This is a genomic window from Pseudarthrobacter niigatensis (genome assembly GCF_030812615.1).
Taxonomy (GTDB): domain Bacteria; phylum Actinomycetota; class Actinomycetes; order Actinomycetales; family Micrococcaceae; genus Arthrobacter; species Arthrobacter niigatensis.
The window spans coordinates 113,426-170,656 of sequence record NZ_JAUSTB010000002.1 but is presented as its reverse complement, the minus strand read 5'-3'; the positions used below and the strand labels follow the sequence as shown (position 1 = coordinate 170,656).

The window sequence follows — 57,231 nt, the reverse complement described above, 5'->3', positions numbered from 1 at the left end:
GGCCACGGAGAGGCCCCGCCGCTCCGCCTCTGCCCGCACCTCGGCCTTTGACGGGGTGTCTGCCAGCGGGAACATGGAGTGCTTGAGCTGTTCATGTGTCAGCACCCCAAGGACGTAGCTCTGGTCCTTGGCCCAGTCCGCGGCGCGGTGCAGTTCCCTGTTGCCGTGGGCGTCTTCGATCACCTTGGCGTAGTGGCCGGTGCAGACGGCGTCGAACCCGAGGGCAATGGCCTTCTCCAGCAGGGCCGCGAACTTAATCCGTTCATTGCAGCGCATGCAGGGGTTGGGGGTCCGGCCGGCGGCGTATTCGTCAATGAAGTCCTGGACGACGTCTTCCTTGAAGCGCTCGGAGAAGTCCCACACGTAGTAGGGAATGCCCAGCACATCGCAGGCCCGCCACGCATCCCTGGAGTCCTCGATGGTGCAGCAGCCGCGGCTGCCCGTGCGCAGGGTGCCAGGCATCCGCGAAAGGGCCAGGTGGACGCCGACGACGTCGTGCCCGGCCTCTACTGCGCGGGCGGCGGCAACAGCGGAGTCCACTCCGCCGCTCATGGCTGCTAGTACTCGCATGCTGGCTTTCTGTCGGGGGATGCTTGCCGTCCGGGGCCGTGCTGGACGCATCGGCGGCGGAAACGATCTTCGCCTATCTATTCTACGGCGGCACGCAAATCAGCTGGTGGCGGGGTGCGCATCCACGGCCATCAGGCGCCGCGAAGGGCCTGCCGCGCCTGGGTCCCCGCGGTCTGGATCGAGGATTCGTGCCCGGCCATGCCTGCCTGGCGTGCCCGTGCGTACGCGTCCGGGAGCGCTGCCAGGAGGGCGTCGACGTCGGCCTGCGTGGAGGCGTGCCCGAGGCTGAACCGCTGGGCACCGCGGGCCGTCTCCTCGTCCAGGCCCATGGCCAGCAGCACATGCGAGGGGCGGGGCACCCCGGCCGTGCAGGCCGAACCCGTGGACGATTCGATGCCGGCCAGGTCGAGGAGGAACAGCAGCGAGTCCCCTTCGCAGCCCGGGAAGGTGAAGTGCGCATTGCCCGGAAGCCGGTGGTCGCCGGGGGCCCCGCGAAGAACCGCCTCCGGGACCCGCTCGCGGACACCGTCGATCAGCCGGTCACGCAGGGCAGCGATCCGCGCCGCTTCAGCGGGCAACGAAGCTGCAACGGACTCCGCAGCGGCAGCAAAAGCGGCAATGGAAGCGGTGTCGAGCGTGCCGGAGCGGACATCCCGCTCCTGGCCGCCGCCATGCTGCACCGGTGTCAGTTTGACGGCCCGACCCAGCAACAGCGCGCCAACCCCCACCGGACCGCCGATCTTATGTCCGGATATCGACATGGCGTCGAGTCCCGAATCCTTGAAGTGCACCGGCACCGAGCCGAACGCCTGGACCGCATCGGAGTGAACCGGCACGCCCGCAGCGTGCGCCAGTTCCACGATGCGCCCGATCGGCTGGACGGTGCCCACCTCGTTGTTGGCCCACATGACGGTCACCAGCGCCACGGTGCCGGGATCGCGGGACAGCTCGGCTTCGAGGACCCCGGGGTCCACCACTCCCTCGCCGTCCACGGGCAGCCACACCACGTCGGCGCCTTCGTGGCGTTCCAGCCATTCAACGGTGTCCAGCACTGCATGGTGTTCGACGGCGGAGCAGAGGATGCGCCGGCGCTTCGGGTCTTCTGCCACCCGGGACCAGTACATGCCCTTCACGGCAAGGTTGTCCGCCTCGGTGCCTCCGGATGTGAAGATGACCTCCGAGGGATGAGCCCCTGCCGCCGCGGCAATGGCTTCCCGTGCGTCCTCGACGGCACGGCGCGCCCGGCGTCCGGATCCGTGCAACGACGAAGGATTGCCGGTCCGCGCCAGCTCACGCGTCAAGGCGGCGAGCGCGGCCCCCGAAAGGGGCGTGGTGGCGGCATGGTCGAGGTAGGCGGGCATTCTCAAATTCTATCGCGGCAAGCTGGTGTTCCTCCGGCGTGGAGCGGTCACCTGCCGCCGGTAATCCGCGCGCAGCAGTGGCCCGGCACAGGGACAATACGCTCCTCGGCAGCGCCGCAGCCCACCGCTGCACCGCGCAGGAAAGCACCGTTCATGTCGCATACCACTGCCGCATGGGCCCGCGACAGCCGGTGGAAGGGGCAGTTGGGCAGCAGGTATCCCCCCTCCCCGTCCGGCTCTGGTTGGTATCCCGTTTCCGCCAGGAACTCCTCCAAGCCTGCGGCACCTGCTGCCAGTTCCCGGCCTTTCCGGAAGGCGACGGCGCGCAACGACTCCCCCACTGCCAGACCTTGGGACTGGGTGTCCTCGATTGCCGCAGCCATCAGCTCCCCGGCAAGGTCGTAGTTCCGGTCCGGCACGGAGGCTCCCACCTCACTTCCAACCGGCCGGTACATCTTGGCGGGGCGTCCCGACCCCGGTCCCGTCCTGCCCGCAGGCTTGTGGAATTCCACGGCCAACAGGCCGTCCTGGACCAGCCTGTCCAGATGGAAGGAAGCGGTGCTGCGCGCCATTCCTGCGGCTTCAGCCACTTCGTCGCGCCCCACGGGACGGGCAGATGCGGCGACCAGTTCGAAAAGCTGCAGCCTCTTGGCATCCGTCAGCGATGCAACCGCCGCGACCCTGTCCGCCCAAGGAAGTCGGTACATGGTGTCTCCAATTCCAAAGTCAAGATCTCTTGATTATAGACCGTGTAGTTTCTAAAATTGGCATACCTACTTTTAGAAGGAGAGCATCATGAAATCAGCATCCGCAATGAGGGCCCAGCATGCGCCATCGACAGTGCCGCCGGCTCGGCAGGCGTTCCTGCTGCTGCGAACTGTGTTCACCGTGGCACCGATCCTTTTCGGCCTGGACAAATTCACCAACATCCTCACGCACTGGACCATGTACCTGGCACCCCAGGCCACGGCCATCGTCCCGCTGCAGCCGCAGACCTTCATGTACATCGTGGGAGTGGTGGAAGTCATCGCAGGCCTGGCAGTGGCGGTGCGCCCCAAGTACGGCTCGGTGATCGTGGCCGCGTGGCTGGCAGGGATCATCGTCAACCTGCTCCTGCTGGGAAGTTTCTACGACGTTGCCCTGCGTGATTTCGGATTGCTGGTCGGCGCCCTGGCCCTGAACCGGCTGTCAGTGGGGGCGGCCCGGACCGCTGCGTGATTCCGGCAGCATTGCCAGGCGAGCGGACACCGCAGCCCCATGGATCCGCCGGCAGCTGAACCCTCCAGCCGCCGGCGGTTTCCTGTTTCAGGACCTGTCGGTACTCACGGGGCCGGAGGCACCAGCGGCAGGTAGCGGACAACGTCCTGGCGGGCAGCATCCAGGGTTGCCGCATCCGGACAGGATACGGAGAAGTAGGCCGACGAACCGGCAGTACCAAAAAGCCGTGCCAGCACCTCCGTGGAACGGCCGCCGGGAACGGCCTGCTCCAGCGCCAGTACTTCCACGTTCCGGCCCGGAGCTTCCGGCGTGCCGCCCCACTTCAAGGTTGCCGTCTTGAGGTAAGAAGGCTGGATGGCCGCATCCAGGTACTGGAACAGGGCAACGGTGGATTCCCTGTCATCTCCACGGACCAGCGGGGCCTGGCCTGTGCTGGTCCGGGCGGCAACCACGCAGCCATCGGCCTTGGCGTATTCGCTGCCGCCCGCCACGTTGTCCTTCACCATCCGCCACCCTGGTGCGCCCTTGAGGTCATCGGAAATCCCCACGGCCGTCCCGGGAGCCAGGTCGCCGCCGGCAGCGAAAGGCATGTCACGCGCTGCCACCGCGGCGGCATCATGGCCCGGAGTAATGGTCGGAGTGGCCAGGACCGGCGTACTGGCCGGCGCCGGGGTGGCCGAGGGATCCCGGACGTCCACGCTGCACCCGCCCAGAAGCAAGGCTCCCACGAAGCCAATGGCAAGAGGCACTCCCCCGCGCCGTCCCCTGACGGCCCGCTCCGCCGTCGTCGGCATGTCCATCTCCACTCCGTTACATCCCCTCCGGCCCGTGTCCGCACCACGCTGGCACGAGTCTAGACTCCGGTCTCCCGGGAACCGGCAGGCCCGGCCTGTTCGTTGTCACCGCAGGCGCACCGTCCATGCTGGCTAGACTGGGCGGGCACTCCGCTTTCCGGCCGGGAATCGGAAAGCCGGGCACCAAGAGAAGGAAGATTGCTTGACCGAGAGCAGCAGCTCCCATTACCAGGTCCTTCGGGTGGCCGTCACCGCCACCGAGAAAGAAATCAAGGTGGCCTACCGGCGCGCGGCCAGGACGGCGCACCCGGACCACGGCGGTGATGCCGCAACCTTCCGCCGGGTAACCGCCGCCTATGAGACCCTGATCGACCCGCAGCGCAGGAAGGCCTACGACCGTTCCTATGGCGCGGGCACGGCGCGTGAGGGTGCGTTCGACGCCGGCGCCCACTTTGACGCGCCGGCCGCCGGCAGCCGGGCGTCCGCCACGGTCCGCAGGCCCGACAACGGCCGGAACACGGCAGGGGACGCGCCCGTCTACGTTCCGCCCTACGAAGGAACCGACGTTCCCCTTATCCCCCTGGCGCAGGCCCGGCAGCAAGTGCACGGGATGCCCCGAAAGCGGGGAATCTTCGGCGCGGAGGCCCGTATCCAGCGGGAAATGCGCACCGTCCAGCTGCTGACCCGGCAGGTGCTTCCGGCCATCCCTGCGGCACGGCTGATCAACGGGCTGCAGTCACCGGCGGACAACAGCCACATCGACCATGCCGTCCTTTCCGGCTACCGGCTGGCCCTGGTCAACTCGATGCTCCTGCCCAAGGGCGCCTACGCCTGGGACGGCCGGACCCTCAACCACGGTGGCCGGGCGGTGGCACCCCCGCAGCTGGCCCGGGTGGTCTGGGCCATGCAGGACATTTTTCCCGAGCTCAACGTCACTGGCTGGACGGTAGTGCACAGCCCCGACGGCAACCTCCACGAACCGGTGATCGACCACCACCGCCGCCCCGCTGGAGCGCTGGAAACCGTCCAGATCGTCAACGCGGCGGGCATGGTGCGCGGGCTGAAGGAATTCCTGGCGTCCGGGCCGGCCCCCAATACCGTGAACATCCCGGTCCTGGCCAGGCTGCTGCGCGGCATGCACTGAGGCCGGGTGGCTAGGATGGGGAGGTGTTCCGCATCCTTTTCCATGAACCAGAAATCCCCGGCAATACCGGCAACGCCATCCGCCTTGCCGCCATCACCGGCGCCGAACTTCACTTGGTGGAACCCCTGGGCTTTGACTTCTCCGACGCCAAGCTGCGCCGCGCCGGCCTCGACTACCACGACCTCGCCGTCGTCACCGTCCACAAGAGCATCGAGGACGCGTGGGAGCACCTGCAGCCCGAACACGTCTACGCGTTCACGTCGGACGGCACCACCAGCTACACGGAGGTCGCCTACCGTTCGGGCGATGTCCTCATGTTTGGCCGCGAATCGGTGGGCCTGCCGGCGGAGCTGAAAACGGATCCGCACGTGTCCGCCACGGTCCGCCTGCCCATGCTCCCGGCCCTGCGTTCCCTGAACCTCGCCAATGCCGCATCCATTGCGGTGTACGAGGCCTGGCGCCAGCAGGGCTTCGCCGGCGCAAAAACCTAGAATTCCATTTGGGCCGGAGTCCCCCGGCCGGGCTGGAATGAAAAACTTTCCGGCCTGCCCATCCGACCTGTCCGCGGCGCCGAATGACTTTTGAAGACATTCGAGCGGACCAAAGGAGCGGCAGGTGACTCTACTGAAGGCAGCTTCCAGGCCCGACCACCGCATCCGGCACGGCACTGCTGAGGATACGCCGCCCCGGGACTTATGCTTGGACGTAATGGAAACTCCCAACGCGCCGAACTCCGAAGGCTCCGCCGCGGTGACTGACCCACCTGCAGACCTCAGCCAACGCCTCTCTGCCCTTCTGGCAGGCACCGCCCGCGGAGACCAGGCGGCGTTCGCCGAGTTCTACCAACTCACGTCCCGCAGGGTCTTCGGCATGGCCCGCCGCGTCCTGATCGATCCCGAGCTCAGTGAAGACACCACGCAGGAAGTCTTCCTTCAGGTCTGGCAGAACGCAGCAAAGTTCGATCCACAGGCGGGAAGCCCCCTGTCCTGGCTGATGACCATCGCCCACCGCCGGGCCGTGGACAAGGTCCGGTCCTCGCAGTCCGCCACGGACAGGGAAGCCAGGTACGGTGCCAGCACGCAGGAAATCGACCACGACACCGTGTCCGACGAAGTGGGCAGCCGGCTGGAGGCCGAAGCCGTGGTCCGCTGCCTGGGAACGCTGACCGAAACACAGCAGGAGTCCGTGCGCCTGGCCTACTACGGCGGCCTCACCTACCGGGAAGTCGCCGAACGGCTCAATGCCGCAGTTCCCACCATTAAGTCCCGCATCCGCGATGGACTGATCCGTTTGAAGACCTGTCTGGGGGTGAGTTGAGTTGAGTGGAATGGATGAAAACCCTGATGGCCGTTCGCGGGCCTTCGGGGACACCGTGGCCATGGACCTTGCGTCCGGGCATGCAGTGGACCTCGCTGAGCTCTACGCCCTCGATGCGGTGACGGAGCAGGAACGCGAGGCCATTGACAGCTACATCGCCACCGCCCCGGAGACCGAGCGCCGGGCCTTCCTTGAGCGCGTCCGGCAGTCCCGGGAGGCACTGGTCCGCACTTTCCGTGCCGAGGAAGAACCGCCGTCGGACCTCTTCCAGCGGATCATCGCCCAGCTTCCGGCCCAATCACCGGGCCAGGACGGACTCTCCGGCGGAGACGCGCAGGCGCCGGCCGCAGGCGCGGCCCCGGCTCCGCAGCAGCGGCCACTCGACGAACTGGCGCAGGCCCGCAAGCGCCGCGAGGAACGGCGGGGCCCGTCCGGCACGCGGCGCTGGCTGATCGGCGTGGCGGCGGCAGCAGCGATTGCCTTGGGCGGTGTGGGTGTCGGCTCATACCTGGCTGACCAGAACGATCCCGTTAACCAGGTGGCAAGGGCCAACGACCTCCGCGAAGCGTCCGTAAATGTGGCAGGCGGGGGCAAGGCCACCCTGCTGATCTCAGCGTCCGAGGACGCAGCCGTGGTCAAGATGAGCGGCGTGCCCGCTCCCCCGGCCGGCAAGGTCTACCAGATGTGGCTGATCCCCAAGGACGGCTCCGCGCCGGTCTCGCAGGGGTTGATGGATGAGCAGGCCCTGTCCAAGCCCGCCGTGGTCCAGGGCATCCACTCCGCGGCATCGCTGGGCATCACCGTTGAGCCCGCGGGCGGCTCCAAGGCTCCCACCCTGCCGACGGTCGCAGCGGCTCCGCTGGGCGCATAGCACCCTTTATCAACGCACCGTGCCCCGCTCCTTTGCACCAAAGGAGCGGGGCACTTTTTGCGTGGTTCAGAATCCCGCGATGGTACCGGGTCCGTTGATTGCCACCACGTGGAACGCCTCCGCGCTGCGCCCCTCGGGGAAGCCTGCCCTCACGGCGTTCAGGCGCATGCCCCGGCGGACGGTGGCCTCCATGGCCGCCACGTCCGGATGCTGGCTGACATGGACATGGATGGCGGCCAGCTTCGCGTCCACCTGGTCGGTGACGTCAACGAAGTAGTTCTCCCGTTCCCCGGGGCCGGCGTAGAGCCAGAGCCATGGCAGCTTGTACGCTTCCAGGCCTGCTTCTGCCAGTTCAGGGTAAGCAAAGGGATTCTCGAGGGCCGGGTACACCGCGCGGGTTACCGCCTCCCCCACGGCCAGGTGGTCGGGATGGCTTTTTTGGATCCGCTCCCAGTTCCGTTCCGGGTGCATGGCAAGGACGACGTCGGGACGGATTTCGCGGATCAGCCGCACTACCCCTTTCATCACCTCGTGCGACGGTTCGAGGTACCCGTCACGCTGGTGGAGGTAGTGGATGTCGGTGACGCCCACCAGCTCCGCGGCCCGCCGCTGCTCCGCGTCGCGCATGGCGATAATGTCCGCGCGGTGGGCCGGATCAAAACCGCCGGCGTCGCCGTCGGTCATGATGCAGTAGCTCACCTGCACGCCGGCTGCGGTCCACGCGGCGACAGTACCCGCAGCGCCGAAGTCGATGTCGTCAGGATGGGCCGCGAAACAGAGCACCCGCCCAACCCGGTGGATGTACGGGTTGAACGGGCTCTGTGCCTGCTCGTGGGAGGCTGTCAACGATTCAGCCTTTTCGCTTCTTGATCTCGGCGGTGGCCTGCGGGAGGACATCGAACACGTCGCCGATGATCCCGAAATCGGCGATCTCGAAGACCGGGGACTCGGCGTCCTTGTTGATGGCAACGATGACCTTGGAGGTCTGCATGCCGGCCTTCTGCTGGATGGCACCGGAGATGCCTGCCGAGATGTACAGCTGCGGAGAAACCGTCTTACCGGTCTGTCCCACCTGGGCGTCGTGGCTGATCCAGCCGGCGTCCGTGGCCGCACGCGATGCACCCACCGCAGCTCCCAAGGCATCAGCCAGTTCCTCGACCGGACCGAAGTCGCCGTCCATGCCGCGTCCGCCGGCCACCACGATGCGGGCATCGCTGAGGTCCGGGCGGCCGCTGGCCACCTTCTGCTCGCGGGCAGTGATGCGGGCGGCAGCGGCTACCGCCGGTACCTCCACGGATACCGTTTCAGGCGTGGTGGGTGCGGGAGAGGGTTCCGGTACCACGTTGTTGGCCTTGAGGGTCAGCACGGAAACGGCCGTCGTGGCCCTGCAGGCGGTGGTGTAGGAGCCGGCCAGGACGGACTTGTGTGCGGTGCCGTCCGGATCCACGGCGACGACGTCGGTGATGACGCCGGCGTTCAGGCGGATGCCCAGCCGTGCCGCAATTTCCTTGCCTTCCGGTGAGTTGTCCAGGAGCACAACGCCGGCACCGGTGCTTTCGGCAGCGGCGGCCAGGTAGGCGGCTTTGGGCGCCACCAGGAAGTCATCCAGGTTGTCCGTTGCCGGGCGCAGGATGGCCCCCACCCCGTACTCGCCGAACGTGGCGGCGGCGGCGTCGGACAGGTCTCCGTTGAGTGCCACGGTGCTCTCGCCCAGGGAACGGGCCAGGGTCAGCAGTTCGAGGCTGCTCTTCTTGAGCGAGGCGCCGGGGTTGTCGATGAATACAAGTACATTTGCCATGTCGGTGTCCCTCTTAGAGCAGCTTCTGGGCGGCCAGGAAGTCAACCAGCTTGATGCCGGCGTCGCCCTCGTCGGTGATGATGGTGCCGGCTGTCCTCGGCGGCCGCTCTTCGGCGCTGGTGACGGTGGTCCAGGACCCTGCAAAGCCAACCTGGGCGGGGTCCACACCGATGTCTGCGAGGGAGAGCGTGGTGATGCTCTTGCGCTTGGCGGCGATGATGCCCTTGAAGTTGGGGTACCGGGGTTCGTTGATCTGGTCCGTGACGGAGACGACGGCGGGCAGCGGCGCCTCTACCGTTTCGGACGTGGTGTCTGCATCGCGGCGGGCAACCAGCCGGCCGCCGTCGACCTCGAGCGTGGAAGCGAACGTCACCTGCGGAAGCCCCAGCCGCTCGGCCAGCTGTGCCGGCACCAGGGAGGTCTCCCCGTCGGTGGAGGCCATACCGGTGAGGACCAGGTCCACCCCGCCCAGGTGGCGGACGGCGGCGGCGAGCGCAAGCGAGGTGGCTGCGGCATCCGAGCCGGCCAGGGCGTCGTCCGTGAGGTGCACGCCCTCGGTGGCACCCATCTGCAGGGACTTCTTGACCGCGTTGACAGCTCCGGCAGGTCCCATGCTGAGGGCGATGACCTGGTTGCCCGCCTTGCTTCCGCCCCTTGCTTCGGCGAGCTGGAGTGCGGCCTCAAGCGCGTACTCGTCAAGCTCGGAAAGAATGCTTTCGTCGCGGTCCGCGGTGTACCCCTCCCCGTTGAGGTGGCGGTCGAACTGGGCGTCCGGTACATGTTTGACCAGGACTACGATCTTCAATGTCTCTTCCACTGTTTCTGCAGCAGCCTTCCATGCTTGTGGACAGCCAGCCGGGTGGGACGTGGCCGCGATATGCCCGGCAGGCGGGTAAACCCTAGCTAACCATATCGGCGGCGTCCCGCGCCCCCTTCCGTTAACGCCTGTGTCAGGCAATTTGCCGGGGCAGCAGAACGACGGCGGCGCCCCCTTTGGTGGGGACGCCGCCGTCGTCATGGCTTGCGTTGGTGGTGTCCTGCCTCAGCTGGCGGCCGCACCCAGCGTGACATCGAAAGTCTGCTCGCTGCCGCCGCGCTGCACGGTGATCTTCACCTTGGATCCCGCCGGCTGTTCGCGGACGGCCGCGGTCAACTGGTTGGGTTCGCCGATGGTGAGGTCATTGAACTTGGTGATCACGTCACCGGCTTTAATGCCGGCCTTCCCGGCCGGTGAGTTGGCGTCCACGGTGGCGACGTCGGCGCCCACGGAGAACTCGGAGTTTGCGCCGGAGGATGTCTTGGGCTTGACGCTGACACCCAGCTGGCCGTGTGAGGCCTTGCCCGTGTCAATGATCTCCTGGGCCACCCGCTTGGCATTGTTGATGGGGATGCTGAACCCGACGCCAATATTGCCGCTTTGGGACGTTGATGTGCCGGACCCTGCGGAGGCGATGGCCACGTTGACGCCAATGATCTCACCCTTGCTGTTCACCAGGGCGCCGCCGGAGTTCCCGGGGTTGATGGCCGCATCAGTCTGGATCACGTTGATGGCGATGGATCCCTGGCCGGCGCTTTGCTGGCTCTGGCCGCCGCCCGGAGGGGCGAACTGGAAGCCCTGGTCACCGCCCTGGCTGTTGTCGCCGCCCTGCGGAGCAGCCGACGAAGCGACGCTGATGGTGCGGTTCAGGGTGGAGACGATGCCGTCCGTGACCGTACCCGTCAGGCCGAGCGGGGAACCGATGGCGATGGCCGTATCACCCACGTTGAGCTTGGATGAGTCCCCCAGGGTGGCAGGGGTGAGGCCTGACGTGTCATCCACCTTTATCACGGCGAGGTCGGACAGCGGGTCGGTGCCCACCAGCTTCGCGGGCAGGACCTTCCCGTCGCTGGTGCGGATTTCCAGGGTGGCGTTCGCGGTCTGGCCGTCGAGGGTCACTACGTGCGTGTTGGTCAGGATGTGCCCCTGGTCGTCCAGGACGATGCCCGAACCGGTACCCCCTGAACCGCCGCTCGTGGCGCTGATGGTGACGACGCTCGGTGAGGCCTTCACCGCAGCTGCCGTAATAGCGTTCACGTCGTCCTTGTTGTTGACGATGACCGTGCCGGGCTGGTTGCTGCTGCCCACGGTTGAGGCGCTGGAGCCAGTGTGTCCGAACAGTTCACCGGAGCCCACCGTTGCCACGCCGCCACCCACGAGGCCTGCTGCGAGGATGCTTGCCACGAGGGTTCCTACGCCAAAGCTGGCCTTGCGGCGCGGCGCATCCTGGGGGTTGGGAGCCAGGCCTACGCTGCCGTTGGGCGCACCATGGCCCGTGCCGTGCATGGGCTGGCCGTACTGGTGCTGCTGCTGGCCGTACTGTCCGGACTGGCCGTAGAAAGGCTGCCGCTGCGGGTAGACGGGCCGCGGGGCTCCCGGCAGTTCCTGGGTATGGTTGCCGTTAGCTTCCGGCCGGTCCAGCCGTTCCGTGTTGTTCTGCGGCGCGGCGCTGTCCTGGGGTGCGGCGCTGTTTGGGCCGCCCGCCTGGCCGTACCGCTGGTCACCGGCGCCGTATCCGCGGTCCTGGCCCTCGCCGGCAGCGCCAGCGCTCCCATGCTGAGTGTTGGCCGGGCGGTTTCCGGGCTGCTGCGGGACCTGCTGCTGCCAAGGGCTCCGGCTGCTCCCCTGGTTGTCCTCCGGGACCGGTCCTGGGGTTTGATTCTCAGTCATGGGACTTCCTTTCATCCTCGTCTGCCATTAACTATGACCCGTCCCGCTGGAACAAGCTCGGATGTTTGCTGAAAGCTTCCTGAACGCCAAGCGGACCCGCGCACCGTTTCGCTGGCGGCATATTCGGCCGCATGGACTGGCTGTGGGGTGCACCATAGAATCAAGATGAATTGCCACAGCGACCTGCGGCTTCACACCAAGCGTGGGGGCGCTGCTGGATTCGACGACTGATTCGTCCCGAATCGGTGTCAGGCGTGCTGAAGGGTTGCACATGCGGTCAAAGTTCAAACGTATCCTCGCCGTGATCGGCCTTGCCGGCCTGCTTGCGGTCCCCGCCGGTGCTGCCTGGGCCGAAGACCCGGTAACCATTCCCCCCGGAACCAACATCGTTGACAATGCCAACGTTCTGGGCAACCGGAAGGGTGAGGTCCAGGATGCCATCCAGAAGCTGCTGAAGGACCACAAGTACAACCTTTACGTTGTCACCGTGAAGTCGTTCGAGAACCCTTCTGATCCCACCGCTTGGAGCCAGGCCGTGGCCACCTCCAAGGGCATGGGCAAGGCGGACGTCATCCTCGCCATCGCTACCGACCAGGGCAAGTACTACTTCTCCCCCAACTCGGCCAGCGCCATCTACTCCAAGCGCAGCAACATCACCCAGAATGCAGTGGTGGCCAACCTCGCCGGCGGCAAGAAGGACTACGCCCAAGCGGCCATTGACACCGCTGCCGCTGTAGGCGATGCCGCCGGCGGCGGAAGCGGCAGTGTCTCATCGGGTGGCGGTGCCGGCGCCGGCATCCTGGTGGGGGCAGGCGTGGTGGTCGCCGGTGGCGGCGCCTACCTGTTCTACCGCAACCGCCGGAAGAAGGCCGCAGGGCAGGCGGCATCCAGCGGAAGCTACGGCCCGCAGGGCGCCGAGCTGGACCCGCTGGCATCGCTCAGCGTCGAGGAATTGCGCCGCAAGAGCGGTTCCCTGCTGATCGAAGCGGATGACGCCATCAAATCCAGCGAGCAGGAACTCGGCTTCGCCCAGGCGCAGTACGGGGATTCCGCCGTCGGAAACTTCACCAAGGCCCTGGACGAAGCTAAAGCCCACATGACGGAATCCTTCAAGCTGCAGCAGCAGCTCGACGACCACATTCCGGATACGGAGGAACAGCAACGGACCTGGCTGGGCGAGATCATCCGCCGCTCCGAGGCCGCCCTCGAATCCCTCCAGGAGCAGAAGGCCGATTTCGATTCCCTGCGCGAGCTGGAGAAGAACGCACCCCAAGCCCTGGCAGCCGTCAATGCCGGGGCCCGCGAGGCCGACGGCAGGATCTCCAGCGCCGAAAACTCCCTGCAGGAAATGCGGTCCAAGTACGCGGACAGCGCGCTGGCCCAGGTCTCGGACAACATCGTGCAGGCCAAGGAACGGCTGGCCTTCGTGCAGAACGCTTCCGAAACCGCCCAGCAGAAGCTCAGTGAGGGGGAAGGAAGCCTGGCCGCCGTGGCCGTCCGCGCGGCCGAGGAAAGCCTGCACCAAACCAACGTCCTGGTGGAAGCGATCGCCAAAGTGGCCGCCAACCTTGATAAAGCACGGAACGGAATCGAAGCGGCCGTCGTGGACACATCCCAGGACCTGGCCCAGGCAAAGGCCATTATCCAGTCCGGCGCCCATCCTGAGCTGGCTGGTCCGGTAGCCGCGGTGGAGGCCGCCCTGGCCCAGGTGAAATCCGAAATCCAGGGCGGACGGATCGACCCCATCGCCACCCTGCAGCGGGTTGAAACCGCCCACCAATCCCTGGACCAGGCCCTTACCGGAATCCGCGACCAGCAGGAACAGGCCCGGCGTGCGCAGGCATCCCTGCAGCAGACCATCATGTCGGCACAGGCCCAGATCAGCGCCACCTCCGACTACATCACGGCCCGGCGCGGCGGCGTGGGCACCGAGGCACGCACCCGGCTGGCTGAGTCCCAGCGGAACCTCGACTACGCACTGTCCATCTCCCGCACCGATCCGGTGACGGCGCTCACCTACGCACAGCAGGCACATGCCCTGGCAGCGCAGGCCGCGCAACTGGCGCAGGCCGATGTGGACCACTTCGACGGGTACGCCAACCAGGGCTTCGGCCGCGGCGGCATGTTCGGCGGCGGAGGCGGCGGCGGACTGGGCGGCGCCATCCTGGGCGGCATCCTGATCAACTCCATCCTCAACGGGGGCCACGGAGGCTGGGGCGGCGGCGGTGGCGGCGGCTGGGGTGACGGCGGCGGCGGTGGCGGCTGGGGCGGGGACTCAGGTGGATTCGGCGGCGGCGATTTCGGCGGCGGCGACTCCGGCAGTTTCTAGAGACTTCCGCCGGACACGCCGGAAGATCCCGGCTGGCGGACAGACGCAGGACACCACTGTGCACCGGTTCCAGTGGTCAACACAGAGCAGGACGAAAGGCAAACACCATGGTTAAACAGTCCATTTTCGGCCGGATCGCGCAGCTGGCAAAGGCGAACATCAACTCCTTGCTGGACAACGCCGAAGATCCGCAGAAGATGCTGGACCAGATGGTCCGCGACTACACCAACAACATCGCGGAAGCCGAGTCGGCCGTGGCGCAGACCATCGGCAACCTCCGGATGCTGGAAGACGATTACAACGAGGACGTCAAGAACGCCCACGATTGGGGAAACAAGGCACTTGCCGCCTCGCGCAAGGCAGACGAATTCCGTGCGGCCGGCGACGCAGCCGACGCCGAGAAGTTCGACAACCTGGCCAAGGTTGCGCTGCAGCGCCAGATGGCGGCCGAAAGCGAAGCCAAGGGTGCCGAGCCCAGCATTGCCTCCCAGCGGGAAGTGGTGGACAAGCTGAAGACCGGCCTTGAGCAGATGAAGAACAAGCTCAACCAGCTGACCAGCAAGCGCAACGAGCTCGTTGCCAGGTCCAAGACTGCAGCGGCGCAGTCCCAGGTCCATGACGCCATCAAGAGCATCGACATCATGGACCCCACCAGCGAGGTTGGCCGCTTCGAGGAAAAGATCCGCCGCGAAGAAGCCAAGGTCCGCGGACAGCAGGAGCTTGCAGCCTCCAGTTTGGACGCCCAGTTCAACCAACTCGAGGACCTGGGCGAGCAGACGGAAATCGAAGCCCGGCTGGCGGCCCTCAAGGCCGGAAACTCCAAGCCGGCTCTGGGCGCCGCGAGCCCCGCATCGACCGGATCCACCGTCGACGAAGCCGACTTCGACAAACTCTGAAGTCCGGAGCAGGGCTTCGGCGGAATGACGGCAATGGCCGGGACCGGGGTCCCGACCATTGCTGCGTCCGCTGTGTGTAGCGTGGTGCCATGACTTCTTCCGATGGCACATCCCTGGTCTGGCTGCGCGATGACCTGCGACTGGACGACAACCCTGCAATGGCAGAGGCCGCCCGCCGGGGCGCACCACTGACGGTGGCCTACATCCTGGACGAGGAATCCGACGGCGTGCGGCCCCTTGGCGGGGCTGCGCGCTGGTGGCTGCACCACTCCCTGGCCGCACTGGCCGCAGATCTTGAAAGCAAGGGATCCCGGCTGGTCCTCCGGCGTGGTCCGGCCGCGGACGTCATCAAGGACCTTGCCGTCCGGACGCAGGCCAGCCACATCTTCTGGAACCGCCGCTACGGGCAACCCGAACGCACTATCGACGCCGGGCTCAAGGACTGGGCGGCCGGGAACGGGATCGAGGCCGCCAGCTACCAGGCGAACCTCCTCTTCGAGCCCTGGACGGTGAAGACAGGGGCGGGCGGGCCCTACAAGGTCTATTCGCCCTTCTGGCGGGCGTGCCTGGCATCCCAGGACATCCGTGACCCCCACGAGGCACCGGACGCGTTACCTGGTCCTGCGCCTGCCGGGAAAGGCCTGCCGGGCAGCGAGACTCTCAGCAGCTGGGAGCTCCTGCCATCCAAACCCGATTGGAGCGCCGGACTGGCCGCCACGTGGATACCCGGCGAAAAAGGGGCCCTGGACCGGCTTGAGGACTTCCTTGACGGTCCCATCGAGGAATACGGCACAGGCCGGAACCTGCCTGGAACCGAGGGCACCAGCCGGCTGTCACCGCATCTGCGCTTCGGTGAGGTGAGCCCGTTCCGCGTGTGGCGGGAGATCCGGCGCCGGCATCCACGCAAGGTGCCCTCGGACGTAGGTACCTACCGGGCCGAACTGGGCTGGCGGGAGTTCAACTGGCACCTGCTGTACCACAACCCCGACCTGGCCACCCGGAACTTCCGGCCCGCCTTCGACAACTTCCCGTGGGCCTCCCCCAACCGTCAGGAGCTCACCGCGTGGCAGCAGGGAAACACCGGCTACCCCCTGGTGGACGCCGGCATGCGGCAACTCTGGCAGACAGGTTGGATGCACAACCGGGTGAGGATGGCCGCCGCTTCATTCCTGGTCAAGAACCTGCTGACCGACTGGAGGATCGGGGAGGAATGGTTCTGGGACACCCTGGTTGACGCCGACGCTGCGAACAACCCCGCCAACTGGCAGTGGGTGGCGGGCTCGGGCGCGGACGCCTCACCGTACTACCGGATCTTCAACCCGGTGACCCAAAGCAAGAAGTTCGACGCCGACGGCCGCTACCTGCGGGCCTTCATCCCCGAACTCCGGGAACTCAAAGGCAAGGAAATCCACGAACCATGGGCAGCGGACACCGACGGCTACCCCCAGCCGCTCGTGGACCTGCCGGAATCCCGGGAGCGGGCCCTGGACGCCTACCAGACGATCAAGAACGCCTGACCGCGCCGGATCCGCGTCAGCGGCTGACTTTGCCCATCAGGGAGGCGATGGGCCGCAGGAAGATCGGCCGCGCCAGGAACCAGGCTGCCACCATGACCGCCACGGACGCGGCAAAGACCCAGAACCCGAACCAGCCGTCGTCGTCGCTCCCCCCGTACATGTGGTTCAGGTTCCGCAGCGCACCCGTGGCAAGCACCAGGAAGACGTGGACCACGATGAACGCCACAAAGTAGACCATCACCGGGAAATGGACCGCGCGGGCCCACTCGATCGGGTAGGCCTTGTTCAGGGCCGGCGCCTTCTTGGGCCACGCCGACGACATCCGCAGCCCGGTGATGAACGCCAGTGGCGCGGCGATGAAGACGGTCGCGAAGTACGAAAGGAGCTGCAGCGCGTTGTAGTTGATCCACCCGTCCTCGGTGGGCCAGTCCAGCGACGCGTACTGCAGCGCGGCGGACACGGCATTGGGGAAGACATCCCAGCTGGTGGGGACAATGCGCATCCACTGGCCGCTGGCGAAGAGCAGGACCGCGAACACGAGCCCATTAAGGATCCAGAGCGCATCCAGGGTCAGGTGAAACCAGAGCTCAAGGCTGATCTTGGTAGGAGCGTTCCTGGTACGGATCAGGCCCTTGTTGTTCCGGGTCCAGTGACCGCTGGGGCGCGTGGTGGTCCGCACCTGCCACCCGGTACGGATGATCAGGAGCAGGAAGAACGCGTTAAGGAAGTGCTGCCACGCCAGCCATGCCGGGAAGCCCACGGGCGCGTCATCCGGCAGCTGGGACTGGCCCGGATAGTCTGCCAGGAAGGATGCCACGGCCGGCAGCCCCACGATCAGCCTGGCGACCAGGACCACCAAGACCAGTGCCACAAGGACGGCGGGAACCATCCAGTAAAGCCGGGACCGCTTACCCGTCGCGGAGCCGGGCTTCTTGGTGGGTGTGGCCATCGAACAACATACCTCTCAGGAATGACTGGGGGCTGCCCGCAGATCGCGGACCCTTCGAAAGAGAATACTAGGAACTGGCCGCTTCCAAGGAAAAGGAAAGGCCCCGGCCGGCATAACTGCCGGCCGGGGCCTTCATAAGTTGCGGGGACAGGATTTGAACCTGTGACCTCTGGGTTATGAGCCCAGCGAGCTACCGAACTGCTCCACCCCGCGTCGCTTGATCAACACTACCCTACTTTGGCGGCGCCTCCGACCACAGGCCCGCAATCCACGCCAGGGAAACACCACTGCAGCGGGAAAGCAAAAGGCCCGGACATTGTTTCCAATGACCGGGCCCTTCCTCAGTTGCGGGGACAGGATTTGAACCTGTGACCTCTGGGTTATGAGCCCAGCGAGCTACCGAACTGCTCCACCCCGCGTCGCAGAATCTACTTTACCGGGAGGTGAACCGCAGGCCAAATCGTGGCGGCGTGACGTCCAACACGCCGCCACGGCACCCGGTCCTGCCGGACCGGATGCCGTGGGGCCGTCGTCGTACTACTGCCCTGCCGACGGGGACGGCGACGCAGAAGGCGACCCGGAAGGCGAAGGAGCCGGGCTGGCCGCAGGAGCGGTGGCCGGGATCTTCGCCTCGGCATCCATCGCCTTCTTCAGCGCAGCCGAAACCTTCTTCTGCGCGTCGCCGTAAGCGGCGAAGTCACCCGCAGCCAGCGCCGTCTGGCCTGCCTGGATAGCGGAGTTTGCCTCGTCCAACGCCGCCTTCAGCTGGGCCTTGGCATCCGCCTCCGCGGGGGTTGCAGGGGCAGACGGGCCGGCCGGTGTTTGGCCGTTGTTGGCGGAGTCTCCCGCGGCTGCTCCCGAATCACCGCCGAAAAGCTGCTTGAGGGCCGCGTCGAGGGTTGGCGCGAAGCCCACCTTGTCACCGAAGGCCACCAGCACGCGCTGCAAGGTGGGGTATGACGTCTCACCGGTCGACTTGAGGTAGACCGGCTGGACGTAGAGGATGCCGCCGCCCACCGGCAAGGTGAGCAGGTTGCCGTTCAGCACGTCGGACGCACCCTGCCGCAGCAGGTTGAGTGCCTGGGAGACGGTGGGATCGGAGTTGAACTTGTTTTGCGCCTGTCCCGGACCGGGCACCTGTGTTTCCGGCGGGATCTGGAGCAGCCGCAGCTTTCCATAGCCGTCAGCCTTAACGCCGGCCTGGTTGCCGGCATCCGAATCCGCGGCGAGGAACCCGTACAGGACGTTGCGGGCATTGCCGTTCACGATCTGCGGGATGAAGGACGACGTCAGCTGGAATGCCGGCTTTTGCTGGTCCGGCATCTGCAGCGACATGTAGAACGGCGGCTGCTTGACGTCCGTCGACACGGTGGGGTCAGCCGGCGTGCTCCAGACGTCGTTGTTCTTGTAGAAGCTGGTGGGATCCGTGACGTGGTACTGCCCCAGGAGCTCCCGCTGGACCTTGAACAGGTCCTCCGGGTAGCGGACGTGGCTCATCAGTGCGCCAGACATCTCCGAGTATGGCTTCAGCGATGAGGGGAAGACCTTCTGCCACGCCTTGAGGACCGGGTCCGTGTCGTCCCAGGCATAAAGGGTGACCGAGCCGTCGTAGGCGTCCACGGTGGCCTTGACCGAGTTGCGGATGTAGTTCACCGTGCTGTTGGGCAGGGCCACGGCGCGGCCGGAGCTCGTCTGCGAATCGGCGGTGGCATCCGACAACTGCTTCTGCTGCGAGTAGGGGAAGTACTGGCTGGTGGTGTAGCCGTCCACGATCCACTTCACACGGCCGTCCACCAGCGCCGGGTAGGCGCCGCCGTCAACCGTCAGGTACGGGGCCACCTTCTGGACCCGCTCCCGGGGGCTGCGGTCGTAGAGGATCTGCGACTCCGGGTTCACGCCATCGGAGAGCAGCAGGTCCGAAGACTGGAACTTGATGGCGTAGAGGATCTTGTTGAAGAACGAGCCGACGTTCGGGCCGCCGTTGCCCTTGAACGTGTATTGGGTCTCACCCTCCCCTTCCTTGCCGGAGGGGCGGTCCTGCTCGCGCGGCGTGGCGCCGTCGGGCGCGCCCACGATTGAATACTCAGGAGACGACTCACCGAAGTAGATCCGCGGTTCGTAGGTGGTGTCGTTGCCCAGCACGCCGGTGGAGGGAATGCCGGACTGGAGGAATTCCGGCTTGCCGTCGACGGTGAACTTGTTGCCCTTGGCCGCCACCACCCCGTAGCCGTGGGTGTACACCACGTGCTGGTTCAGCCAGCCCTGCTGGTTGGTGGCCACGTTGGCGGGGTTCAGTTCCCGCACCGCGATCACGGTGTCCTGGATCTTTCCGTCCACCTCGTAGCGGTCCACGTTCAGGGCCTTGGGGAACTGGTAGTACGGGCGGTACTGTTCCAGCTGCGCGAACGCGTCGGAAATCAGGTTCGGGTCCAGGAGCCGGATGTTGGCCGTGGTCTGCGCGTCCGGCGCGAGGGCACCAGTGGTGGCGTTGTTGGTGGCGTCGTACCGGGTTTCCTGGATGGCGTCCAGGCCGTAGGCCTTACGGGTGTTTTCGATGTTGCGCTGGATGTACTGGCTTTCCAGTGTCTGCTCAGAAGGCCGGACCTGGAACTGCTGGATCACCCACGGGTAGACACCGCCGGCCAGGATGGAGGTGATGATCAGCATGGCGGTACCGATCACCGGCAGGCGCCAGCGGCCAATGACGGCGGCAACGATAAAGAGGATGGCTACCAGGGCGGCCGCGACGGCGAGGATGGCCTTGGTGGGGATGACGGCGTTGACATCGGTGTAGAGGGCGCCGGCCCAGCGGCCGCCGTTGCTCTGCACGGACGAATAACGGTCCAGCCAGAAGTTGACGCCTAGGAGCACCAGGAACGCGGCTCCGGTAACAGCGATGTGGATCTGGGCCGCGCGGCTGGTGAACACGCCGCGCTCCATCAGCCGGATGCTGCCGTAGAGGTAGTGGGTGAGGATGCCGGCGATGCCTGCGATCACCACGACGCTGATCAGGAACCCTGTGACGAAGCCAAGGAAAGGCAGGGTCATCAGGTAGAAGCTGATGTCCATCTTGAACTGCGGATCGGTCTGCCCGAAGCCGACCTGGTTAAAGAAGAGCAGGACTTTCTGCCACTGGCTGGCGGCTGCGCTGCCCGCAAAGAGTCCGAAGAGGACCGGCAGGCCCACCATCACGATCCTGCGGACCGGCTCCAGCTGGGCCTGGTAGCGGTTGAGGTTGTCCCGGACCTCAGAGTCCGGGGCGTAGACGGGGCGGGCGTTGTAGGCGATGCGGATGGAGAAGAACACCGCCGCGAACATGATGGCGAAGCCGGCCACGAAGGTGGCGATCTTGGCGAGGTTTTCGGTGATGAAAACCTGGATGAAGCCCAGTTGCCGGTACCAGAGGACGTCGGTCCAGACGTTGGCGAAGAAAATGAAGCCCACTACCACCAGGGCGACGACGATGAGGGTGGGCGTCAGGGCTCCCCGTCGCGATGGGGGCCTTCCTGTGGACGTGGTGCTGGCGGGACGGGACAAACTGGGTACCTCATAGCTGGTCGTCGAGACATTCGAAGCGTGCGAGCGACGTACGGTACCGGTCAAACGGCTGGTTTCGTCCGTCATCAGTGCCACGAGTGGCGGTAAAGCTTAGTTCCTGTCGAAACTGTTTGGGCCCAGTCTATGCATGGCGCAGGCGGCCTATTTGCCCGTGCACGCCGGGAGGGCGGATGTGTCCTGCCCGCTCCCGGCAAGTTCCACGGCGTGCCGGGCCTCCCCGAGGTTCTCCACGCGCACCACTTGGAGGCCGCCCGGGATGTGGCCGGCGACCTCGTCGCAGTTGCCGGCGGGCGCCAGGAAGAGGGTGGCACCGGAGGACCGCGCGCCCCGCATCTTCTGCCCGATGCCGCCAATGGGGCCCACCGTTCCGTCCGGCGATATGGTGCCCGTGCCGGCGATGTGCTTGCCGCCGGTGAGGTCGCCCGGCGTCACCGTATCGATAATCCCCAGTGAAAACATCAGGCCGGCGCTGGGGCCGCCCACCTTGTCCAGCGAGATCTGCACCTGGAACGGGAAGCTGAACAAGTACTTCAGCATGACACCGAGAATGAAGCGGCCCTGGCCATTGTCTTTGGGCGTCACCTCAAGGGCGACAGGCTGGCCGGCGCGTTCCACCGTCACCGCGGCCGGGGCTCCCTTCCCTGCAGCCAGTTCATCCTGGATGACGGCGAGCGAGGTGATGTCCTTGCCGTTGATGGACTTGAGGATGTCCCCCTGCTGGATCTTTCCCGCGGATGCGGAGTCCTTGGACAGCCCCGCGGCCTGCAGCTGCTGGCCGAAAGGAATCTTGAGTTCGTTCAGGGCGGAGGCCACGGCGTTCTCCTGGGACGTGGCCATGGCCACGGCGCTCTGCTCCTGGGCCTCCTCCTTGGTGGTTCCCGTGGGGTAGATCAGTTCCACCGGGTAGACGGCCTTGGAGCTGTCCAGCCATGCGGAGAAGGCGTTGAGGATGCTTACGGATCCGGTGGGTCCGCCGTCGACGTACACCGTTGTCAGGTCCAGGTTCCCGGCAGCGGGATACGTTTCGTGGCCGCTGACGTTGATCACGGGATGCCCCTGGCTTTGCCCCAGCGTGTTGTAGGTAGGCCCCGGCGATTCGATGACATACGGCACTGGAAGTGTGCCCACCGCTATTCCCAGCCCCAACGCCGCCAGCCCGGCAACCATCATCGTGGACAGCCGTCTGCGGGGGCGCCCGCCGTCGTCCTCCCCGGGACTGTGGCCTGCAACCGCCGTGCCGGCGCTGGATAACGGGGAAAGGCCTGGAACGTGGTCCTCGGAGGGGTGGCCGCCACGGGTTGTAGTCACCCACCAACAGTACGCGGTGGAGGCACGCCGGGGTGCTTTGCCTAGAGCGAACGACGGCGGCGGGCGGCAGACAGCCGACCCCCACCGGGGTACCGTGAAGGTTGATCAACAGTCACACCATCGATCGGCGGGACCATGACCTCCAACCCACTCAATCCGTCCAACGGCGACGACACCCCCAAGGATCCGTTGACCGAAATGCTGCAGAACCTCATGGGCGGCAAGGGGATGGAAAACTTCGACCCCTCTGAGCTGGCCAAGGCTGCCGGCCTGCCGGACGACCCCAACCTGCTGGCCCAGATGTTCTCCCAGGTGCAGGCCATGATGAGCGCCCCATCAGAGGGCCCCGTGAACTGGACCCTGGCCCACGACAACGCCCGGCGCGTGGCCGCCGGAACCTCCGACCCGTCGGTTTCGGCGCAGCAGTCCCGGGACGTGGACGAGGCCCTTCGCCTTGCCGAACTGTGGCTGGACCCGGTCACCGACCTGCCCGCCACCGGCCTGATCGGCAAAGCCTGGTCGCGGGCGGAATGGGTGGAGGCTACCCTGGGCACCTGGAAGCGGTTGACCGAACCCGTGGCCAACAGCATCGCCAACGCCCTCTCTTCCGCCATGACGGAGCAGATGCCGGAGGAGATGAAGTCCATGATGGGCGGCGCCTCCTCCATGCTGCAGAACATGGGCGGCGCGATCTTCGGCATGCAGCTGGGCCAGGCCATAGGTGCCCTGTCCAAGGACGTAGTGAGCTCCACCGATATCGGTGTCCCGCTCGCCGACCTCGAGATGGCGCTGCTGCCGGCAAACGTTGCGGCCTTCGGCGAGGGCCTGTCCCTGCCGGAGAACGACATCCGCCTGTTCCTGGCTGTGCGGGAAGCAGCCCACGCGCGGCTCTTCGTGCAGGTTCCCTGGCTGCGCGGACACCTGCTGGGCGCCATCGAGGCTTACGCCCGCGGCATCCACATCGACACCTCGCGCATCGAGGAACTGGCCCGCGACCTTGATCCGAGCAACCCCGAGGGCATCCAGGAAGCCCTGTCCCAGGGTGTCTTCATGCCGCAGCGGACCCCCGCGCAGGAACAGGCCCTGGAGAAGCTCGAGACGGCGCTGGCCCTGGTGGAGGGCTGGGTGGACGAACTGACTGCGGCGGCCACCGAGAAGGTGCTGCCATCAGCCGGTGCGCTGCGGGAGACCGTACGGCGCCGCAGGGCAACCGGCGGCCCGGCGGAGCACGCCTTCGCTTCCCTGGTGGGGCTGGAGCTGCGGCCAAGGAGGCTGCGCGATGCCGCCACCTTGTGGGCCACACTGAAGGACGAACGCGGCATCGAGGGCCGCGACGCCATTTGGCACCACCCCGACCTCCTGCCCACCGCCGAGGACCTGGACGATCCCAAGGGCTTCAGCTCACGCCGCAAGCTCGCCGAAGCCAGCGACAGCGAAGTGGATGACGCGCTGCAGAAACTGCTCAGTGGCGGGTTTGACGATACCTCCGCCGAAGAGGGCGGCGCCCCGGACACCGGGGACGCCGCCAAGGACGCCGGGGACGCCGGCGGGAAGGACGACGACGGCGAAACCGGCCACCCCAAAAGCTGATGGATAGCAGCAGATGAACGCCCCGGCGGGCCAGGAAGGTCCTGGCCCGCCGGGGCGTTTAAGTCCGCTCGATGGTCCGGACTTGGACTAGTCGGCGTCGCCGCTGCCTGCCGAGCCGTCCCTGCCCAGGCCCCGGGCCGTGGCGAAGGAAACACCCTCAAGGAATGCTTTGGCCCGCCGGGTTTCCGGGTAGGCCTCCAACAGCTCCCAGAACGCCGCGTTGTGGGAGGCCACCAGGAGATGGGCCAGTTCGTGCAACAGCACGTAGTCGATAACCCACTGCGGCATGGGCCGCAGTTTGTCCGACAGCCGGATAGTCCCGTCAGCGGGCGTAGCCGAGCCCCACCGGGAGTTCTGGTTGCTGACCCAGCGCACGGATGTGGGAACTGGCCGGCCGCCGAGGTACTGTGCCGACAGCCGAGCGGCGTGGGCGGCAAGATCATCGTCACCCGCGGGGCGGCGGCGCCCCGCTGCAGCGCGCCGCTCCCCCTGCCTGTGCAGCTTCGCCAGCATGCGCTGCACCCACTCCCGTTCCTGGGCTGCGGTAAAGCGGGCAGGTATGGCGACCACCGCCGTTCCGTCCTCCCAGAAGGCAGCCACCGTCCGCGTCCGCCGGGCGGAGCGCCGCACCTCCACGGGGACGCCGTCGGGGGTGACCTGTGGTGCTGGCTGCTGCGCGCCGCTGCCGGCCGGTGTGCCCCGGCTCACAGGACGGAGCTTTCGACCAGGACCCGGAGGACCTCCTCGCCGTACTTTTCCAGCTTGGAGGGGCCGACGCCGGCAAGGGCTGCCAGTTCCTCCAGCGAGGCAGGCCGGGCCTCGGCAATCGCAGTAAGGGTGGCGTCGGTGAACACGACGAACGCGGGGACGTCCGCGGACTGGGCGACGTCGCGGCGCCAGTTCCGCAGGGCGTCGAAGGTCTGTTCCTCGTAGCTGGGCGGACACGCGTTGCAGCGGCCCACTTTGCGCTCGGCCCCGGTGGCGAGCATGGTGCCGCACACCCGGCATACGGCAGGCGCGGCAGCCTTCCGGCGGGGCGGGGCACCCTTCCCGCGGACACTTGAACTGGCCACCGAGTCAGGCCGCAGTCCGTCCAGGAACCGGGACGGCTTCCGGTTGGCGCGGCCGCCGGGAGTCCTTGCTGTGCTCCAGGAGAGGTAGAGGTGTTCACGGGCGCGGGTGATGCCGACATAGAGCAGTCGCCGTTCCTCATCCACGGATTCGGGTGAATCCGCAAAGGAGATGGGCATCAGGCCTTCGCTGAGCCCCACCAGGAAGACCGCATCCCATTCCAGGCCCTTGGCTGCGTGGAGGGACGCCAGGGTAACGCCCTGGACTGTCGGCGCATGCTGGGCCAGGGAGCGTTCCTGGAGCTCGTTGACGAAGTCCGCCAGGCCGAACTGGGGGCCGCGGTTTTGGACGAGTTCGTCGGCGAGCGCCACCAGCGCCGCCAAGGATTCCCACCGCTCGCGCAAGGCCCCGCCGCTGTGCGGAGCGGAATCCGTATAGCCCAGGGAGGAGACGATGTCCCGCACCAGCTGGCCCAGGGGTTCCGGCGCGTCGGTTTCGGAAACAGCCCGGGTGGCTGCGCGGAGCTGGAGGATGGCGTCCCGGACCTCCTTGCGGGCAAAAAAGCGTTCGCCGCCCCGGAGCTGGTAGCCGATTCCTGCCGCAGCCAACGCCTGTTCGTAGGCCTCGGACTGGCCGTTGGTGCGGAAAAGGACCGCTACTTCGCTCGCCGGCGTCCCGGCGTCGAGCAGCGCCTTGATCTTCTGGGCCACCGTGGCGGCCTCTGCCTCGTCATCCGTGCATTCGGTGAACTGGGGCACCGGGCCGGCGGGGCGCTGCGCCACGAGCTGAAGGGGGGCGGCCCAGGCGGCGTCGGCGGCGGGGCCGCCACTGCGCCGTCCGGCCAGCAGGTCGTTGGCCAGTTTCACCACCTGCGGGGTGGACCGGTAGTCCCGGACGAGCTTGACCACGTTGGCCTGCGGATAACGGGCCTTGAAGTCCAGCAGGTGCCTGGGCGATGCGCCGGTGAAGGAGTAGATGGTCTGGCTGGCATCACCCACTACGCACAATTCGTCACGGCCGCCCAACCAGAGCTCCAGGAGCCGCTGCTGGAGCGGGGAAACGTCCTGGTACTCATCCACCACGAAGTGGCGGTACTGTTCCCGGACCGTGGCAGCCACCTTCTCGTCCTCCTGCAGGATGCCCACCGTGATCAGCAGGACGTCCTCGAAGTCGATCACGTTGCGGTCCGTCTTGACGTCCTCGTACGACTGGAAAACGCGGGCCACGGCAGTGAGGTCGAATCCCCCGGGCGCGCCCCTCCCCTGGGCGTTTTCGAGGTAATTGGCCGGGGTCAACATCGAGACTTTGGCCCATTCGATCTCGGAGGCAAGATCCCGGATTGAAGCCCGGTCCGTGCTGAGCCGGAGCCGCCGGGCGGCCTCGGCAAGCAGCTGGGCCTTGTGGTCCAGCAAGTTCGGCAAGGTGCCGCCGACGGCCTGCGGCCAGAAGAACTGCAGCTGCCGCAGCGCCGCGGCGTGGAAAGTGCGGGCCTGCACGTTTCCCGCACCCAGATCCCGCAGGCGGCTGCGCATCTCCGCCGCCGCCCGGGCAGTGAACGTCACCGCGAGCAGGCGCTGCGGGCTGTACACACCGGAGTGCACGCCATAGGCAATGCGGTGGGTGATGGCACGGGTCTTTCCGGTCCCCGCGCCGGCCAGCACGCACAACGGGCCGCCCAGCGTACTGGCCACCTCACGCTGTTCAGCATCGAGCCCGCCAAGGATCCGGTCCTCCAGGGAGGCTGCTCCGTCAAAATGTTCTGTAGTCACTTCTGCTGCTTTATTTCTCGACTACCGCGTGCTGGAGTCTGGTGGATGAATAACTTAGGCGCCGGCCAGGTCCTGGATCCGGCCGCCGTACCAGTGCTCAATCAGGGAGCGGGCAATGGAGAGCCTGCTGGAAATCGTGATCTCGCCACTAAGCACCGCTTCCTGGAGCTCCTCGCGGCTGAACCAGCGGGCCCTGGTGACCTCCACGCCGTCGGGCGTTGCCTGGGCGTCCTCGGTGACGGCGGTAAATCCAAGCATAAGGGAGGCCGGGAACGGCCACGACTGGGAGCCGAGGTATTGGCAGCCGGTCACCCGGACACCAACCTCTTCGTGGATCTCGCGGACTACGGCTTCCTCCAGGGACTCCCCCGGCTCCACGAACCCGGCCAGCGTGGAGTAGTTCCGGGCATCCACGGGGCCGCCGCCGCCAAGGAGCAGCCGGCCGTCCGGGCCGACGACGGTGACGATGATGGCGGGATCAGTCCGGGGATAGTGCTCAGAATTGTCCGCCGGGCACCGGCGTACCCAGCCGCCGGCTTCAACATCGGTGGGCGTTCCGCAGCGGGGACAATGCGTATGGGCTGAGTGCCAGTTGGCAATCGCGCTGGCTTCAACGAACAAGGCTGTGGAAGTGGCGGTCAGGCCCCCGGCGACTTCCCGGAAGCCTGCCCAGGACGCATCCGCGGGAATGCCGGCGGTGCCGGGCTCCGGAGGTGCAGGCAGGACAAACAGCAGCAGTTCGGTCCCGGCCGGGATGTCCGCGGCAGGCAGTGCGGATCCCAGGTACACCACCAGTTCCGGAGCTGATCCTGCCTCTTGGAGCCGGTCCAGGAGCTCCCTGGCGTTGACCAGGACGAGGTTGCTCCCACGCACCAGGCCCTGCCGCCTTGAAAGTATTGCCGCCACCGCGTCTGTCCCGGCCAGCAGGTCATCGATCATCCCGGGCCTGATGCGTGCGGCGGACCCGCGGTCCACCAGTGCCGGCCTCACCGGGAGCAGGGTGTCCACGAGGTGGTTCGCCGGCAGCGGGGCCGGCACAGCCTGGTGGACGGGTAGGACGGACTCCGTGTGGCTCATGCTTCCACCGTACTGACTGCCACCGACATTTCACATTCAGGGCTGGGCTCGTTCGTACTGCGGGTACCCCCTAATTGCAGCTATCTGGAGACTCGCCGCGGCCAGACCGCCGTCTGGGACGGCGCGCAATCTACCGTGGAACGGTGAGAAGAAAACCGATTGAACTGGCGGCGATTGCAACCGCGGCAGTCCCTGGGCTGACCCCGACAGCTGTTAGCTCCGCGCCGGATGACCCCGCGGACTTCGATTCGGCCCTGCTCCTTGATTCGGAAGGCAAGCGCTGGCGGGTCCGGTCGCCGCGGCACGCCGAAGCCAGTGCACGGCTGGAAACGGAGTTCCTGGTGCTCCGTGCCTTTGCTCCTGCCGTCCGGGCGGAACTGCCGTTCCTGATGCCCACCGTCGCCGGCAGCGTCCGGCTGGGAAGCCTTACCACGTTCGTCTACTCACACCTGTCCGGGAGCACTCGCAGCGTCGAGGAGCTGACGTCCGGACCGGCCGGGCTCGCCCGCGAAATCGGCTCGGCGCTGGCCGCGGTCCACGACCTCCCCCGGTCCCTGGTCAGCAATGCCGACCTGCCCAGCTACACCCCCAACGAGTTCCGCCAACGGCGGCTGAACGAACTGGACCAGGCAGCAACCACGGGCAAGATTCCCGCCGCACTGCTGCGCCGCTGGGAACATGCCATGGAGGACGTGTCCCTCTGGCGGTTCAACCCGTGCGTGGTCCACGGCGACCTGCACGAAGACAACCTGCTGGTCGAATCGGGACGGGTTACCGCAGTAACCGGCTGGACAGACCTTCGCATCGGCGACCCGGCAGACGACTTCGCCTGGCTGGTGGCCTCCAACGAACAGGACTTCATTGACGCTGTCCTGAAGTCCTACACCTCCAGCCGCCGCGACGTGCCGGACCAGCACTTGCTGCGCCGGGCCGCACTGTCTGCCGAGTTTGCCCTGGCACAATACCTGGTCAAGGGGCTTGCGGCCGGGGACCAGGACATGGTCCGCGAGGCCGAAGACATGCTGGAGAGCCTTGCCGGCGACATCGCCGAATTCGGGGGCCAGCCGATCAGCGTCGAACCGCTCCCGGCCAAGGACACGCCCGCCGGTACCGCGGTGCCCGCGCCGGCGCAGCCTGGAACCGGGGCAACCGCCCCCGCACCCCAGGGCGGCAGTTCTGCTGTCAGCCCCGCCGTGACCGTCATCCCGCTACCCGCCAAACCGGCAGCAGGGGACAAGCCCGGTCCGCAGACACTGCCTGCCATGGCGGCAGAGCCCGCCGTGCACGTGACGCCCATCCCCGTGGAGCCAGCCCCGGCGGAAGTTGCCGGCGGGGAATCCCGGCCTGGCGAAACCAAGGGTCCGGACGACACGTCCACGGCTGCCATCTCGGTCATCAACGCCAACCGGGGCTGACAGGACCGGGCGGCCCGCCCGGCCGCCATCAGGGGTTCCCCTGACGGCCGGGCCGGCTCAAGGTTTGGCAAGCGCAGCGGCGACGATTCCTTCCAGCTCGGCCGCCGTCCCAAGGTCGTGCGGCCGCACCACGGCGTTGTCGGCAACGTAGAAGAATGCGGCCCGCACTTCTTTCAGCGGAACATCCTTGAGGCGTGCCCACGCGAGCCGGTAGACCGCCAGCTGTACCGACCGGATCTTCAGCTGCGCGGCGGACGGCCGGCGTCCGGTCTTCCAGTCCACCAGGTCCCAGCGCCCGTCGGCATCCTGGAACACAGCGTCAACCCGGCCACGCACCACCACTTCCCCCACCCGGGTTTCCACGGGGACCTCCACGAAGGCCGGTGACCGGTCAGCCCAGGGGGAAGCCTTGAATGTGGCCACCATCTGGTCCAGGTCGTAGGCAGCGTCGATGTGGTCGTCCGAGCCAGGCGCTTCGCCGAGGTCCAGCATCCCGGCCCGGCCGAAATATTCCTCTACCCAGGCGTGGAAAGCCGTGCCCTTCCGGGCCGACATGCCGGGTTCGCGTGGTACCGGACGGCGCAGCCTGCCAAGGACCGCCTGGGGGTCGTCCCCGAGGTCAACCAGCGTGGAAGCTGAAATGTGGGTGGGCAGGTGCACGTCCTGGCCGCTTGACCTCCTTGCCCTGCGCTCCAGCAGCAGCGAAGCTTCGTGGGCCCAACCTGCCGCTGCCCCCGTAAGTCCGGGCAGCGGACTGCCGTCCGTCCCTGGGCTGTTCCCCTCTGCTGCACCGCCGCCCCGATCGGTCTGGGTATCACCGGTGTCCAGTATTCCGAGCACCCGCTGGGCCGCAGCTTCCATGGCTGTCCTGCGCCCGCGGGCCAACCGAAGGCGTTCACCGGTCCGCGGGTCCACGGGTCCCTCCAGGGGATCGTAGGGCCAGCGGGCTTCTTCAGTTTCCAGCGTCAACGGGCTCTGGAGCGGCAAAGCGGCCTCGTCGAGCGACAGCTTGTGGACGACTGCGCTCGGCGGCCCGCCATCAGCCGGCTGCGTCAGGGCTTCAAGCTCTGCGAGGAACGGAGACATTTCCGCGCGTCCGGCCCGCGATCCCACCCACGCGGCACTGGAGACCCACAGGACATGCTTGGCCCTGGTGTAGGCAACGTAAGCCAGCCGGCGTTCCTCCGATTCCCCGTGGGCCTGGACGCCGGCCTTGTATTCCTTCTCGGCATCCAGCCAGCCTTTCTGGTCCGGCTGGTCGAGGTCCCACTGCGGCAGGTCTGCGCGGTCACCGCGGAGGGGCCACGGAAGCGCGGCGGACCCGCTGCTCCAGCGCGAGTCCCGGTCGCTGGGAAACGCTCCCGCGTTCATGCCCGGGACAAACACAACGTCCCACTCGAGGCCTTTGGAAGCGTGCACCGTCAGCAACTGGACGGCTTCGCGGTTTACGTCACTGGCCGGCGCTTCCAACCCGTTTTCTTCCGCCGACGCCGCCTCAAGCCAAGACAGGAAGGCGAGGATGTCCACCCGCTGCGAGGTGCGGAGGAACCCGGCGGCCGCATCCTGGAAAGCATCGAGGTTGCGGCGCGCCTGGTGGATGCTGATTCCGGGCCGGGCCGCCACTTCGATATCCAGCAGCATGGCCCGTTCCACCTCCCCCAGAAGCGTTGTGAGGTCGTCTCCCAGGTAGCCGCGGAGCTGCCTTAACTCGAGCGACAATTTCGCCAGCCTGCTGCGGGCCTCCATGCTGAGGGTGCGGCCATTGGATGAGGTCCACCCTTCCCGTGGCAGGAAATCAAGTGCCTCCACCAGGCTGGCGGCGTCGGTCAGGTCCCCTTCGAGGACCGGGTCCTCTGCCTCGCCACCGTTGTCCTGGTCGTCGGGCTCGAACCCCTGCGGGGCCCTTCCGCGGCTCCGTGCGAGCTGGCTCGACCAGTCGCGCAGGGCCATGAGGTCGGCCGGGCCGATGCGCCACCGGGCGCCTGCGATCAGCCGCATGAGGGCATCGGAGCGGCCGGGATCGGCAAGGACGCGCAGGGTGGCTACTAGGTCCACTATCTCCGGGGTGTCCAGAAGCCCCCCGAGGCCCACGATTTCGTAGGGAATCCCCCGGGCTTCGAACTGACGCCGGACCGGCTCCATCTGGGCGCGCCTGCGGCACAGTACGGCAAGCGCCGGCGGTTCGGCCGTGCCATCGGGATTCAGCTCGAAGTCAGTCAGCCGGTACCTCAGGACGTCGTCGGCCAGCGCAGCAGCTTCTTCGACATCGCTGGCGAAACGCCCCAGCACTACTGTTCCGTCCACTGCATGGGGACTCGGCCGCAGTGGAGGGACTTCGGCAGCGGGCGTCCTGCTTCCGGCTGGCCCGTTGGAGGCCGCCGCCCGGCCCAGGGACTGCGACATGACATTGGCTGCTGCAAGGATGGACCGGCCATTACGCCAGGCCGTGGTCAGGTAGGAGGTTGGCGCGGGCGCCCAGCAGCCTTCTTCCTCCGCCGCTCCGGTGCGCATCGGGAACTCGCGGACGAAATGAAACAACTGCCCTGCCGAAGCACCACGAAACCCGTAAATGGACTGATTGGGGTCTCCGACAGCCGTCACGGCGTGGCCGCCGCCGAACAGCCGGGAAAAGAGCACCAACTGGGCGTACGAGGTGTCCTGGAATTCGTCAAGGAGAACCACCTTGTACCGTTGCCGCTCCATCTGGGCCGCCAGCGGCACGTCCTGCGCCACCTTGGCGGCAAGGGCAACCAGGTCACCGAAATCCAGTGCCCCGCGCGCCCGTTTGGCCGCGGCGTAGCGGCCCACCATGTCGGCAACGCTTGCCCTGGTCCGCAACATCCCGCCAAGGTCCAATGCTGCCTTTGGCGTGCTCTTCTTCTTGTCGGCCAGGTAGGGCAGGGATTCGAACTCGGACAGGCGGGCCATCAGCCACGCCTCCACATCCTCGGGCTCCTGGAGGTGCTCTGCGCATTCCCCGGCCAGCTGGATCACGGCCTTCACCAGGGTGGATTTAGCGGCCCGGAAGTGCTGGTATTCGCCGTCGTACGCTTCAACCACTTCGCTGGCCAGCTGCCAGGCCTGCGCACCGCCGAGCAGAACAACGTCCCGCTCCACGCCAAGCCGCAGCCCATAGTCGGACACGACGCCACTGGCAAACGAATGGTAGGTGGACACCTTGGGCTCCAGGGCCTCGCTGCTGAGCAAGCCCTCCGGAAAGACCTCATGCGCGCTGTCCTTGGCAGCAATACGCTGCAGCGCCAGGAGCTTTGACCGGATCCGGCTGGCGAGTTCGCCGGCTGCCTTGCGGGTGAACGTCACGCCCAGGACTTCCTCGGGGGTGACCCAACCGTTGGCCACCAGCCACACCACCCGGTCCGCCATGGTGGCGGTTTTACCCGAGCCGGCGCCCGCAATGACCAGCCGTGGCGCCAAGGGGGACGAAATGATGGCGGATTGCTCGGGCGTGGGGGTGTTCTTCTCGCCAAGCAGCGCGGAGAGTTCCCCGGGGCTGAAACGCACGGCCGGAGCGGCGACCGCGACGGCGGCCGGCAGCCCGCTCATTCGGTCACCTGCCGTCCACGCACGCACAGCGGGCACACCTCGGGAAGCCGGCAGCCGTGGCCGCCGTGACTGCCTTTGGCGGGGTCATGGCGCGCGATGAATTCGCTTCCGCCCATGACGGCGGCAGCCTCCTTGACCATGTCCATGGCCCAGTTCTCCTCGGGGTTGAGTGGTTCCTGCTGCTGGATGGCCGGGCTCTTCGCCCCGGTCCCAAGCTGCGCCAGCACGGCGCCGCCGGACAGTCCCTGCCCGCCTCCGGAGGCGGCGTTGAACCCGCCGGCAAGGACAGCAGCCTGGTAGGCGCCCAGCTGCGGGTGGCGGGACAGTTCGTCCTTGCCGGGCTGCCGTTTTCCGGTCTTGAGGTCAACCACCACCAGGCGGCCTTCGCCATCGATTTCCAAGCGGTCCACCTGGCCGCGGAGTACCGCTTCCCGCGGTGCAGCGTCATCCACCGCCACGGCGCCGAGGGCCACTTCAAAGTCCTGTTCGACGCCCAGCAGGCTGCGGCCCTCACCCCTCATGGAGAGCACATAGTGCGCCAACTTTCGCACCATCACTTCGGCTCGCTGGAAGTCCAGGCGCCCCTCCCAGTTGTCCTTCATACCGAGCGCCGGCCACCGCCGCACCAGTTCGGCGACGTACTCGGATCCTGCCGCGTCCGGCATGTCCTGGGCGATTCCGTGCACCAGGGTCCCCAGGCTCCGGGCGAAGTCGGTGGCAGGCTCCCCTCCGGCTGCCTGGACGAACCAGTCCAACGGCGACTTCTGCACCGTCTCGACCTTTGACGGCGATACGGACACCGTGCCCCCGGGCGGGACCACCGCGTCGGCGGAGGTCAGCGGGACCAGGCCCCACCAGCTGTCCGGGTGCGCTCCGGCAACGGCTGGCTCGGCCGCGGCGAGATGGGCCAGGACCCTCGCCGCTTCCGCAGCCTGCGGCGTCCCGCCGTCGAGCTGGGCATGCTGCCGAAGCTCGGCAACCAGGGCCCGCAGCGTCATGGGCCGTTCCACCTGGGTGAAAGCCCGGCCGCCTTCGTCCGGTCCCAGCGGTGCAACGAAATCCAGGAATGACGACGGCTGGTGGTCCTCCGACGAGACCGCGGTGCAGACCAGCAGTTCGCGTGCCCTGGACACGGCCGTGGAGAAACTGCGCAACTCGTCATAGCGGATATCCCGCAGCCGGCTAAGGGGGTCGCGCTGGAGGGCGTACTCCGGACCGTGCTCCACGGCGTCCGCATACAGGGTGCTGCCGAGCAGCTCACCACGGAGCCTCGTGTTGGGCCACACCCCTTCCTGCAGGCCCGCAATGATCACCACGGGCCATTCCCGGCCCGCCGCACTGGCCGGCGTCATTAGCTCCACTGCGTCCTCGAGCTGGGCACGGGCGGCCAGGGTATCCATGGGAAGCTCCTGGTTGAGGAGGTACTCGAGGAACTGTTCGGGGCCGGCGCCGGGCATCTGGTCCACGTAGCGTTCGGCCGTATGGAACAGCGCCATCATGGCGTCAAGGTCGCGGTCAGCCCGTGCCCCGTGCGGACCCCCCAACAAGGCCGTCCGTGTCCAGGCCGCCGAAAGCCCTGTCGAGTCCCAGAGCGCCCACAGTACCGATTCTGCGTTGGCACCCGGCATTCCAGCCGCCTCCCGCCCCGCGTGGATCATCCGCGCCGTGCGCCGTGCAGCGCGCCCTTCGATCCCCAACGCGCCCAGCGCACCCGGCTCAAGCAGGGCCTGGACCAGCAGCGCATCACTGGCCCGGCCCCCGCCGCCCAGCAATTCCTCGCGCCGCAGTGATTGCCGGAGCCTGCGCAGTTCGATGGAGGTGGCGCCTCCGATCCGTGAGGTAAGAAGGGATACCGCCGCTTCGGGTGTCAGAAGCTCCGGGTCCAGGGCGATGGCGAAGGCGTCCAGGAGCGGGCGTACGGCTACTTCGTCGCGGACCGCCGATTCCGCCACGGGTACCCGGACGGGAATCCCCTGGCCGGACAAGTAGCGCTGCAGTTCGCTGACCTGGCCGCCATTGCGCACGATGACAGCCATGTCTGCCAAATCACGGTTGTGGTTTATGTGCTGGTCCAGGATCCGCTGGGCGACGTACCGCAGCTCATGCACCGGTGTAGGAACCAGGTGCGCCTCCACGCTGCCGGGGTGGCCGGCTTGTGCGGGCTCCGTGAGACGGCGCGCCAGCTGGCCCCCGGCACGTTGGGAGATGCGGCCAGCGACGTTGAGCCAGGCCTCCGCCACCGCGGGCGACAGTCCGTGCGCATACCCCAGCGGACGCTCGATGATGGTGTTCTGCGTGGCCAGCAGCCGGGGCAGTTCAGCCACAAGATCCGGCCGGGCTCCCCTGAATCCCTGGACCACCGTGTCCGGCGACGCCGTCACGTAGCAGTCCTTGCCTGCCGCAATATCGGCCAGCAACTCAAAGATGGCGGGGTTTGCTTCCTGGATATCGTCCACCAGGACCACCTGCAGCCTTGCGCGTTCGGCAGCGAGGAATTCCGGCGCGTCCTGGAAGATCTGCCGGGCGGCTGTGATGATTCCGGCGGGGTCGAAGGCCTCAGGCATCCGCAGGTCAAGAACGTCACGGTATTCGGCGTAGAGCGCTGCCGCGGCTTTCCAGTCCGGCCGGCCGCAGGCGTCCGCCAAGTTTGCAAGGTCCTCCGCCGTGCGGCCAGATTCGATAATGCGGTCAAAGAGTTGCCGCACCTCCTGGCGGAAGCCCCTGGTGTCGAGGGCGCCGTCCAGATCGCTGGGCCACGGCAGCTCCAGGCCCGGCAGCCTGTGGCCCTCGAGGAGTTCCTTGATGATGAGGTCCTGCTCCGGGCCCGACAGCAGGCGGGGCGGCCTGGGCAGGGATATGACGCCTTCAGCCTTGGCTCGGCGGATCAGGTCGAATGCGTACGAGGCCCAGGTCCTGGCCGGCGTAGTGCTCAGGCTCCGGTCCAGCCGGGCAGTAAAACTGTCCCGGAGGAAATCGGCAGCAAGGCGGGTGGGCGCGAGGATCAGCATGCGTTCGGGGTCGACGCCGTCGCGGAAGACCCGCTGGACAGCGGCATCAACGAGCACTGTGGTCTTTCCCGTGCCCGGTGCACCCGGGACCAGGACCGGTCCGGATCCTTGGGTAACGTCGACCGCCGCCTGCTGGTCCGGTGTAAGCCGAAGCAACCCGGCGTGCATCCGGCGTGGCGGCAGGAGCCGAAGCGCGGGAGGGGCCGGCAGGGCGCCGCCGTCGGTGTGTCCAGGAGTGGAGAACCCAGGCTCCCGGCCAGCCTCCGGCTCCTGCCAGTGCGGGTCCCAGGGTCCGGTCAAAGGGATTGTTACGGTCACAAAACCATTCCATCATCAGGTACCGACAACCGGTGGAGCCGACGCTCCAGGTCCTCTGCAACTGCATCGATATTGTCAAAATCACTGTCGGTCGGTGCCCAGCGGGCGGCGGCCAGGTCCACCCGCCACCGCCCCTCTCCGGTACGGAGGAACGACTCGTGATCGCCCACCAGTGGAGTGCCTTCTTCGAGGTAGAGGAGCAAAGCCTCGGCCTCGTGTCCCGGGGGCGCATGGCCGCTGGCCTTCAGGACCCGCCACCACGGGGCGCCGCCGCCATGATGGCTCATCACGGACCCGACCTGGCGCGGGCCGCCCGAGCCAAGAAGCTCGGCCACGTCGCCGTAGGATACGGCCGTCCCTGCCGGCACCAGCCTCACGACGGCCAGGACAGCTTGGACGTACTCATTCCGCATTGATCCAATCTAGCCGCAGTGGCGCTCCACGGAATTGTCGGTGGGCCCCCTTAGCGTTGAAGCATGAGTTCCTGGAACAGCCTCCCCCGCGCCGCCTTCGATCTGGAAACCACGGGCCGTAATTCCCGCGCAGCGAGAATCGTTACGGCCTCGATCACCGTGGTGGACCACCAGGGCGAGGTCATTAAGGAACATGAGTGGCTGGCCGATCCGGGGGTAGAGATTCCGGCAGAGGCAAGTGACGTCCACGGGATCACCACCGAACAGGCCAGGCGTGATGGGCGTCCCGCCCACGAGGTCACACGGGAGGTCGCGGCCGTGCTGCAGGGCCTGTTCGATTCCGGGACTCCGGTCATCGCTTTCAACGCCAGCTACGACTTCACGGTCCTTGCTGCCGAGTCCGCACGGTACGGGATTCCGCAGCTGTCCCGCTTCCCGGTCCTGGATCCGTACATCATGAACAAGCAGGTTGACCGCTACCGGAAGGGCAAGCGGACATTGACTGCATTGTGCGAGGAGTACGGTGTGGTCCTGGACAATGCACACACCTCCGCGGCCGATGCCCTGGCTACCCTCAGGGTGCTGGACGCGATGGCGGGCAAGTTCCCCAAGCTGATGATGCCGGCAAGCCAACTGCACCAGCTGCAGGTGGACTGGGCGGTGAGCCAGGCGTCCGATTTCCAGGAGTACCTGCGCAAGACGAAGCCGGCCGCCGTCATTGAAGGAGACTGGCCGGTGCTCCCTCCCCAGGACGCCACCACAGGGGGCTTCTAGGCTAACCCCCGGCGCACTCCCTTTTTGGGAGGCATGTCACAGTCACGCCGGTTAACAAACGTCGGGATATTGCAGGTGGCATCCTTCGCCCGCGGGACCTAAGCACCCTTCAGCTGCGTGCCGCTGTGCCGCTGAAGCGGAATTAAATTCGGCAGAAATCATAAGAGCCTCCGCATTGTTCATTCCACTTCCAGTATTTACCCGGGTGAGACAATAAAGTTTTGCGGTCACCCCTGCCCCGGACTGCTGGACCAGCGCCGGGCAGGTGCCAGGCGCCACAGCGCTGCCTTGCGGCCCGGTCGACGTATGCCTCATATGAAAGTGACAACCTGATGAAAATCAAAGCGATGAAGTGGCTCACTACCGCTCCCGTTGCGCTGGCCCTCGCGGTTTCCCTCGCAGCCTGCGGCGGCGGATCTTCCCAGCCCAGCGGCACCCCCACCGATGCCCTGAAGGGCAGCGACCAGCAGACGCTGGACAAGTACACCACTGCGGACGTGACGCCGATCGACAAGATCGACAAGACCAAGCTCGGCCTCATCACCGAGGGCACCCTGCGCGTGGGCACCCTTTCGGACGCACCGCCCAACATCTTCATCGACCCCTCCGGCAAGTTCACCGGCTACGACAACGAACTGCTGCGCGCCATTGGCGACAAGCTGGGCCTCAAGGTCGAATTCGCCTCCACCGATTTCTCGGCCCTGTTGTCCCAGGTGGCCAATAAGCAGTTCGACGTCGGATCCTCCTCGATTTCCACCACGGACAAGCGCCGTGAGACGGTCGGCTTCACGAACGGCTATGACTTCGGCTACATGGCTGTGGTCACCAAGAACGATTCCAAGGTCAAGGGCTTCGCCGACCTCAAGGACGGCGTGCGCATCGGCGTGGTCCAGGGCACCGTTCAGGACGACTACGTCACCAACACCCTCGGCCTTGAACCGGTCCGTTTCCCGGATTACAACACTGTCTATGCCAACGTGAAGTCCGGCCAGGTCGACGCCTGGGTGGCACCCTCGCAGCAGGCCACCGGCCAGGTGAAGGACGGCGATAACACCAAGATCGCCGAAAAGGTTGTTAACACCCAGAACTTCACCGCGTACGCAGTGAACAAGGACAACAAGCCGCTGATTGACGCCCTGAACGCGGGCCTGGATGCCGTCATTGCTGACGGTACGTGGACCAAGCTCACCGCCCAGTGGTACACGGACCGGCCCACCGCCAAGGAGCAGACCCCGCAGGGCTGGAAGCCGGGCAGCAAAGCCGTCCAGGTTCCCGCGAAGTAACCCGGGCGTTCCATGGATATCCTCAAACTGCTCTCCGATACCTTCCTTGACTGGAAGGCGATCGGCGCCGTCCTGCCCAAAATGTTCGCCGTCGGGCTTCCGAATACGCTCGTTTTGGCTGTTTCGTCCGGCGTCATCGGAACAGTACTTGGCATGCTGCTTGCCCTGATGGGGATTTCCCGGAACGCCGGGGCCCGCTGGGTTGCTCGCATCTACACGGATGTGCTCCGCGGGCTGCCGCCCATCCTCACCATCCTGGTGATTGGGCTCGGATTCGGGCCGATCGTCCGGCAATGGACCGGATCCACCAGCCCATACCCAATGGCGATCGCCGCGCTGTCCCTGATGTCGGCCGCCTACATCGGCGAAATCTTCCGCTCCGGCATCCAGAGCGTGGACAAGGGCCAGCTCGAAGCAACCCGTGCCCTGGGGTTCGGCTACGGCCCCGCCATGCGCCTGGTAGTAGTACCCCAGGGCGTCCGGCGGGTGCTTCCGGCCCTGGTCAACCAGTTCATCGCCTTGATCAAGGAGTCCTCCCTGGTCTTCATGCTCGGGCTGCTGGCCAGCGAACGCGAGATCTTCCAGATCGGCAAGGACGCGGCGTCCACCAGCGGCAACTTGTCGCCCTACGTCGCTGCGGCGGTGTTCTACCTGGCATTGACCGTTCCGCTGACCCACTTCGTGAACTGGATCGACCGGCGCCTCCGCACCGGCCGGCCCGAAAAGAAAGAACCGGACGAGGCCGCAGCCGTCGTTGGAAAGGGAGCCCAGGCATGAGCGAGTTCGCATCCGGCACACTGAGCGCCAGGAACATCCACCTTTCCTTCGGCAGCAACCACGTGCTGCGGGGCATCGACCTGCACGTTCCCCAGGGCACTACCGCGTCGGTCATCGGCCCGTCAGGTTCGGGCAAGTCCACCCTGCTGCGGGTCATGAACCGGCTGATCGAACCTGACCAGGGGGACATCCTCTTGGACGGGCGTTCTGTCCTGAAGGACAACCCGGATGAACTCCGGCGCCGGATCGGGATGGTGTTCCAGCAGTTCAACCTGTTCCCGCACAAAACGGTGGTGGAAAACGTCTCCCTTGCCCTGCGGAAACTGCGCAAGCTCTCCAAGGAGGAAGCGCAGGCCGAGGCCCTGGAGCAGTTGGACCTTGTCGGGTTGAAGCACAAGGCTGATTCCCGGCCCGCCAACCTCTCCGGCGGCCAGCAGCAGCGCGTGGCCATCGCCCGTGCGCTGGCCATGAAGCCCGAGGTGATGTTCTTCGACGAGGCCACTTCTGCCTTGGACCCCGAGCTGGTCAAGGGCGTCCTGGCCTTGATGGCGGACCTCGCCAAGGGCGGCATGACCATGGTGGTGGTGACCCACGAAATGGGCTTCTCCCGCAACGTCTCCGATGCCGTGACATTCATGGACGCCGGTGTTGTGGTGGAGTCCGGGCCGCCCGAGCAGCTGTTCACCGAGCCAAAGACCGACCGGCTCAAGGGCTTCCTCTCGGATGTCCTGTAACGCCCACGGCATAAAGAAATCCCCGGCTGCAGCCTGCAGCCGGGGATTTCTTTTTGTCTTCCGCGAGATGGCGACGGCGGGACGCGCCTGTCGCCCGCGGCGGCGCTAGCCCTGGGCGGCTGCGGCCGCCTGGGCCGCGGCAGGCAGTGCGTCGTAAATCCGGTTCATGGCGTCGTCGTCGTGCGCGGCCGACAGGAACCAGGCCTCGAAGACGGACGGCGGCAGGTAGACCCCGGAGTCCAGCATCGAGTGGAAGAACGGCGCATAGCGGAAAGCTTCCTGTGCCTGGGCGTCGGCGTAGTTGTGGACGCCGTTGGCCGAGGTGCCGAAGGCCACCGAGAAGAGGTTCCCGGCGAACTGGATGGAGTGGTCCACCCCTGCGGCGTCCAGGGCGCTGGAGAGGGCCGAGGACAGTTCCAGCGAGCGGACGTCGATGAAGGAGTAGACGTCGCGGGTCGCATGGGTCAGGGTTGCCACGCCGGCAGCCATGGCCACCGGGTTTCCGGACAGTGTACCGGCCTGGTAGACGGGGCCGGTGGGCGCGAGGTGGTCCATGACGTCGGCACGTCCGCCGAGGGCCGCCGTCGGCATCCCGCCGCCGATGACCTTGCCAAAGGTGAGCAGGTCAGGGGTCCATGGTTCCTCGGCATCCGGTGCACCGCCGGTAAGGCCCCAGTAGCCGGAGTAGCCGGTGCGGAATCCGGTCAGGACCTCGTCGACGATGAGGAGTGCGCCGTGCTCCCGCGTGATCTGCGAAAGTCCGTGGTTGAATCCCTCGCCGGGGGTGACGACGCCCATGTTCGCCGGCGCTGCTTCGGTGATGACGGCGGCAATATTGGGGCCGTGGACAGCGAAGGCTTCCTTGACGGCCGCGAGGTCATTGTAGGGCAGCACCAGCGTCTCCGCCGCGGTCGCTTCCGTGACGCCGGCGGACCCGGGCAGGGCCAGGGTTGCCAGCCCGGAGCCGGCCGCGGCCAGGAGTCCGTCGAGGTGGCCGTGGTAGCAGCCGGCGAATTTGATGATCAGGTTGCGGCCGGTGAACCCGCGGGCCAGCCGGACAGCGGTCATGGTGGCTTCGGTTCCGGTGGACACCATCCGGAGGCGTTCGACGGCAGGGACGCGCTCCTGGACGATCTCCGCCAGGTTTGCCTCGTCCGGGGTGGACGCGCCAAAGGAGAGTCCCCGGTCGACGGCGGCATGCACGGCCTCCAGCACGGCCGAATGGGCGTGTCCGAGCAGGGCAGGTCCCCATGAGCAGACCAGGTCCACGTATTCCTTGCCGTCGGCATCCGTCAGGTACGGTCCCTTGGCGGAGACCATGAAGCGCGGGGTCCCGCCCACGGAGCCAAAAGCCCGCACCGGCGAGTTGACGCCGCCCGGCATCAACTGGCGGGCGCGGTCGAAGAGTGCCTCATTGCGAGGATTGCTGGAAGTCATGGTTCCTATTCTCTCAGTAAGCGGGAAAGCTCAAGTTAGCCGCAAGGGCCCCCTTGGCAGGGTCAGCCGGCGAGCAGCTCGGCCACGCGGGGCGCCACCGCCGTGCCCATCAGTTCGATCGAGCGCATCATGGCCGTGTGCGGCAGAGGCCCGTTGCTGTATTTGAGGTCAAAACGGTCAACCCCCAGGTTCCGCTTCAGCCGGACAATTTTTTGGGCCACGGTTTCCGGTGATCCGACGTAGAGTGCGCCTTCTGTGGAACAGAGTGCATCGAACTCACCGCGGCCGGCCGGACCCCAGCCACGCTCGGCTCCAAGCCTGTTCCGGAGTGCCAGCCAGTGGGGATAGAGCTCTTCCCGTGCCTGTTCGTCCGTATCGGCAACATGGCCGGGAGAGTGGGTGGCCATCTGCTGCATCGGGTGCCCGTACTTGCCCATCGCTTCCCGGTAAAGGTCGGCCAGGGGCCGGAAGCCCCGCGGCTGGCCGCCGATAATGGCGAAGATGATCGGATACCCGTACTGGGCACACCGGAGGACAGATTCCGGTGTGCCGCCCACGCCGATCCAGGTGGGCAGCAGGTGGTGCTCCAGGGGCGGATAGACGCTCAGGCCGGCGAGGGCCGGGCGGGTGCGGCCTTCCCAGTGCACAGGCTTCTGTGCGCGGACCTTGTCGAACAGTTCAAGTTTTTCCTCGAACAGGACTTCGTAGTCCGCCAGGTCCAGGCCGAACAGCGGGAAGGATTCGATAAAGGATCCGCGCCCCAGCATGACTTCCGCCCGGCCGTTGGAGATGGCGTCCACGGTGGCGAAGCGCTGGAACACCCTGATGGGATCGTCCGAGCTCAGCACCGTCACCGCGGAGCCCAGGCGGATGCGGGACGTGCGGGCGGCGGCAGCGGCAAGGAAGACCTCCGGCGCGGACACGGCGTAGTCCTTGCGGTGGTGCTCCCCTACGCCGAAGGCATGGAGGCCGACGGCGTCAGCCAGTTCAGCCTGTTCCAGCAGCTGGCGCAGGACCTGGGCATGCGGCTGCGGGCTGCCGTCGGGGGCCTCACCGACGTCGCCGAAGGTGTTCAGGCCGAGGAGGATGCGGTCTTCCCCCACGGGTGCGGTGGGAGAGCCGGACGGGTCGGTCACCGGGTTTCCTTCAGCCAGCCGGCCAGTTCGGTGGCCCAGTAGGTGAGCACCGTGTGCGCTCCGGCCCGGCGGATGCCCAGCACGGATTCGGTGATAGCCGACCGGCGGTCGATCCACCCGTTGGCGGCGGCGGCCTCGATCATCGCGTATTCGCCGGAGATTTGATAAGCGGACACGGGCACCGGGCTCATGGCGGCCACGTCTGCCACGATGTCCAGGTAGCTCATGGCCGGCTTGACCATGATGATGTCGGCACCTTCGTCCAGGTCCAGTTCCACCTCGCGCAGCGCTTCGGTGCGGTTCCCGGCATCCATCTGGTAGGTCCGCCGGTCACCCGTGAGCTGGGAGTCCACCGCTTCGCGGAAAGGACCGTAGAACGCGGAGGCGTACTTCGCGGCGTAGGCGATGACAGAAGTGTTGACGTGGCCGGCCTCATCCAGTGCTGCGCGGATGGCGGCGATCTGGCCGTCCATCATCCCGGAGGGGCCCAGCATGTGCGCGCCGGCCTCAGCCTGCGCCACTGCCATCCTGGCGTAGATCTCAACGGTGCGGTCGTTGTCCACGTAACCGTCGGCGTCGAGCACCCCGCAGTGGCCGTGGTCGGTGAATTCGTCCAGGCAGACGTCACTCATGATCACCAGGTCGTCGCCCACTTCGGCGCGGACGTCCCGGATGGCCTTGTTCAGCACGCCGTCCGGGTCAAGGGAAGCCGAGCCTTCAGGATCGCGTGTTTCAGGAATGCCGAAGAGCATGATTCCGCCCAGCCCAAGTTCAACGGCCTCGGCCGCGGCCCGTTTCAGCGTGTCGGTGGTGTGCTGGACCACGCCGGGCATGGACGTGATGGGGTTGGGCTCGGCGAGTCCTTCCCTGATGAAGGCCGGAAGGATGAGTTCGGCCGGTGAAAGGCGCGTTTCGGCGGTCATCCGGCGCATGGCGGGGGTGGTGCGCAGGCGGCGGGGGCGTTGGGTGGGGAAAGTCATGGGTCCTGTCCTTCGCATTGGTTGTGAAGCATTTGGGGAAGCGTGCCTGTCACCGTCAGGGCGGGCTGAGCGCCTTGGCCACGGCCGCTACCAAGCCCTCCGGCGTCGGCTCAGCCGCCACCGCCGCAACGTCGAGGTCCAGGGCAGCGGCCTGTTCCGCCGTCGACCGTCCTATGGCCACCAGCCGGCACCCGCCCAGAGGCCCCAGCGCGGCGATCCGGCGCACGGCGCTCGGGGAGGCCGCGATCACGGCGTGAAGGCGTCCGCCGGCGATGTCCGCGGCGGCGGTTTGCGGCGTCAGGAGGGAGTACGACGACGGCAGCGGACCGGCGTCGCCGTCCTCCGCCTGCATGGCAAGCCGCCGTTCCGCTGCCGCCGGATAGTCGACAGTGCGGTAGGCGGTCACGGCGGTAACAGTGCCGCCTGCGGCCGCCAGGCCCTCCGAAAGGGTGCCGGCGGCGATATCCGCCTGTGGCAGCAGGATCCTGCCTCCTCCCGGCCAGACGGCGAGCAGCCCGGCGGCCGACTGTTCTCCGGGCGGGGTCAGTGCCACGGTGAGGCCGCCGGCCTCAAGGAGCCGCCGCGTTGCGGGACCGACGGCGGCGATCCGCGTCCCTGGCGGTACCAGCTGGCCCAGGCGCAGACCCCGCTCTGCCGCTTTCTCCATCAGGACGTGGACGGTGGTGGCGCTGCTGACCACCAGCCAGTCAAAGGCGGCAGCTGCGAGCGCGTCAAAGGCAACATCCAGCATGTGCTGGTCAGGCGCCCGTTCAAAGTCGATGAGCGGCAGCAGCACAGGTTCCGCGCCGGCTGCTGCCAGCGCCTCCACCAGGGCAGCCGAACGTTCAGGGCTGCGCGTCACCAGGACCCGGACGCCGCCAAGCGGAGTCCGGGGCGTGGTGCCGCTGGAAGGCTGCGTCATTGCCAGGTCAGGATGCCTGCAGGTCGGCGATGTCGGCGGCTCCCGCGGCAAGGAGCAGCTCAGCCAGTTCGATGCCCAGCAGGGTTGCTCCCACCTCCGTCAGCCCGTCGGTGGCCCGCTTGTCCCGCACGGTGGCGGTGCCGTCCACGGCGCACACCACTGCTTCAAGGTGCAGCATGCTGCCCCTGCGGTAGGCGTAGGCCCCAACGGGCGCTGCGCAGCCCGCTTCGAGCCGGGCCAGCAGGGCGCGTTCGGCGGTGACGGCCAGGCGGGTGTCAGGATCATCCAGCGCGGCAAGGGCCTGGGCCAGGACTCCGCCCGGCCCCGGTTTCGCAGGAGCGTCCGCCGTTCGGCATTCGATGGCCAGAGATCCCTGACCCGCTGCAGGCAGCATCACGTCGGTTTCCAGGTATTCGGACACCACATCCAGCCGGCCGATCCTCTCCAGGCCGGCAGCCGCAAGCACCACGGCATCCAGGTCGCAGGATTTTCCGGGCACCACCTGGTCGGTGGAGTTGCCGGGCAGCCCGGGAACCCGGCCCAGGCGGGTGTCCACGTTGCCGCGGATGTCCACGATGTCCAGGTCAGCGCGGGCGGCCCGCAACTGGGCTGCGCGCCGCGGCGAACCGGTGCCGATGCGGGCCCCGGCCGGCAGGTCTGCCAACTTGAGTCCGCCGCGGGCGCACAGGACGTCGCGGACGTCCACGCGGCGCGGAGTGGCGGCAAGGCTGAGCCCTACCGCGGCCCCGGTGGGAAGGTCCTTGAGCGAGTGCACGGCAACGTCGCACTCGTCGCGCAGCAGTGCATCGCGCAGGGCAGCGACAAAGACGCCCGTGCCGCCCATCTGGGACAGCGACCCCGTCAGGACGTCGCCGTCGGTGCGGACGTGCACCAGTTCCACCGGAAAACCGCCGACGGCGGCCAGCTGGTCCGCGGTCTGCTGGGTCTGGGTAAGCGCCAGCTTGCTGGCGCGAGTTCCGATCCGGACCGTCACAGCTGGGCCGTTTCCGCGGCACCGCCGGACGGGTACGGGTCATGGCCGGTGCCCACAGTGGTGTCAGCCGCCGCGATGGTGGGCTTTTCGCCGCGGAAGTTGGCGCAGCATCCCGGCCGGCAGACGTCGTACCAGGGACCAAGGTCCGTCAGGGCGGGGCGGTCGCTGATGTTGTTGGCCACCGTCCGCTCGCAGATGAGGTCCACCAGGCCGTCAACGAACTTACGGTGCGTGCCGGGCGTGGGGACACGGGTGGCGGCCAGGCCCAGGTTGGCGCAGGTTTCCATCGCTTCGGTATCCAGGTCCCAGACAACTTCCATGTGATCGCTGACGAAGCCGAGCGGGACGATGACGATGCCCTTGACGCCCTGGCCGGCCAGTTCCTCGATGGCATCGTTGATGTCCGGTTCCAGCCACGGCACGTGCGGAGCACCGGAGCGGGACTGGTACACCAGGGACCACGGTGCGGTCAGCCCGGATTCCTTCCCGACCCGCTCAATGACGGCGGCCGCGTTGGCGAGGTGCTGGGCCACGTAGGCGGAGCCTTCCTCGAACACGCGCGGCTCCCCCTCGGAGCGGCCAGCCGCCTCGGCGTCCCGGGTGGGGATGGAGTGGGTGGCGAACAGGATATGGATGGGTGCATCCGGGGTGCCCGCTTCGGCAAGCTTGGCGCGGACCTCCACCAGGCCGGCGGCGGTTCCTTCGACGAACGGCTCCACGAAGCCCGGGTGGTCGAAGTACTGGCGGACCTTGTCCACTTCCAGTTTGCCGTCCAGGCCGGTTTCGGTCAGCGCCATGCCGATGTCCTCGCGGTACTGGCGGCAGCTGGAGTAGCAGGAGTAGGCACTTGTGGTGAGCATGAGCACCCGGCGGTGCCCGGTGTCGTACGCTTCCTGCAGGGTCTGCGGGATGTACGGTGCCCAGTTGCGGTTGCCCCACAGCACGGGCAGCTCGATGCCGCGGGCAGCCAGCTCGGCCTCCAGCGCTGCCTTCAGCTCGCGGTTCTGCTGGTTGATGGGGCTGATGCCGCCGTTGGCACGGTAGTGGTGCGAGACTTCCTCCAGCCGCTCGTCCGGGATTCCCCGGCCGCGGGTGACGTTGCGGAGGAACGGGATGACGTCATCCTGGCCTTCCGGTCCGCCGAAGGAGGCCAGCAGGACGGCGTCGTAGTTTTTGGGGGCCATGCGTCCGGCCTCGGTCACCGGGTTGATGGCGGTGGCTGCCTGCTGCTCGGGGCTCATGCGAGCACCTCGGCAACCTCGTCTGCGGAGATGCGGCGTCCGGTATAGAACGGCACTTCCTCCCGCACGTGGTTGCGCGCCTCGGTGGCGCGGAGGTGGCGCATCAGGTCCACGAGGTCCACCAGTTCCGGCGCTTCCAGGCCCAGGATCCACTCCCAGTCGCCCAGGGCGAAGGAGGAAACGGTGTTGGAAATGACCTGCGGGAAGTCCCGTCCCAGCAGTCCATGGTCGCGGAGCATCTTGCCGCGCTCGGCCTCCGGCAGGATGTACCACTCGTAGGACCGGACGAACGGGTACACGCACAGCCACTCGGCCGGTGCGACGCCGCGGGAGTAGGCGGGGGTGTGGTTCTTGGCGAATTCGGCTTCGCGGTGGACACCCATGGCAGACCAGACGATCTCCGTGCCGGCGAAGAGGGTGCTGCGGCGGATGTCGCGGATGGCCTGCTGCAGCGCCTCCGGCCTGGGTCCATGGAGCCACACCATGACGTCGGCGTCGGCGCGCATGGCCGAGACGTCGTAGCTGCCCCGGTGCGTGACACCGGCGGCGGCGAGACGCTCCAGCAGCGCTTCGAAGTCGGCGGCGGCATCCGCACTGCGGACCACTGACTCCGACCGCTTGAAGACCGTCCAGAGGGTAAAGAACTGCTCGGCTGATTCTTCGGTTTTAGTGACAGATTCGGCAGAAGTGTGGCTCATGGTTACAAGTTTGCCCCTTCCCTGCCCCCAAGGCGAAACCGAAGAGTTCTACAGCTCGTAGAAGTGATTAAAGTCACCTTCCGGAGCACGTCAGGCCAACGGACAGGCCGCCCTTAGGGGCGGCGCATGCGGAGGAATACCAGCCCTGCGGCGGCACCTACGCCAACCAGTCCGGCGCCCAGCCACACCATGGCATCGGGCACGCCGGGCAGCGGACCGGTGGAGGAAACTGCCTGTCCCGGTCCTTCCGGTGCTCCGGCGGCCTGCGGCGCCCGCGTGGGCTGGGACTGGCGCGCGTTGATGGACAGCGACGTTGGCAGGACGGGGCCCGGCGTGGAAACCGGGCCGGCGGCCGGCGCGTCGTCCCCCACACGGCCAGCCTCGCCGGTCCCGGTGGCGTCGGCCGCCGCGGCGCCGCCGGCGGACGCTCCACCGGACCCCGGCACCGTGGCCCGCGTCCCGGACAGCGGGACAGGACCTCCCCCGGCTGCTCCGGGCGCCGTTGCAGCGGACGTGGCAACGGCCTCCGGAGCGGAGCCGCCCGCCGCTGTCGAAGGACCGGTTCCAGGGGCAGCTGCCGGCCCGGACGCCGCGGGGGACCCGGACCTGCCGGGAGCCGGGGAAGCGGTGGCCGCGGCTGTGGTCTGTGGCCGGGGTGCCAGGGGCGTCCCGGAGTCCGTCGGAGCGGGCGAGGCAGTGGAGGTCGAGCCTGCGGACAGGGACGCGGCAATCGTCGGAAGCAGCGAAGCAGGCAACGGGAGCAGCGTCGAAGCGGTCCGGGGTGCCGGGGTTGCCGGGGCCGGGGCGCTCGGTTCGCCTGTGCCCTGCCCTCGATGCCAGGCTCCGCCTTGGGATGCCACGTCTTGCGGAGGCGGGACCGCGTCGTCCGCCAAGGACGCCTGGACGCCGGTGGAAAGAACCAGTACCGCTCCGACGGCCGCTGCTGCGGTGCCGCGCCGGAGTCCCCCATGGATACCGGTCCGGGACATTGAGAGCTCGGACCTGTGTTGAACCATAGTCATCGACCCTAACCAGAAGGCTTGGCCGATTGGAAACTGAACGGGACGCCGTACCGGGCGCGGCGCGGGTGCCGCGGGCCCGGCTCGGAGCGCTGACCAGCAGGAATGCTCAGGCGGCAGTGAGTTGGGCGATTTGCTCACGTGTGTCGGCCACCACAGCGGCCAGGCCGTTCCCGGCTACCCATCCGCCCACGACGGCCAGGCCGCCGGCAGCGCTGCAGGACCGCCGGATGTCCGCTGCCCGGGCACGGTGCCCGACGGCGGCGAACGGCAGGGCTCCGCGCCAGCGGACCACATCCCAGCCCCGTATGTCCTCCCCCGCGATGCGGACGCCCAACAGGGCGGAAGCGTCGCGCAAGGCGGCCGCGAACAGCTCATCATCCGATTGCGGGCCGGAGGCCTGCACGGACGCTCCGTCCACCCGGCCGTAGGAAAGGCGCACCACATGGCGCCCGGTCCCGGCAGCGGCAGCCAGCCAATCCCATTTTCCGGTGGCATGCGTGAGCGCCTTAGCATCGATCCCCGGCGTTTGCGGGGCCACCAGGATCCCCGTTCCACGCGGCCGCCCGTCAAGGTCCGGATTGTCCAGGACCAGTGTCACCAGCTTGACGTCCGGCCCGGAGGCAGGCTTTTTTCCAGAAATTGCAGGGACGGCATGTTCCAGCAGTTCGACGGCGGCCGGTCCCTCCACTGCCATGACCAGCAGTGCAGCACTGAAGGCCGCCCCGCCGGCGTCGACCCGCCAGCCGCCAGGAGTGCGGGAGACCGTCGTCGCGGCAGTGCCCGGCAAAAGGACCACACCACGGCGCAGAAGATCCGCCACCAAGGCATCCACCAGGGTGTGCATGCCGCCTTCGAGGCCGGCGACGGCGGACCCGGCTTTTGCGGGCTGGCCGGGCTGCTGCGGGTGCCCGGGTGTCCCCGCTCGGCGCCGCTGCGCCGAGACCGCGGCAGCGAGGGAACCGTGTTGCCGCAATCCGGCACGGAGGCCGGGGGCCACCATGTCGACGTCGAGCAGGCCGGGATCGGCGGAGTGGACGCCGCCTACTACCGGGGAGACCAGGCGTTCCAGCACCCGCGACCCCATCCGGGCCCGGACCAGCGCGGCGACGCTGGTGACACCGGCCCCGGCGCCGACGGAGGCAGGCAGGAGGCGGTCCACGGAGGCGCGCAGCGAGCCGAGGACGCCCAGGGTGCGCCGCACCTCAGGGTCCCAAGGATTGGCGGGAATGCCCAGGACGCCGGTCCGGGGCAGCTCGCGGGGCCCATCCGGCAGCTGCACCCAGGCACCTCCGGGGCGCGGGGGAACGATCTTCCCGCCAAGGCCCAGTTCCGCGCAGAGCCGGGCGACGGCGTCGGACCTGGTGGCGAAGGACTCGGCGCCGCTGTCCAGGGTGAGCCCGGCCACCGTATGGCTGCCCACGCAGCCGCCCCACGCCGTCCCGGCTTCCAGGACGGTCACTTCATGTCCGGCTGCTGCGAGTTCCCGGGCGGAGAGCAGCCCGGAGATCCCGCCGCCCACCACCAGCGCCTTGCCGGGTGTTGCCGGGGAGCCGCGCACGGGTTACGCCGGAGAGATGGAGTGGATGAGCTCCACTACCCGGGTGAGGACGTCAGGGTCCGTCCCGGGCGGTACGCCGTGCCCCAGGTTCAGGACGTGGCCGGGTGCGGCGGAGCCGGCGGCGATGACCTCGCGGACGTGCGCTTCCAGGATGTCCCAGGGTGCTTCCAGCAGCGCAGGGTCGATGTTTCCCTGCAGGGGCACCGTCCCGCCGAGCCGGCGGTTTGCTTCATCCAGCGGGAGCCGGTAGTCAACGCCCACCACGTCCACTCCCACGTCCCGCATGGCCACGAGGAGTTCGGACGTGCCGGTGCCGAAGTGGATGAGCGGGGCACCCAGGTGGCGCACGTGGTCCAGGGCCCGGGCCGACGCCGGCGCAACGTACTTGGTGTAGTCGGCCAGTCCCAGCGAACCCGCCCAGGAGTCGAAAAGCTGGGCGGCGGAGGCCCCGGCCTCCAGCTGCGCCTGGAGGAACATGCCGGAGGCGTCGGCGGCCCAGTTGGCCAGCGCGGTCCACGTTTCCGCATCCGCGTGCATCATGGTCCGCGGGCCCAGGTGGTCGCGGGACGGCTTGCCTTCCACCATGTAGGCGGCCAGGGTGAACGGCGCCCCGGCGAAACCGATCAATGGTGTCTTGCCCAGTTCGGCCACCGTGAGGCGGACTGCTTCGCGGATGGGTTCCAGGGCTTCCCAGGTCAGCTGCGGCAGGGCGGCGACATCGGCGGCAGTGCGCACGGGCTTATCAAGGACCGGCCCCACCCCGGGAACAATGTCCACGCCCACGCCGGCAAGCTTCAAGGGGATGACAATGTCCGAAAAGAAGATCCCGGCGTCCACGTCATGCCGGCGGACGGGCTGGAGCGTGATCTCGGAGGCCAACTCCGGCCGGAGGCAGGAGTCCAGCATGGCGATTCCCTCGCGCACCTTAAGGTATTCGGGCAGCGAGCGGCCGGCCTGCCGCATGAACCACACGGGACGGCGGGACGGCTTGCCGCCGCGGTAGGCCGTGATCAGCGGAGAGTCTGCTGTGCGGCCGTCCATCAGGGGATGGTCTGCGGCGAGGGCGCCGGCAGCGGAGACGGCAGGGCTAGGAGTCATGCCTTTGATTGTGCCCAAAAAGAGCCGCAAAAGATAACGACAACCTGTCGCTGAAGCCCCGGAAAAGCGGGAGGTGGCGGGGATCACGCCCCACTGTGGCGACTATCCTTTCCGATGGTTGTTCTACCGGGTAACGAAAAAGCTATGATTGGTCTGCTGTGGTTCTTTTTTCATTGGTGGCTACACACGCCGACATCGATCTTGAAACCGTTGCTCAGTTGAGCAACGGTTCCTCCGGGATTGCCGCTTCCGCGCTCACTGAATCACCCGCCGTCGCCGGCGCGGTGGTCCTGGCCACCTGCAACCGTTATGAAATCTACGGCGAGGCCGCGAATCCGGACGATGTTGAAGCGGCCCGGGCTGCCCTCGTCTCGCGGATCAGCGAAGCCAGCGGACTGGCGGAGCCGCTCGTGTCCCGCTCCTTCAGCACCCGCACCGGGCCTGAGGTGACCCAGCACCTGTTTGCCGTCAGCGCGGGGCTGGACTCCGCCGTCGTCGGTGAGCGCGAGATCGCCGGGCAAGTTCGCCGCGCCCTCATCACCGCACAGCACGACGGTACTGCCAGCGCCGGACTCGTCCGGCTGTTCCAGGCCGCGTCCAAAACCGCCAAGGATGTGGGCGCGCAGACTGCCCTGGGTTCGCGGGGCCTGTCCATCGTTTCGGTGGCACTCGACCTGGCCACTGACCTTTCCGAAAACCCGGACTGGTCAACCAAGAAAGTTGTCCTGTTCGGAACCGGCGCGTACGCAGGCGCCACCATGGCCCTGCTGCGCGAGCGCGGGTGCACTGACATCTCTGTTTTCTCCTCCTCCGGCCGTGCCGAAGGGTTCGTTGCTTCCCGCGGAGGCGCCGCCCTGGACGTGGAGTCCCTGCGCCCGGCGGTGGCCGCTGCCGACGTCATGATCGGCTGCAGCGGCTCGGACACCCGGGTCGAGGCCGATGAACTGGCCCAGGTCCGCGCGGAGTCGCCGCAGCCCCTGATCGCCATCGACCTGGCGCTCACCCACGACTTCGATCCCGCCGTCGGCGAACTGGATGGTGTTGAACTGCTGACCCTGGAATCGGTGCGCCTGGCCGCCCCGCAGGAGCAGGCGGAATCCCTGACCCAGGCCAGCGGCATCGTCAAGGGCGCGGCCAAGGCGTTCGAGCAGGAGCGCAAAGCCCGCTCGGTGGACTCCGCCATCGTTGCCCTGCGGCGCCACACCATGAGTGTGCTGGACGCGGAGATGGAAAAGGTCCGGGCCCGGCACGGGTGCACCGCTGCCGCCGAAGAAGTCGAGTTCGCGCTGCGCCGCATGGTCAAGCAGTTGCTGCACGTCCCCACGGTCCGCGCCCGCGAACTCGCGGCGAACGGCCAGCAGGACGACTACGTGGCGGCCCTGGAGGCATTGTACGGCATCACCGTCGAGCAGCCCGCCGCCACCGCGCCGGCCGCCGAGTGCCCGGTGGACCACAAGGGCCGCGAAACCGCCTGAGTGCTTTCCCCGACGCCCCATCACCATTTGCCCCTAAATCGGAAACGCCCCATCACTTTCTTCAGGGAAGTGATGGGGCGTTTCTCAAAAAGCCGCTAAAGGTGATGGGGCGTCCGGGTCAGTAGACCGGCTTTTCGGGTTCCACGTCCCGCACCCAGGCCAGGATCCCGCCGTCGAGATGGCTGACCCGCTGATACCCGGCTGCCCGGGCGGCCGCCAGCACGCCGGCGGACCGTGTACCGGCCTTGCAGTGGAACACGATATCCCGGTCCTGCGGAAGTTCGTCCCAGGCCTCGCCGGCCAGGATACGTCCCTGCGGGATCAGTTTTGCCCCGTCGATCCGGACGATGTCGTACTCCCCCGATTCCCGGACGTCCACCAGTTCAAAGTCCTTGAGCCCGGCTTGGCGCGAGGCCAGCATGGTGGCCAGCTGGGTGGCCGTGACCGTGTGTTCGGTGTCCGACGGGGAGTCCGGGGCGATGCCGCAGAAGGCCTCGTAGTCGGTGAGTTCGGTGATGGGTTCGGCGGCCGGGTCCTTCGCTACCCGGATCTCGCGCCAGCTCCCGCCGAGGGCGTCAAAGAGGGCCACGCGGCCCAGCAAAGAGCGCCCGACGCCGGTAATCAGCTTCACGGCTTCGGTCACCATGAGCGATCCCACGGCGGCGCACAGCATGCCAAAGACCCCGCCCTCGCCACAGGACGGGACGGAACCGGCAGGCGGGGCCTCGGGGTACAGGTCCCGGTACGTGGGTCCATGCTTCTCCCAGAACACGCTGACCTGGCCGTCAAAGCGGAAGATGGAGCCCCACACATAGGGCTTGCCAAGGATGGCGGCGGCGTCGTTCACCAGGTAGCGGGTGGCGAAGTTGTCGGCACCGTCGAGAATGAGGTCGTAGCCGCTAAACAGTTCCAGGGCGTTGGACGAGTCCAGGCGCACGTTGTGCAGCCGGACGTCCACCAGCGGGTTCAGCCCGGCAATGGCGTCGCGCGCGGATTCGATCTTGGGACGGCCCACATCGCTGACGCCGTGGATCACCTGGCGCTGCAGGTTGCTCAGGTCCACGACGTCGTCGTCGATGATGCCGATGGTTCCCACCCCGGCCGCGGCGAGGTAGAGCAGCGCGGGTGCTCCCAATCCGCCGGCGCCGATCACCAGCACCTTGGCGTTCTTGAGCCGCCGCTGCCCGAGGGCGCCGATCTCGGGAATGATCAGGTGCCGGGAGTATCTTTCGACCTCGGCGGCCGTGAGGTCGGCGGCCGGTTCCACCAGCGGATCCAGGGAGGGTGACGCAACATTTGCGGTGAAAGACGAAGCCATACTTCAATGTATGCCCCGGGATACCGCCGGGTCATATTACCCCGCAGTAAAGTGAAGGGTAACTGCAATGGAAAGAAGGACAACTGTGGTCCCTGAAGCACGGGCGGGCCGCCCGACCGCCGCCGAACCGCAAGCTCCCTCCCGCCCCGCAGGCCAGCGGTCCGCCCGGCTGCCCCGGGATGAGCGCCGCGCACAACTCCTTGCTGCGGCCCAGGAGGTGTTCGTAGCCAACGGCTACCACGGCGCCGCGATGGATGAGATCGCAGAAACCGCCCACGTGAGCAAACCGGTGCTGTACCAGCACTTTCCGTCGAAGCGCGAGCTCTACCTCGCGCTGTTGGAAAGCCACCTGGCCTCGCTCACCGAACTGATGTTGGGCGCCCTGAACTCCACCACGGACAATGATGAACGCGTCCAGGCCGTCATGCGCGCCTACTTCCACTTCATCGCCAATGACGACCAGGCCCACCGCTTGGTGTTCGAATCAGACCTGATCAACGACACCGATGTCAGCTCCAGGCTGGAAACCTTCAACCGGACCTTCGCCGACGCCATTGCCAGGGTCATTGCCGAGGACACCAAGCTCCCCCATCTGGAAGCCCAGCTGCTGGGCCGGGGCCTGGCCGGAATGGCGCAGGTCAGCGCCCGGTACTGGCTGGAAACGGACGGCAACCTGGACCTCGATGTGGCCAGCGACCTCATCTACCGTTTAGCTTGGCGCGGAATCTCTCGCTTCCCCAAAGAGTCCTAGACTACAAATAAGACAACACCTCGTAGAAACACGAGAACTTTCACAGGCTGGGAGGCCCCCTTGGAGATTAAGATCGGCGTTCAGAACGTTGGCCGCGAAATCGTGCTGGAATCAACCCAGGATGCGGAGACCGTGGCCAAGGTGGTTGGCGAAGCCATCAATGGGGGCAGCGAACTGCGCCTGAAGGATGACAAAGGACGCCTGATCATTGTTCCAGGCAACGCACTGGCTTACGTGGAAATCGGTGCCGAGGAGGTCCGGCGCGTAGGTTTCGGGCAGTTCTAGTCCGGGCCTGCTGCAGGCCCTTCGTTCTTCAAGGAGATCCATGCTTTCGCTGACCATCGTGGTGCTGGCAACCGTCGCTGCGGGCTTCGTTGTCTGGGCCAATGACAAGCGGCACTCCAAATACGGCGCGGCCTTGCCTGCCGGTGTTGCCGTGGGTGTTGCGGCGCTGGCCTGGATCATCCTGATGACCGCGGGCTTCGGCTACCTGCCGGGAACCACGTGGCTTCCCTGGGTCCTGCCGATGGTCCTGGGCGTCGCCGCTGCCATCGCCGCTGTCGTCTACCTGGGCCGCACGCGCGCCCGCCGCGATACGGAACGCCTCACCGTCATCCTGCGGCGCTGACCGCCCGCAAGTGAGGACATACGCGTGTGGCCACCACCCGTGCAGGGTGGTGGCCACACGCGTATGTTCCGGGTTTCAGAGGAACTCCGCCCTGCCTTCCATCGCCGACGAGGCCAAGGCATGCTCCCGTCGCGGGATGCGCCCGGCTGCCCGGGCCATCCTGCCGGCGAGCACTGCATGCTTGAACGCCTCGCCCATGAGTGCAGGGTTCTGCGCCCGTGTCACCGCCGTGGCCAGCAGCACGGCGTCGCAGCCCAGCTCCATGGCCAGCGCCGCGTCCGATGCCGTGCCAATGCCGGCGTCCAGCACCACCGGCACCGAGGCACGGGACACGATGAGCTCGATATTGTGCGGGTTCAGGATTCCCAGGCCTGTCCCAATCGGGGCTCCGAGCGGCATGACGGCGGTGGCGCCAAGGTTCTCCAGCCGCAACGCCAGTACGGGGTCATCGTTGGTGTAGGCGAAGACCTTGAACCCCCGGTTAACCAGCTGCTCCGTGGCTTCCACCAGTTCGACAGCATCGGGCAGCAGGGTCTGCTCATCGGCAATGACTTCCAGCTTCACCCAGTCGGTCTCCAGGGCCTCCCGCGCAAGCTCCGCCGTAAGGACGGCATCCCTGGCCGTGAAGCAGCCTGCGGTGTTGGGCAGCACCCGGATCCCGTGGTCCACTAACAGCTGGAACAACGAGCCGGTCTCCGCAGTGGAGTACCGGCGCATGGCCACGGTGGTCAGGGCGGTGCCGGATGCCAGGAGTGCAGCGCCCAGGCCGTCCAGGCTGGGTGCCCCGCCGGTGCCCATGATCAGCCGGGATCCAAGGGCGACGCCGTCAATCACCAGGCCGTCGGCGGCCCCGGGATTCCCGGCCGGGTTGATGGTGCCTGTTTCGGTCATGGTGTCAGCCTCCCTGTACTGCTGTGACAAGTTCAATGTCGTCGCCCTCGGCGAGCGCCGTGGCGAACCATTGGCTCCGCGGCACCACCTGGGCATTATGGGCGACGGCGACCCCCAGCTTCCCGCCGTCGGTCGCCTGGCCGTTCGGTGCCAGCGGGCGTCCGGTGACCTGGCTGACGAGCGTGGTGATGGAGGTGCCGTCCGCCACCGTGTGGGTGTTTCCGTTCAGGGTGATGTTCACACTGTCTCCTTGGTGTGGTGGTTTGTGCGGGCGGCGGCCGGACGCGAGAACCGCTCCGGACTGAAGGGCGCCCAGCGCGGGTCGGCATGCCCGTCCAGCAACCCGGCGCAGATGGCTGCGGCAGCGGGAGTGAGCAGCACCCCGTGCCGGAAGAACCCGGTGGCGATGATGAGTCCGGGGACGTGCCCGGCCTTGTCGCCTGCAGATCCGGGGGCCGCCGGCACGCGGCCCAGCAGCGGCGCGTTGTCGGGGGTTCCGGGCCGGGCCCTTGCGGTGCACTCCAGCAGCTCCAGTTCGGCGACGGCGGGCACCAGCGCCTGGGCATCGCGCAGCAGCTGATAGACGCCCCCGGCGCTGACGGCATCGGACAGCGCGTCCTCGCGCTGGGTGGCTCCGATGACCACGGTCCCGTCCTGCCGGGGAACGATGTAGACGGGGACACCGTGCACCAGCCCGCGCACCGTGGACGTCACAAGGGGCTGGAGGTGCTGCGGAACGGCGAGGCGGAGGATGTCTCCGTGTACGGGGCGCAGGGGCAGGTCGAGGCCGTCGGGCAGGCCGCCCAGGTCCCCTGCCTGCAGCCCGTTGGCCACGATCGTTTCCGTTGCCAGGACGGTGCCGCCGCCAGCCAGGCTGGCGCCGACGACCCTTCCGCCCTCCCACAGCAGGCCGCCGGCCCGGTCCGGCACGGCGTACCCTTCCACCGCCCCT

Annotated in this window: 49 protein-coding genes and 2 tRNA genes (2 of these 51 only partly in view); 18 read left to right on the top strand and 33 right to left on the bottom strand. The window is 67.3% G+C overall.

The window, feature by feature from the left end; genetic code table 11:
* The 3 genes from mnmA to J2T23_RS03900 form a co-directional block, all read right to left on the bottom strand.
* Positions 1-570 carry the 5' portion of a tRNA 2-thiouridine(34) synthase MnmA gene (gene mnmA, locus J2T23_RS03910; RefSeq protein ID WP_141181937.1) on the bottom strand. Its footprint begins 561 nt before the window's first position, so 570 of the gene's 1,131 nt are visible here — the first part of the coding sequence; it begins with the start codon at positions 568-570; its stop codon lies off the left edge, out of view.
* Positions 571-701: 131 nt separating this feature from the next.
* The gene (locus J2T23_RS03905; RefSeq protein WP_141181938.1) at positions 702-1,931 is read right to left on the bottom strand and encodes a cysteine desulfurase family protein; all 1,230 of its coding nucleotides are present in this window, start codon (positions 1,929-1,931) and stop codon (positions 702-704) included.
* Between the two features lie 47 nt (positions 1,932-1,978).
* Positions 1,979-2,638, bottom strand: coding sequence for a helix-turn-helix transcriptional regulator (locus J2T23_RS03900; RefSeq protein ID WP_141181939.1), 660 nt, complete (start codon positions 2,636-2,638; stop codon positions 1,979-1,981).
* Positions 2,639-2,726: 88 nt separating this feature from the next.
* Here J2T23_RS03900 and J2T23_RS03895 point away from each other — a divergent pair, with 88 nt between their 5' ends.
* The gene (locus J2T23_RS03895) at positions 2,727-3,149 is read left to right on the top strand and encodes a hypothetical protein (protein ID WP_141181940.1); all 423 of its coding nucleotides are present in this window, start codon (positions 2,727-2,729) and stop codon (positions 3,147-3,149) included.
* 104 nt (positions 3,150-3,253) lie between these two features.
* Here J2T23_RS03895 and J2T23_RS03890 read toward each other — a convergent pair whose 3' ends face one another.
* A complete protein-coding gene (locus J2T23_RS03890) occupies positions 3,254-3,943 on the bottom strand; it encodes a hypothetical protein (protein WP_307357410.1) in 690 nt (229 codons plus the stop codon).
* Positions 3,944-4,145: 202 nt separating this feature from the next.
* Between J2T23_RS03890 and J2T23_RS03885 the strand changes: the two genes are divergently transcribed.
* The 4 genes from J2T23_RS03885 (at position 4,146) to J2T23_RS03870 (ending at position 7,275) form a co-directional block, all read left to right on the top strand.
* On the top strand, positions 4,146-5,087 hold the full coding sequence (locus tag J2T23_RS03885; RefSeq protein ID WP_141181941.1) for a J domain-containing protein: 942 nt from the start codon (positions 4,146-4,148) through the stop codon (positions 5,085-5,087).
* 23 nt (positions 5,088-5,110) lie between these two features.
* Positions 5,111-5,578: a tRNA (cytidine(34)-2'-O)-methyltransferase gene (locus J2T23_RS03880; RefSeq protein ID WP_307357407.1), complete on the top strand. Its 468-nt coding sequence runs from the start codon at positions 5,111-5,113 to the stop codon at positions 5,576-5,578.
* A 217-nt stretch (positions 5,579-5,795) separates the two neighbouring features.
* Positions 5,796-6,404: a sigma-70 family RNA polymerase sigma factor gene (locus tag J2T23_RS03875; protein ID WP_141159945.1), complete on the top strand. Its 609-nt coding sequence runs from the start codon at positions 5,796-5,798 to the stop codon at positions 6,402-6,404.
* A gap of 10 nt (positions 6,405-6,414) precedes the next feature.
* The gene (locus J2T23_RS03870) at positions 6,415-7,275 is read left to right on the top strand and encodes an anti-sigma factor (protein ID WP_307357404.1); all 861 of its coding nucleotides are present in this window, start codon (positions 6,415-6,417) and stop codon (positions 7,273-7,275) included.
* A gap of 66 nt (positions 7,276-7,341) precedes the next feature.
* On the opposite strand, the gene J2T23_RS03865 is transcribed toward J2T23_RS03870, so the two are convergent.
* The 4 genes from J2T23_RS03865 to J2T23_RS03850 form a co-directional block, all read right to left on the bottom strand.
* Positions 7,342-8,121 carry a PIG-L deacetylase family protein gene (locus J2T23_RS03865; RefSeq protein ID WP_307357401.1) on the bottom strand — a complete coding sequence of 260 codons (780 nt, stop codon included), beginning with the start codon at positions 8,119-8,121 and terminating at the stop codon, positions 7,342-7,344.
* 4 nt (positions 8,122-8,125) lie between these two features.
* On the bottom strand, positions 8,126-9,073 hold the full coding sequence (locus J2T23_RS03860) for an electron transfer flavoprotein subunit alpha/FixB family protein (protein WP_307357398.1): 948 nt from the start codon (positions 9,071-9,073) through the stop codon (positions 8,126-8,128).
* Positions 9,074-9,086: 13 nt separating this feature from the next.
* The gene (locus J2T23_RS03855; RefSeq protein WP_307357395.1) at positions 9,087-9,878 is read right to left on the bottom strand and encodes an electron transfer flavoprotein subunit beta/FixA family protein; all 792 of its coding nucleotides are present in this window, start codon (positions 9,876-9,878) and stop codon (positions 9,087-9,089) included.
* A 237-nt stretch (positions 9,879-10,115) separates the two neighbouring features.
* Positions 10,116-11,780 carry a S1C family serine protease gene (locus tag J2T23_RS03850; RefSeq protein ID WP_307357392.1) on the bottom strand — a complete coding sequence of 555 codons (1,665 nt, stop codon included), beginning with the start codon at positions 11,778-11,780 and terminating at the stop codon, positions 10,116-10,118.
* A gap of 271 nt (positions 11,781-12,051) precedes the next feature.
* Here J2T23_RS03850 and J2T23_RS03845 point away from each other — a divergent pair, with 271 nt between their 5' ends.
* From J2T23_RS03845 to J2T23_RS03835, 3 genes are all read left to right on the top strand, one after another.
* Entirely contained in the window at positions 12,052-14,109 is a 2,058-nt protein-coding gene (locus J2T23_RS03845) for a TPM domain-containing protein (RefSeq protein WP_307357389.1), read from the top strand.
* Between the two features lie 107 nt (positions 14,110-14,216).
* Positions 14,217-15,005, top strand: a complete 789-nt coding sequence (locus tag J2T23_RS03840) for a PspA/IM30 family protein (protein ID WP_307357386.1) — start codon at positions 14,217-14,219, stop codon at positions 15,003-15,005.
* An 89-nt stretch (positions 15,006-15,094) separates the two neighbouring features.
* Complete coding sequence (locus J2T23_RS03835; RefSeq protein WP_307357384.1) at positions 15,095-16,522, top strand: cryptochrome/photolyase family protein; 1,428 nt, start codon at positions 15,095-15,097, stop codon at positions 16,520-16,522.
* Between the two features lie 16 nt (positions 16,523-16,538).
* Here the strand turns inward: J2T23_RS03835 and J2T23_RS03830 are convergent, their stop codons facing one another.
* From J2T23_RS03830 to J2T23_RS03810, 5 genes are all read right to left on the bottom strand, one after another.
* Positions 16,539-17,471, bottom strand: a complete 933-nt coding sequence (locus J2T23_RS03830) for a cytochrome b/b6 domain-containing protein (RefSeq protein WP_307357381.1) — start codon at positions 17,469-17,471, stop codon at positions 16,539-16,541.
* A gap of 139 nt (positions 17,472-17,610) precedes the next feature.
* Positions 17,611-17,684, bottom strand: a tRNA-Met gene (locus J2T23_RS03825).
* Between the two features lie 132 nt (positions 17,685-17,816).
* Positions 17,817-17,890: transfer RNA gene (locus J2T23_RS03820), tRNA-Met, on the bottom strand.
* A gap of 118 nt (positions 17,891-18,008) precedes the next feature.
* Positions 18,009-21,008, bottom strand: coding sequence for a UPF0182 family membrane protein (locus tag J2T23_RS03815; protein WP_210411408.1), 3,000 nt, complete (start codon positions 21,006-21,008; stop codon positions 18,009-18,011).
* Positions 21,009-21,170: 162 nt separating this feature from the next.
* Positions 21,171-22,337, bottom strand: a complete 1,167-nt coding sequence (locus J2T23_RS03810; RefSeq protein ID WP_370871387.1) for a YlbL family protein — start codon at positions 22,335-22,337, stop codon at positions 21,171-21,173.
* 135 nt (positions 22,338-22,472) lie between these two features.
* Between J2T23_RS03810 and J2T23_RS03805 the strand changes: the two genes are divergently transcribed.
* Positions 22,473-23,927, top strand: coding sequence for a zinc-dependent metalloprotease (locus tag J2T23_RS03805; RefSeq protein ID WP_307357378.1), 1,455 nt, complete (start codon positions 22,473-22,475; stop codon positions 23,925-23,927).
* Positions 23,928-24,014: 87 nt separating this feature from the next.
* On the opposite strand, the gene J2T23_RS03800 is transcribed toward J2T23_RS03805, so the two are convergent.
* The 3 genes from J2T23_RS03800 to nudC are packed head-to-tail and all read right to left on the bottom strand — an operon-like array spanning position 24,015 to position 27,844.
* Complete coding sequence (locus tag J2T23_RS03800; protein WP_307357375.1) at positions 24,015-24,635, bottom strand: M48 family metallopeptidase; 621 nt, start codon at positions 24,633-24,635, stop codon at positions 24,015-24,017.
* A complete protein-coding gene (locus J2T23_RS03795) occupies positions 24,632-26,767 on the bottom strand; it encodes an ATP-dependent helicase (RefSeq protein ID WP_307357372.1) in 2,136 nt (711 codons plus the stop codon). The genes J2T23_RS03800 and J2T23_RS03795 overlap by 4 nt, the downstream gene beginning before the upstream one ends.
* 54 nt (positions 26,768-26,821) lie before the next feature.
* Positions 26,822-27,844, bottom strand: coding sequence for an NAD(+) diphosphatase (gene nudC / locus J2T23_RS03790; RefSeq protein WP_307357370.1), 1,023 nt, complete (start codon positions 27,842-27,844; stop codon positions 26,822-26,824).
* 143 nt (positions 27,845-27,987) lie between these two features.
* Between nudC and J2T23_RS03785 the strand changes: the two genes are divergently transcribed.
* The gene (locus J2T23_RS03785; protein WP_141181952.1) at positions 27,988-29,259 is read left to right on the top strand and encodes a macrolide 2'-phosphotransferase; all 1,272 of its coding nucleotides are present in this window, start codon (positions 27,988-27,990) and stop codon (positions 29,257-29,259) included.
* Between the two features lie 57 nt (positions 29,260-29,316).
* On the opposite strand, the gene J2T23_RS03780 is transcribed toward J2T23_RS03785, so the two are convergent.
* Genes J2T23_RS03780 through J2T23_RS03770 form a run of 3 tightly spaced genes read right to left on the bottom strand, consistent with a single transcriptional unit; the run spans position 29,317 to position 36,562 of the window.
* The gene (locus J2T23_RS03780; RefSeq protein WP_307357367.1) at positions 29,317-32,823 is read right to left on the bottom strand and encodes an ATP-dependent helicase; all 3,507 of its coding nucleotides are present in this window, start codon (positions 32,821-32,823) and stop codon (positions 29,317-29,319) included.
* Positions 32,820-36,149 carry an ATP-dependent helicase gene (locus J2T23_RS03775; protein ID WP_370871386.1) on the bottom strand — a complete coding sequence of 1,110 codons (3,330 nt, stop codon included), beginning with the start codon at positions 36,147-36,149 and terminating at the stop codon, positions 32,820-32,822. The genes J2T23_RS03780 and J2T23_RS03775 overlap by 4 nt, the downstream gene beginning before the upstream one ends.
* Positions 36,146-36,562, bottom strand: a complete 417-nt coding sequence (locus J2T23_RS03770) for an MGMT family protein (RefSeq protein ID WP_141159930.1) — start codon at positions 36,560-36,562, stop codon at positions 36,146-36,148. The genes J2T23_RS03775 and J2T23_RS03770 overlap by 4 nt, the downstream gene beginning before the upstream one ends.
* A 63-nt stretch (positions 36,563-36,625) precedes the next feature.
* Between J2T23_RS03770 and J2T23_RS03765 the strand changes: the two genes are divergently transcribed.
* The 4 genes from J2T23_RS03765 (at position 36,626) to J2T23_RS03750 (ending at position 40,130) form a co-directional block, all read left to right on the top strand.
* On the top strand, positions 36,626-37,336 hold the full coding sequence (locus tag J2T23_RS03765; RefSeq protein ID WP_141181954.1) for a 3'-5' exonuclease: 711 nt from the start codon (positions 36,626-36,628) through the stop codon (positions 37,334-37,336).
* 332 nt (positions 37,337-37,668) lie between these two features.
* The gene (locus J2T23_RS03760; RefSeq protein ID WP_141159928.1) at positions 37,669-38,619 is read left to right on the top strand and encodes an ABC transporter substrate-binding protein; all 951 of its coding nucleotides are present in this window, start codon (positions 37,669-37,671) and stop codon (positions 38,617-38,619) included.
* A 12-nt stretch (positions 38,620-38,631) separates the two neighbouring features.
* Positions 38,632-39,396, top strand: a complete 765-nt coding sequence (locus tag J2T23_RS03755; RefSeq protein ID WP_141159927.1) for an amino acid ABC transporter permease — start codon at positions 38,632-38,634, stop codon at positions 39,394-39,396.
* Positions 39,393-40,130 (top strand): amino acid ABC transporter ATP-binding protein, encoded by a 738-nt coding sequence (locus J2T23_RS03750; RefSeq protein ID WP_141159926.1) that lies wholly within the window; start codon positions 39,393-39,395, stop codon positions 40,128-40,130. Before J2T23_RS03755 ends, J2T23_RS03750 begins: the two co-directional genes overlap by 4 nt.
* Positions 40,131-40,235: 105 nt before the next feature.
* Here the strand turns inward: J2T23_RS03750 and hemL are convergent, their stop codons facing one another.
* From hemL to hemE, 10 genes are all read right to left on the bottom strand, one after another.
* Positions 40,236-41,567 (bottom strand): glutamate-1-semialdehyde 2,1-aminomutase, encoded by a 1,332-nt coding sequence (hemL, locus tag J2T23_RS03745; protein WP_307357357.1) that lies wholly within the window; start codon positions 41,565-41,567, stop codon positions 40,236-40,238.
* Between the two features lie 62 nt (positions 41,568-41,629).
* Complete coding sequence (locus J2T23_RS03740) at positions 41,630-42,703, bottom strand: LLM class flavin-dependent oxidoreductase (protein WP_307357354.1); 1,074 nt, start codon at positions 42,701-42,703, stop codon at positions 41,630-41,632.
* On the bottom strand, positions 42,700-43,683 hold the full coding sequence (gene hemB, locus J2T23_RS03735; protein WP_307357350.1) for a porphobilinogen synthase: 984 nt from the start codon (positions 43,681-43,683) through the stop codon (positions 42,700-42,702). The genes J2T23_RS03740 and hemB overlap by 4 nt, the downstream gene beginning before the upstream one ends.
* Before the next feature lie 55 nt (positions 43,684-43,738).
* Positions 43,739-44,605 carry a uroporphyrinogen-III synthase gene (locus tag J2T23_RS03730; protein ID WP_307357348.1) on the bottom strand — a complete coding sequence of 289 codons (867 nt, stop codon included), beginning with the start codon at positions 44,603-44,605 and terminating at the stop codon, positions 43,739-43,741.
* Positions 44,606-44,612: 7 nt separating this feature from the next.
* Positions 44,613-45,599, bottom strand: coding sequence for a hydroxymethylbilane synthase (gene hemC / locus J2T23_RS03725; protein ID WP_307357345.1), 987 nt, complete (start codon positions 45,597-45,599; stop codon positions 44,613-44,615).
* Positions 45,596-46,840 (bottom strand): ferrochelatase, encoded by a 1,245-nt coding sequence (locus tag J2T23_RS03720; RefSeq protein ID WP_307357342.1) that lies wholly within the window; start codon positions 46,838-46,840, stop codon positions 45,596-45,598. Before J2T23_RS03720 ends, hemC begins: the two co-directional genes overlap by 4 nt.
* Positions 46,837-47,538, bottom strand: coding sequence for a hydrogen peroxide-dependent heme synthase (gene hemQ / locus J2T23_RS03715; protein ID WP_141159919.1), 702 nt, complete (start codon positions 47,536-47,538; stop codon positions 46,837-46,839). Before hemQ ends, J2T23_RS03720 begins: the two co-directional genes overlap by 4 nt.
* Before the next feature lie 113 nt (positions 47,539-47,651).
* Complete coding sequence (locus tag J2T23_RS03710; protein WP_307357339.1) at positions 47,652-48,560, bottom strand: hypothetical protein; 909 nt, start codon at positions 48,558-48,560, stop codon at positions 47,652-47,654.
* Between the two features lie 106 nt (positions 48,561-48,666).
* Positions 48,667-50,118, bottom strand: a complete 1,452-nt coding sequence (gene hemG / locus J2T23_RS03705; protein ID WP_307357336.1) for a protoporphyrinogen oxidase — start codon at positions 50,116-50,118, stop codon at positions 48,667-48,669.
* A 3-nt stretch (positions 50,119-50,121) separates the two neighbouring features.
* Positions 50,122-51,216 (bottom strand): uroporphyrinogen decarboxylase, encoded by a 1,095-nt coding sequence (hemE, locus tag J2T23_RS03700; RefSeq protein ID WP_307357333.1) that lies wholly within the window; start codon positions 51,214-51,216, stop codon positions 50,122-50,124.
* A gap of 158 nt (positions 51,217-51,374) precedes the next feature.
* Here hemE and J2T23_RS03695 point away from each other — a divergent pair, with 158 nt between their 5' ends.
* The gene (locus tag J2T23_RS03695) at positions 51,375-52,691 is read left to right on the top strand and encodes a glutamyl-tRNA reductase (protein WP_307357330.1); all 1,317 of its coding nucleotides are present in this window, start codon (positions 51,375-51,377) and stop codon (positions 52,689-52,691) included.
* 118 nt (positions 52,692-52,809) lie between these two features.
* Here J2T23_RS03695 and moeB read toward each other — a convergent pair whose 3' ends face one another.
* Positions 52,810-54,009, bottom strand: a complete 1,200-nt coding sequence (gene moeB, locus J2T23_RS03690; RefSeq protein ID WP_307357327.1) for a molybdopterin-synthase adenylyltransferase MoeB — start codon at positions 54,007-54,009, stop codon at positions 52,810-52,812.
* 85 nt (positions 54,010-54,094) lie between these two features.
* Here moeB and J2T23_RS03685 point away from each other — a divergent pair, with 85 nt between their 5' ends.
* The 3 genes from J2T23_RS03685 to J2T23_RS03675 are packed head-to-tail and all read left to right on the top strand — an operon-like array spanning position 54,095 to position 55,388.
* A complete protein-coding gene (locus tag J2T23_RS03685; protein WP_307357324.1) occupies positions 54,095-54,760 on the top strand; it encodes a TetR/AcrR family transcriptional regulator in 666 nt (221 codons plus the stop codon).
* Positions 54,761-54,820: 60 nt separating this feature from the next.
* A complete protein-coding gene (locus J2T23_RS03680) occupies positions 54,821-55,045 on the top strand; it encodes a DUF3107 domain-containing protein (protein ID WP_141181964.1) in 225 nt (74 codons plus the stop codon).
* A 40-nt stretch (positions 55,046-55,085) separates the two neighbouring features.
* The gene (locus J2T23_RS03675; RefSeq protein ID WP_141159911.1) at positions 55,086-55,388 is read left to right on the top strand and encodes a hypothetical protein; all 303 of its coding nucleotides are present in this window, start codon (positions 55,086-55,088) and stop codon (positions 55,386-55,388) included.
* Positions 55,389-55,463: 75 nt separating this feature from the next.
* Here the strand turns inward: J2T23_RS03675 and J2T23_RS03670 are convergent, their stop codons facing one another.
* The 3 genes in view from J2T23_RS03670 to thiO are tightly spaced (at most 4 nt apart) and all read right to left on the bottom strand, a layout consistent with a single transcriptional unit that may run on beyond the window.
* Positions 55,464-56,279, bottom strand: coding sequence for a thiazole synthase (locus J2T23_RS03670; protein ID WP_141159910.1), 816 nt, complete (start codon positions 56,277-56,279; stop codon positions 55,464-55,466).
* Positions 56,280-56,283: 4 nt separating this feature from the next.
* Positions 56,284-56,520, bottom strand: a complete 237-nt coding sequence (thiS, locus tag J2T23_RS03665; protein WP_141159909.1) for a sulfur carrier protein ThiS — start codon at positions 56,518-56,520, stop codon at positions 56,284-56,286.
* Positions 56,517-57,231, bottom strand: partial view of a glycine oxidase ThiO gene (thiO, locus tag J2T23_RS03660; RefSeq protein ID WP_141159908.1) — the 3' portion only. The gene runs 581 nt beyond the window's last position; 715 of the gene's 1,296 nt are visible here — the last part of the coding sequence; its start codon lies off the right edge, out of view — the gene reads right to left on this strand; it ends in the stop codon at positions 56,517-56,519. The genes thiS and thiO overlap by 4 nt, the downstream gene beginning before the upstream one ends.

Bases quoted from the DNA above. Each gene is read 5' to 3' on its own strand.
- J2T23_RS03750 (WP_141159926.1), top strand. From the start codon at position 39,393: ATGAGCGAGTTCGCATCCGGCACACTGAGCGCCAGGAACATCCACCTT.
- J2T23_RS03900 (WP_141181939.1), bottom strand. From the start codon at position 2,638: ATGTACCGACTTCCTTGGGCGGACAGGGTCGCGGCGGTTGCATCGCTG.
- moeB (WP_307357327.1), bottom strand. From the start codon at position 54,009: ATGGCTTCGTCTTTCACCGCAAATGTTGCGTCACCCTCCCTGGATCCG.
- J2T23_RS03875 (WP_141159945.1), top strand. From the start codon at position 5,796: ATGGAAACTCCCAACGCGCCGAACTCCGAAGGCTCCGCCGCGGTGACT.
- J2T23_RS03895 (WP_141181940.1), top strand. From the start codon at position 2,727: ATGAAATCAGCATCCGCAATGAGGGCCCAGCATGCGCCATCGACAGTG.
- J2T23_RS03670 (WP_141159910.1), bottom strand. From the start codon at position 56,279: ATGACCGAAACAGGCACCATCAACCCGGCCGGGAATCCCGGGGCCGCC.
- J2T23_RS03860 (WP_307357398.1), bottom strand. From the start codon at position 9,073: ATGGCAAATGTACTTGTATTCATCGACAACCCCGGCGCCTCGCTCAAG.
- J2T23_RS03845 (WP_307357389.1), top strand. From the start codon at position 12,052: ATGCGGTCAAAGTTCAAACGTATCCTCGCCGTGATCGGCCTTGCCGGC.
- J2T23_RS03830 (WP_307357381.1), bottom strand. From the start codon at position 17,471: ATGGCCACACCCACCAAGAAGCCCGGCTCCGCGACGGGTAAGCGGTCC.
- J2T23_RS03890 (WP_307357410.1), bottom strand. From the start codon at position 3,943: ATGCCGACGACGGCGGAGCGGGCCGTCAGGGGACGGCGCGGGGGAGTG.
- hemQ (WP_141159919.1), bottom strand. From the start codon at position 47,538: ATGAGCCACACTTCTGCCGAATCTGTCACTAAAACCGAAGAATCAGCC.
- J2T23_RS03770 (WP_141159930.1), bottom strand. From the start codon at position 36,562: ATGCGGAATGAGTACGTCCAAGCTGTCCTGGCCGTCGTGAGGCTGGTG.
- hemB (WP_307357350.1), bottom strand. From the start codon at position 43,683: ATGACTTTCCCCACCCAACGCCCCCGCCGCCTGCGCACCACCCCCGCC.
- J2T23_RS03710 (WP_307357339.1), bottom strand. From the start codon at position 48,560: ATGACTATGGTTCAACACAGGTCCGAGCTCTCAATGTCCCGGACCGGT.
- J2T23_RS03675 (WP_141159911.1), top strand. From the start codon at position 55,086: ATGCTTTCGCTGACCATCGTGGTGCTGGCAACCGTCGCTGCGGGCTTC.
- J2T23_RS03835 (WP_307357384.1), top strand. From the start codon at position 15,095: ATGACTTCTTCCGATGGCACATCCCTGGTCTGGCTGCGCGATGACCTG.
- J2T23_RS03780 (WP_307357367.1), bottom strand. From the start codon at position 32,823: ATGAGCGGGCTGCCGGCCGCCGTCGCGGTCGCCGCTCCGGCCGTGCGT.
- J2T23_RS03755 (WP_141159927.1), top strand. From the start codon at position 38,632: ATGGATATCCTCAAACTGCTCTCCGATACCTTCCTTGACTGGAAGGCG.
- J2T23_RS03765 (WP_141181954.1), top strand. From the start codon at position 36,626: ATGAGTTCCTGGAACAGCCTCCCCCGCGCCGCCTTCGATCTGGAAACC.
- J2T23_RS03720 (WP_307357342.1), bottom strand. From the start codon at position 46,840: ATGAGCCCCGAGCAGCAGGCAGCCACCGCCATCAACCCGGTGACCGAG.
- J2T23_RS03850 (WP_307357392.1), bottom strand. From the start codon at position 11,780: ATGACTGAGAATCAAACCCCAGGACCGGTCCCGGAGGACAACCAGGGG.
- J2T23_RS03730 (WP_307357348.1), bottom strand. From the start codon at position 44,605: ATGACGCAGCCTTCCAGCGGCACCACGCCCCGGACTCCGCTTGGCGGC.
- J2T23_RS03905 (WP_141181938.1), bottom strand. From the start codon at position 1,931: ATGCCCGCCTACCTCGACCATGCCGCCACCACGCCCCTTTCGGGGGCC.
- nudC (WP_307357370.1), bottom strand. From the start codon at position 27,844: ATGAGCCACACGGAGTCCGTCCTACCCGTCCACCAGGCTGTGCCGGCC.
- J2T23_RS03760 (WP_141159928.1), top strand. From the start codon at position 37,669: ATGAAAATCAAAGCGATGAAGTGGCTCACTACCGCTCCCGTTGCGCTG.
- J2T23_RS03870 (WP_307357404.1), top strand. From the start codon at position 6,415: ATGGATGAAAACCCTGATGGCCGTTCGCGGGCCTTCGGGGACACCGTG.
- J2T23_RS03840 (WP_307357386.1), top strand. From the start codon at position 14,217: ATGGTTAAACAGTCCATTTTCGGCCGGATCGCGCAGCTGGCAAAGGCG.
- hemL (WP_307357357.1), bottom strand. From the start codon at position 41,567: ATGACTTCCAGCAATCCTCGCAATGAGGCACTCTTCGACCGCGCCCGC.
- J2T23_RS03805 (WP_307357378.1), top strand. From the start codon at position 22,473: ATGACCTCCAACCCACTCAATCCGTCCAACGGCGACGACACCCCCAAG.
- hemE (WP_307357333.1), bottom strand. From the start codon at position 51,216: ATGACTCCTAGCCCTGCCGTCTCCGCTGCCGGCGCCCTCGCCGCAGAC.